Source organism: Pseudoalteromonas sp. APC 3893 (assembly GCF_030408095.1).
Classification (GTDB): Bacteria; Pseudomonadota; Gammaproteobacteria; order Enterobacterales; family Alteromonadaceae; genus Pseudoalteromonas.
On the sequence record NZ_JASDCD010000026.1, the window covers coordinates 1 to 53198 of the forward strand.

Here is a 53198-nt window from a genome sequence, read left to right on the forward strand (position 1 = left end):
GCTTTTCACTGTACGTTAAACAGGCTTTGCTATACACGCACCATTTTGTTGGCGTGTTTATCTTCGCGAATGAACTATCGCATTCATGGAGTGCCGCCAGCATTTTACCTCTAAAGACTGTTGATAATGCTTTTACGGGGTATAAATAGCCTTTTTCTATTTCATGCCAATGCGATTTTTTTAGCGCTCCTGCGGGTATCAAACAATGCAAGTGGATATGCTGACTTAAGTTCTGCCCCCATGTATGCAGTACGCTTGTCATGCCTAATTGGCCATGCCTCTTTCGTTTCGCAAATTTCCTCAGCGTTTGCCATGCGGCTTTAAATAAACTTTGGTACAACGCACTTGGGTTATAGTGAGCAATGATATTCAACTCATGAGGGAGCGTAAAAACAAGGTGGAAATACCGACATGGTAATAAATCCTCTTGCTGTTTTTGCACCCACTTAGCCGTGGCCATGCCTTGACAACGTGGGCAATGACGGTCTCGACAACTACACCCAATTTGTTGTACTTCACTACAGTTATCACATTACCATGCTTGGTAACCTAACTGACCCGTTCTGCATGATTGAAGGTGTTGGCAGACTCGCAGTTGTTGATGACTCATCGTATGGTGCTGCCGATAATTCTCAAGATTTGAGCTTAAAATATCAGCGAGATGCAAAGCGCTCATTGTTTAGCCCAACCTGCAAGCAAATCAATGCCGCCATGCCCTAATTCAGGTAACCAGTGTAAGTAACTTTGCGTGGTTTTAATATCACTATGGCCAAGCTGATGTTGCAGTTGATGAAGTGGCATACCTGATTCAAGTTGGTGTGTTGCATAAGCATGGCGTAAAGCATGTGGATTACAGTGCGCTAGACCACATGCCCGTGCATGTTTTTTCAATGGCTTCCTGAAGGTCGATGCTGACATCAGTTTATCCATTAACAATCGCGAGTAAAACATCCAACCCGTTGGGTGATACATTTTCCAGTAACAACGTAATTGATTCAGCACACTGTCTGATACAACTACGTAACGTGATTTATCCCCTTTACCTTGTTCAATTAAAATAGTTTTACGCTGGCCATCGATGTCTTGCACTTTAATGCGTAGCAGTTCGCTAATACGTAAACCACAGCCGTAACACACCACTATTAATGTTTTCAATCGCATGTCAGTGCAGCTTTCTATAAGCCGCTGCATATCATCACGTGATAAATAGGTGGGTGCGCGTAATTTTGCTTTTGGCAGCGTAATATCTAAATTAAGTGGCCGGTGTAAAATATTCTTAAACAAGAACCAAATGCTGTTTATCTGTACTTTTTGGCTTGCTCTAGACAGTTTACGAATCGCGGGATCGTTAAAAAAGGCGTTAAGCTCGTCATCCGTAATCAAATCGAGCGGTTTATTAAAGTAATGGCTGAGTTTAAGCAAATGCTCACAGTAGCTTTTACATGTACTTTGTGAATAACCTCGATAGGTTATTTCAGTTTTGACTTGTTCTATGAGTGTATTCATGACTTACCTCCAAGTTATGGGATAACCCCAAGGTAAGTGTGGCTCAAATGTTCAGAATAGGATCTCCGCGTAGCGGCTTAGTTCAACACTAGAATACTGTGACCGTCTCTTTTCACTCAAATCTGCCCCATAAACTTTAAAGATCTACGCACTACAGTTACAAAATCCCGCATAAATGCAAATCGCTAACCATGCTGTATTAATTGCAAAAAAAGATATAGTATTGACTCAGAATTTACGGGGTTATATATCAAGCTATTGGTAGCTCAACACGCTGATTCTAAACCCTATCAGAAAAACCCAAATAGGGAACGCTAGCACCTCCTCTGTAGCCCTTGCTACATATGGCTCTGCATTCCAGCCTTGTAAGAAACCATTCCAACTTTGGAACAGAAAGAACAACTAAGTGAACTATCTCCATAAACTATGTTTGTTTATACAACAGTCATAATTCTGCAATCTAATTAATGGATAATTTGTATCCGATTTAACTTAATCACCTAAGACGACAGAACTAAATGAGCTATCCACTAGTGCGATTAAACTTTGCACTGCAATCAATTGAAGACCCGCTTTCAGCGGCTATGGCACATACAATGGAATACGATACCTTGTATTTATTTGCCAATGCTCAGCATGAAGTCCGTCTTGTTTGCGTATTACCTGAGGGTGCCCATGAAGGTGATATTATTTCGTTAAATGCAACGCATTTGCTTGCTCGTGATGCCCGTTACTGTGTGGAGCACATTTTATCTCTTGAAGATATTGAAATTGGCCACGTTAGTTTAGTGTTATCACATATCGGTTTTCGTGATGACAGTAATGAATATGTTTTACAACTGATACTACACGGGCTTCATGCCACTCTCAAAGACAGTGCTGAATTTGATGTGATTATAACACCACATGAAAGTGGTTACTTAGCGCCGATTATAACAAACGCAACCGGCACTAAAAGTCATTCATTACGCCACTATTTCACTCACTTTAGCAGCTCAATTTTATCGTTCTTTTAAGCTAATCTGCAAAGCTAATTTTACCCATAGTCACATTTGGAATCCCTTGCTCTGGATTGCCAAAACGATTTTTTCCGCCTGCGAGGCATTCATTAGCAAGGATAGCAAATAACACAGCTTCTTTTGCGTCGGGGTCAATACCTAATGAGTGGGTATTTTTAATCTCAACTAACTTAGGACAAAGCGCCAAAATATGCTGCATTAATAAAGGATTATGAATTCCACCGCCGCTAGCATAAACCATTACGTTATCTAATTTTTTACTACAATCATTAATCGCATTAGCTATTACCTGGGCCGAAAAGCGATTCAATGTGGCCATTATATCTTCATGTGTTAGCTCTGTGGTACCGCTTGCTTTCTGTGCATCAGCTAAGTACTGCAAGTTAAATACTTCGGGCCCTGTTGTTTTTGGAAAAGACAAATTGAAAAACTCGTTATTGCATAATTGGTCTAATAATGCGTGATTTATATTACCCTGGCTTGCGATTTGACTGTCTTTATCATAATGAAGCGGTTGAAAATAACGCTGAATATAGGCATCCATAATAGTATTCCCTGGGCCAATATCTGAACTAAATACAGCGCTGGGATCTGCACTTTTAGGCAAATAGGTTAAATTAGCTATGCCACCCATATTAAGTAATATTCGATTTTCATTGGTGCTGGTAAAAAACAAGTAGTCGCCATATACCGCAAGGGGTGCCCCTTCCCCACCAGCCGCTATATGCTTTTGTCTAAAATCACCAATGGTAGTGATACCTGTAGTAACAGCTAGATGGTCACTATCACCAATTTGTAAGGTTGCATCACCAAAATTATTACGGCCATGTTGGTTTTTAGGACAATGATAGATAGTTTGACCATGACTAGCTATAACGTCAATTTCATCCGCGTCGATTTTCCATTTAGCTAGACACTGATTTACCATAGTACCGTGAAGCGTTCCCACCCATGGGTGTAATAACGTTACTAATTCCAGATCGCATTCGCGTTTTGCAAAAACTTCTTTTATTTTATTTTTATAATCAGCATCATAGTCAACAGTATCAAATGCTAGCAGCTCTATCTTAGTGTTCATACCTTGGCCTGAGACCTTACATAAAGCAACATCAAGCCCATCTAATGATGTGCCACTCATCAGACCTATTATTAATTTGTGTTGTTTTTTTGCACTGGCGTAAAGTTGCTGTATGTGTTGATGCATAGAATTTACCTTATAAATCAATATATTAATTAACAATGGGATATCCGGCCTACAGGAATACTTTATACCTTACAAAACAAAAAATAAAGAATAATTATTTGCAATGATCGATAAAATGCTTTAAAACTAGGCAATCACATTAAATGTGCCGACAACGACAACAACCTATAATAGCAAACATAATGACGGGAATGATAATGAAACACTGTAACTCTAAGTCCTTACGCCCACTCATGTTACTTTCGCCTATTGCTCTGGCCCTAGGAGCAACAAGCCCCACTTTATTAGCACAAGAACAACCTTCAGTGCAGAAAAAGCCTGAAGTGATCACTGTAACGGGCTCTCGAATTCAACGCACTGAGTTGGTTTCAAGCAGTCCTGTTGTGAGTGTGGATGAAGAACAAATTCACCTTGACCGTGCAGTCAATGTTGAAGATATTACAGCAAAATTACCGCAAGCTGCAGCAGGTGCAAATAGTACTGGCGCAACTGTGGGTGATTCATTTGGCTCTTCTACGATAGATCTACGTGGCCTTGGTCAAAACCGAACGCTAGTGTTAATTGATGGTACACGTGCAGTCCCTTTTAGTTTTCGTAACTCTGTTGATGTAAACACCATTCCTGCAGGACTCATTAAACGAGTTGATGTGCTTACGGGTGGCGCAGCAGCCGTATATGGTGCTGATGCAGTAGCGGGAGTCGTGAACTTTGTACTTGATGATGATTTTACAGGGGCCGAGTTTTCAAGTAGCTACGAAAGCGCAGATGGCGGTAATGAAAAGCTCAACTTTGAAGCAATTTTTGGTGGTGATATTGCTGATAGTAGCGGCCATGTAACCGGCTATGTTGGCTATTCAGAGCGTAAAGAACTCTTGGCCGGTGAACGAGACTGGGCACTTGAGAATAGTACAGCCATGATCAACAGCGGTGGCTATTATACTGACGTTGCATCGGGCAACAGCCTTGCAATAGACGATGCAGGCCAAGTCGTTACTGATCGACAAACCAGTGATTACACCGCTGATCGTTACCTAACTCAACCAATGGAACGATTGTCAGCTGGTCTACTATTTGATGTTGATGTAGCTGACAGTGCTATAGCTTATGGCCGCGCTATGTATTCAAAAGTCACAGTAAATGGTGCAGGTGCAAGTGGGCAAACACCTATTTTTGTTAATGAGCAAGTGACCCTCACTCAAGATAACCAATATATCCCTGATGAACTGCGCCAACAACTGACGTTTGACGATCAAGGTAATGCATTAGTTAATGTTGATAGAAACCTAAACCTAGGCGTTCAAAATACCGAAGCTGTGCGCGATTCACTGCAATTTCAATTAGGCATTAAAGGCGATATAAACGACTATTTACGTTACGATATTTATGGCCAATATGGCCAAACTGACGAAGTAGCCACGCTCTATAGCAATGCTTATAAAGTTGATAGTAGCGGTAATAGCCGTTTTAGTAGTATGGCTAACAGCATGGATATTTTTGATCCTAACTTAGATTTAAGCGACTTTAGCGACCCTCTGCTCTATACCACGAGAGAGCGTACTCAAAGTGTATTTGCGGCTACCTTATCAGGCGATTCAAGCGCCCTCTTTGAACTACCAGCAGGTTATATAGACTTTGCGATTGGTTATGAATACCGTAAAGAAACCGGAAAACAAACCCCGGGAGACGCATTTAGAAACGGCACTAGCTTTGCCTCTGTTAGCGCATTTGATATGGATGCCTGGTTTGACAGCAGTGAGTTCTATGCTGAAATACTGGTGCCAATATTGGTCGATATGCCATTTGCTAAAGAGCTCAGTTTTGAAGGTGCTTACCGTATTTCGGATTATTCAAATACAGAAGCCGAAGACACCTACAAACTTGGTATTAACTGGGCAATTAACGATGATATTCGTGTACGTGCAAATAGGCTAACCGCATTTAGAGCGCCGAACTTAGGTGAGTTTGCCAGTCCAGTTTCATCACTTTCGCTTGCATTATTTGATCAAAATAGCGACCAATTTGTACCACGTTTGGCAGGGCGTTACGACGGTGACCCATGTTTACTTGGTACTGGTGACGCAGCTCAATGTGCAGCATTTGGCGCACCTGCTGCAGGCACTGAGTTTGACACCAGTACCGCAGCATACACTTACGGTGGCAACCCTGATATTAAGCCAGAGCAAGCTGAATCAGATACATTAGGGGTTGTTTACACACCTAGCTATATTGAAGGCTTTGATTTATCGCTGGATTACTACAGTATTCGAGTAACCGATGCAGTTAGCCAAATACAGCCTGGTGCTGCATTACAAAGCTGCTATGTTGACGATCCGAATCCAAATAACCCGCTTTGTGGCGCGGTATTACGCGATCCAAACACTGGCTTTATCAGCACAGCCATTGTTAATGACTTTAACCTTGCCGCCATTGAGCAAGCTGGTGTAGATTTAGCAGCAAATTATGTATTTGATGCACCAATGGACTTAGGTGGCCGCTTTAGGTTATCGTACCAAGCAAACTTTGTTACAAAACAAACTCGCCAAAATAACAGCACCGTAGCAACGATGGATTGTAAAGGTACATACGGCAGTGCTTGTTCTGGCGATTTTGCCAGTATATTACAGGCTGATTATAAACATCGTGCCACATTTGATTGGCAGTTAGATACCATGAATTTCCAATTAGGCTGGCGCAGAATTGGTGAAGTAGACTACGCTGTAGATAGAAGTGAAACAATTGATGCACAAGATTACATGGACTTTGCCGCATCATGGCAAGCAACCGACACTATTGCACTCAACTTTGGTATTGATAACCTATTTGATAAAGCTCCACCAACACCAGAAATCGGCGCAAATCACTTTAACGCAGTGAGTGATTATAGCGTTATTGGTCGTACCCTAGGTGTTGCAGTGCGCTATTCACCTGAGTTCTGATCCAGTTGCACATGCTGCACAGGATACCCCAAGCGTGCCCTGCCCGGCGCGCTTTTTCTTGGTTTAATATTTATCAAGCTTATGCTGCGATAGAAATTTTTAATTTAACTGCTAACTAAGACAGCTCATTGCTAGGACAAGGTTTACACTAGTCATTGTTATCTGTCACTTAGCTTGTTAAACACGGCATTACTCAAGTTGTATTTCCATTGCTTCACTAAGCACTTCATCACGGCTTACTGCAACAACTCGGATATGGGTAAGTGGATGTCCGTTGTTATTATTTGCCACTGTGATTGAACGCATCATTGATGGGTAAATTTTATATTGCCAATCATCACCATATTTAAGGTAGACAAGAGTTTTAAATACCAGCTTAGATTGTGCGTGATGCCAACTCAATTTTGTGTCCTGTGCATACTGGTTATAGCTCACTGTCGGTTTACTAACTTCCTTAGCCGGCAGCCAACTTGATAGCGGCAATAATGCTTGATGTTGAAACACGCCTTTTTCTATCACCTGTGAGAAATCAGCGTTATCGAGTGATTTTACATTCCAAAATACAACGCCTGGCGAGTTATTAAGCATTGCTCGATTGATCATAATTTGGTTAACGACTTCGTCTACTCCAGCATCCGTATTTGCTATCAATGTATTGATACCAGGCCATAAGTGACGATGTTGAGTATTTTGCGATTGCCACCACGCAACGAGTAATGGATAGCTTTGCGAGTATTGGTTGATCGGCCAATATAATTGCGGGGTAAAATAATCAAGCCAGCCTTCATTTAGCCACAGCTTGGCATCTGCAAAGAGCTTTTCATACTGATCTAAACCACGGATAGTGGCCGGTTGTTTAGGACGATAGATACCAAAAGGGCTAATACCCACTTGTACATGTGGCTTGAGTTGTTTTACCTGCTCGTAGAGCGTTTTAGTAAATTGATTTACCGCTGCTCGGCGCCAATCGCCTTTACTTAATTTGCCTCCTTGCCTTTGGTAATCTAGATATTGGCTTTGATCTGGAAAGTCTTCACCTTCGTTGTATGACGGATAAGGATAAAAATAATCATCATAATGAAGGCCGTCAATGTCATAGTTTTCCACCAATTCTAATAACGTCGCAATACTATAATCAATAACAGACTGATTAGTTGGAATAAACCAGTGCATACCATTTTTAAGCTGTACGACATCTTCAGCCATTTGCACACTCATTGACTGCTCACTGACACTTCCACCCGATGGGTGATGAACGCGATAAGGGTTGAACCACGCATGCAGCTTTAAACCCCGTTTGTGCGCTTGTTCAATCCAAAATTGCAACGGATCATAAAAAGGTTCCGGTGCTTGCCCTTGCCTCCCCATTAAATAGTAAGACCATGGCTCAGTAGAGCTTTGATAAAGTGCATCAGCTTGTGGCCGTATTTGAAAGATAACTGTATTAAAATTATTCGTTTGCAGCGTATCTAATATTTTTATTGCTTGACGTTTTTGCTCTTCAACTGGCATGCCTGGTTGCTGCGGCCAGTTAATATTCGCAACAGTCGCAACCCATGCGGCGCGAAATTCACGAACAACATCCTCGGTATGAATAGTTGCAAGCAGCGGGTTAGGTTGTTGTTTAGTAGTAGGTGTTAAAGGAGCGGACTGACAAGCGATTAAAGTAACAGATATGAGCACAGAGAAAATTACTCGGATCATCATTGATTTCCTAACAAGTGAAAAAATATAGCCGATAGTGAGGACTCTCGGCTATTTATATCGTATATGGGGGAATTAAAATTTATACTGGGCGCCGAGTAAGAATCTACGGCCATAATTATGAATAGCAAGTGGACGATTGCCATCTGACATACCAGTGCTGTTACTTGACATTGAACGCTGGTCTTCATCGGTTAAATTAATGGCTTGAAATACCACATTCAGATTATCGGTAACATTGTAGCTAAGATTCAAATCATACTGACCAAAGTCATCAATGTACTGGTTGAGCCCTAGATAAGTTGTATAAAAGTATTCAGAACGATAAGTATATGAAACCCTTGCACTAAAGCCCATATTCTCGTAATACACTGTGGCATTGAAGGTATCTTCTGAATTATTAGGCAGAACGGCCTCTTCTCCTGCAGCGACCTGTTCAGCTGTTTGATCTAACTCAGCATCTGAGTAAGTATAATTAGTTTGAATGCCAAATCCATAACCTAGCTTTTGCGTATAATTAACTTCGAAGCCTGAGTTTTCGCCACCTAAACCATTTAATGGCTGAGTGATTAAGAAAGTCCGTAGCTCTTCAACGCCGGTATCTGGATCTGTCCACAGCCACTCTTTATCAACGGTGCTATTTGTAATGTATGAATCGATATCTTTATAAAAATAAGCTAACGATAAAATAGATGATTCATTAAAATACCATTCTGCTGATAAATCATATTGCGAAGCGCGATATGGTTTTAAATCAGGATTTCCTTCATTGCCCTTACAACCCGTTGCCTCGGTACAGTAACCACTTTTGCGCGCTGATAAAAAGTCATAATCTGGACGTGACATCACTTTTGCTGCTGCAAAACGCAGGATGATTTCATCACTGTAATCATAAGCGATATTTAAACTCGGTAAGAAGTCGTTATAACTAGTAGAAAAGTCAACTTCTTCGATATTTTGCGGATCAAAACTACGTCCAGTGTATTGCATAGACTGCGAATCAACATCGGTTTTGACAGCTCGAACACCTAAGTTACCGCGAAAATCACTAAATGAAAACAATGCTTTAACGTAACCTGCAGTAATGCTTTCTTGTAGGTCGTAGGTGTAATCTAGATGTTCATAAGGCGCTGTTGATGGCTCGGTAGAAGCAATCCAATTACTATAAGCCGCATTATCAAATTGCCATAGAATGGCATTCTCACCGCCCATAAAATCATTAACGGTGGTAGTTGCAAACTGACCTAAATTATTCGTACTGCCATCAGCTCCCTTTTTAGGATAATTTGCTTTAATTAAGTTTGCGGCTTTACTGTGTTCACGGTATTTAACCCCGGTTTTTATCGCCGTAAAGTAATCATTATCGAGTTGGTACTCAAAATCAAATTGCACATATTTCTCATCGGAATCATTCGCTATATCATTTTTATGATTGTAGTCTAAGCGATAATCGGCAGGCGTAAGAGAATCTGATAATACAACTTCAGGCATACCATTTTCGATGCTGTACGAAGCGTCAGTGTTTGCATAGTACTCTGAATATACGTCACTTACAGCGCCTTCAGCTTTACTATAGCCAAACTGTGTTGTCAGAGTGTAGTTATCTTTTGAATAGGTAATTTTAATATCGTGAGCTTGAGTTTTAAATTCACCTTGGTATCCGGCATTTCCGTAATAGCCTAAATTATTATGGGCAGGTAAAGTTCCAGCGACTACAGTCCCATCAACAATATCGGCTTGCTCAATATTGCCAATATTTTGTAATATAAAGCCGCTGGAATAAGTACCGTATGACTCATGCTCAGATTTTGAATACAAGCTATTAAATACGATATCTAAGTTTGCTGAAGGCGCGTATTGCAAGGTAGCCGTCACTGTATTTAAATCCGAGTCACTGGCATAGCGATTATAACCCACTGCCCCAGGGTAATACTCATTATTGCCATCACCATTGGCATCTATACTACGGTAACCGAATCTTACCTCTTTACTATCTCTTTGGGTTGCGAGTTCTTTGCGCACAAAGCCCACATTAAAACCAAAGTCTTCTGCTTCATTTTTCCAAGAATATAAACCTGAAATATAGGGTTTAGTTTCATCGGCATTTTCAAAATGAAATGCTTTCACTGACAATGCGGCATAGTTAGATTCACTGTCTAAAGGCTTACGTGTTCTGACCACTACGGTGCCACCAATAGAACCTTCATCAACATCAGCCTCAGCTGACTTAAACACTTCTAAAGTATCAACTAATTCTGCAGGCAAAAGTGAATAGTTAAAACCACGTGATGGACGAGTAATAGATGCCGATGCTGTCGCTGAAGCAACACTTTGGCCATTTAATAAGGTAATGTTTAAATGAGGCGCTGTACCACGAATACTTACTCGATCACTCTCACCGCCTAAATCTTTTTCAACTTGTACACCCGGAATGCGCTGCAATGCATCGGCTACGGTTTGATCCGGAAATTTACCGATATCTTCTGCAGATACAGCATCAACAACACTGTTTGCAAATCGTTTCATATTAAGACTCTTTTCAACAGACGCTGCGTAGCCTTTTACTTCTATGCGTTCGATATCTTCTTTTGTTAATTTTTCTTTTGCTAGTTGTTCTTTGCCTAGCTGATCAGCATCATTAGCAAAAGCCGTACTAGAAGCTGAAATAACTAAAGTGGTGAGTAATGATTTTTTGAATTGAGTTGTAATTGTGTGGAATTTATTATTCATAGTATAAGCATTTAACCTTTTTTATATTTCAAATTACTTGTACAGCGACTACTGGTTTAAAGTTGTTAAACCAAGACCTAAGTTATAATTTATCTTTATACAGTGTTAACTTAGTCATAAAGACACACCAAGTCAATATAAACTATTCCAAATAAAACCAACTTTGTAAATTTATAATTCCTTTGAACTGTGCTTTTTTTGCACGAAAGTGAAGTTAAAGTAAAGTATAAAATCATTTAAAAAAGGCAAAACAATCACCTGCGGTTAGCAATAGCAGCGCATTACTCCACCACTGGCTCACAATAGCGTTGTAGAACTAACGAACGAAGTTTGTATTGAAAAGAATAAAGCAGTCTTAAGCTACTTTTACTACGATGGTTTTTACTGGTTGTCGAGCATCAGTAAATACTTGGCAAGCCGGCGCTCGCGGGTATCTGTTTTTTTAGCTGAACTCAACACATAGTAGATAATATGTTTGTTTGATTTTCTTGATGAGTCAAAATACGTTTGTGTGTCTGGCTTGGAAACTAATGTCTGTAAAAAATCGTCAGGTAATTGCATATCTGCTGATAATGAAAGTGATTTTCTTCAAGCCAACGATTAAAGCTCTCTGGAGTTACAAAGCACTTAATATTAGAGGGTTTAATATTTGCCATTTTTACAGCTCAATCACCTCTATCGCACCACGTTTTTGCATGGTGACAAACAGCTTTGTTTGCTCATCGTTAAACGCCACATTTGTTGGGTGCTGCCCTTTTAAGATATAAGTTTGTAATATTTTGCCTGTTGGGCTGATTTTTAATACCACACCTGCGCCGTAACGGGCTACATATATATTGCCTTGGTTATCAACGCGCATGCCATCCATACCATGATCGTCAAATTTAATTAATGGCTGCTTATTACTGATGTTTAGTTCACTATCTAAATCATATTGCCAAATAACTCGCTGCACACTTTCATTCACGTAGAGCTTACTATTATCGCTATTGACCGCCACACCATTGGTAGTTCCCATATTTTCTTCGAGTAACTGTGTACTACCATCAGCATTGATACGCCATAACTTACCTGTACTGTTTGTCCAGTTTGGGTCGCTTGCAAATAAAGCACCGCGTTTGGTTATAGCAATATCGTTAGGTTGATTCATATCGCTATTATGCGCAAACACCTCAACACTTTGACTATTCGCTGGCACTTTTAAGATGTTGTGATTGACGTAATCAGCTATATATAAATTACCTTGGCTATCAAACTGCAAACCATTACCAACGCTGTCATTTGGCAGTTTTATAAACAAATTAGTTTTGCCTAGCTTATCTACCTTACCTATGGTGCCCTGTTTAGCAAAGTTAACGGCATATAAATAACCTTTATAAAAAACAGGACCTTCAACACCTTTTGTAAACGTGTTATCAGTTACAAAGTCAGTGCTATTTTTTGCAAGTATTGGCGTTGCGCTAAGACTTAATGCGACAGCTGCTATGAAGTATTTCATTATTATCCTAATTTAAGTTATTACTAGTATACACAGCTAAAATCGGGTAATCCGACTCACCAAACGAAATAGTAAACGAGCGCTGCTCACCATCTTCTAATTTAACGCCATCAGGAAGTGATAAGGGTGACTTGCGGCCACCATTTGCAAATAACGCCATTAAGTGTTGGTTTTCAATGATACGTGATCCTGATGCATCGTTACGTATTGTTACGACAGCCACTCGATTCCCCTGCTCGCTACTCATTAATACCGTATTAATAACAGTAAAATCACTGTTTTTAGGTTCAACTTTTGCGTCATTATCAAACGCAAATTGCATTCCTTGCAGGGCAACCTGATCAACTGACAACACTTGATTACTTGCGCTCAAATTAAAGCTTGCGAGTAAACAGCTTATTAAGCTCAGTGAAAAATAATGTCTCATTTTAAGCCTTAATATTTTTTAGATGCCTATTTTTAACACAATGCGTTCCTCTTTTCGACCTAAATGACTATTGCAGCTGTGCAATAGTAATTACCTGTACAGAAATAAACTCGCGATTGAATTAAAGCCCATGAGCCCTAACCTCTATTTTATACTCGATAAATCGGCTGAGCATTTAGATTTACGGCCACCTATAAACACGGAGATTTTATGCAAACAATTCAAAACAGACAACTCACCCTCGCATCTCGCCCACACGGTACGCCAACAGATGATAATTTTGAGCTAAAAACAGTTCAACTTCCTACCATTGAACAAGGTGAAATATTATTACGCACTATTTACCTTTCGCTTGACCCCTATATGCGTGGCCGTATGAGTGATGCAAAATCGTATGCTGAGCCGGTGGCGATTGATGATGTAATGGTAGGTGCAACAGTCTGTCAAATTGAGCAATCAAATAATGATGAATTCGCAGTAGGTGATTGGGTGTTAGCTTATACTGGCTGGCAAGACTATGCCATATCAAATGGTGAAGGCCTAATGCCGTTAGGTAAAGACCCAAGCTTTCCTTCTTATGCACTAGGTATTATGGGTATGCCTGGTTTCACAGCATATATGGGATTACTTGATATTGGTGCACCTAAAGAAGGTGAAACCGTCGTTGTAGCAGCCGCCACTGGCCCTGTTGGAGCAACTGTAGGCCAAATAGCTAAACTCAAAGGTTGTAAAGTCGTTGGCATTGCAGGCGGAAGCGATAAATGCAAATACGCTGTTGAAAAACTAGGTTTTGATGCATGTATTGATCACAAAGCTGATGATCTTGCAGAACAATTAGCCGCTGCGTGTGACGCTGGAATTGATGTTTATTATGAGAATGTGGGCGGAAAAGTCTTCGACGCCGTACTACCTTTACTAAACACAGCAGCTCGTGTACCGCTATGTGGTTTAGTATCACAATATAACGCAACTGAGTTACCACAAGGCCCAGATAGAATGGGCGCTTTAATGGGGCAAATTCTAACTAAGCGTATAAAAATGCAAGGCTTTATTATATTCGATGACTATGGCCACCGCTATGATGAATTTGCGACTGACATGCAGAAATGGCTCAGTGAAGGGAAAATTCAATATCGTGAGCATTTAGTAACAGGCCTTGAAAATGCGGTATCAGCCTTTAACGACATGCTCAATGGTAAAAACTTCGGTAAAACCGTTGTTCAGGTAAATCAACCACTTTAAATTTACAACGCGCAGCACTTGCTGCGCTTAAGGACAATCATGATAAAGTTACATCATCTAAATAAATCGCGTTCAAAACGAATTATTTGGCTACTTGAAGAACTCGATATTGATTATGAAATTATTGCCTATCAACGTGATAGTGAAACATTTTTAGCCCCTGACGAACTTAAAGAAATCCATCCTTTAGGCAAAGCCCCTGTTATAGAAGATAACGGACAAGTTATTGCTGAATCAGGTGCTATTACTGACTACTTAATTACTCAATATGGTAAGGGTAAATTTGCGCCAAGCCCTGATAGTAAAGAACATATCGAGTATCAGCAGTGGCTTCATTTTGCTGAGAGCTCAGCGATTTTGCCACTACTTCTGAAAATGTTTGTACAAAAAGATGGCGCAAAAACTCAATTTTTAGAAAGTTACGCAGATTCAGAAGCAACAAAAATACTCGCTTATTTAAACAGCCAGCTAGAAGGTAAACGTTATTTGATTAATGATACTTTAACAGGAGCTGATTTTATGATGTCGTTTATCGTTGAAATTGTAAAAAATGCAGGCCAGCTCAGTAATTTTAAGAATTTAGTAGAGTATGAGTCGCAATTACAAAGTCATGAAAAGTGGCACACTGCAAACGAGCTGGAAGAAAAATACGATTAATTTCATTGAATATAAATTAACAAGGGGCTAATTAGCCCCTACTTTAGATACTCAGAAAAAATTTCATACTCTTTTTAAATTACATATGTAAATACGATTGGCAATAAATGAAAAAACTATGCGCTTTTTAAAACTAATGAAGCATAATGTAGCTGGGACACCTTTTTATATTTCTAACCTTAGGCTGCTTACAGCTAATCTTGCTCACTGGAATTAATAATGACAATAAACATGCGTTTAGCTACCGGCTTTGGTCTAATACTATCTATGATGTTGATTTTAACTGTCATTGGGATATCTAGAGTAAGCCTTATCAATTCTAATATTACTCATATTACTGATGTAAATTCAGTAAAACAACGTTACGCAATTAACTTTAGAGGCAGTGTTCACGACAGGGCTATAGCTGTGCGCGACGTGGTTTTGATTAATAATCAAAACGACTTAATAGGCGTACTTAATACTATCCGAGAACTTGATTCTTTTTATCAAACTTCAAGTCTTGCGATGGCAAAATTAACGCCTCAGATGAGTAATAAAGAACGAGATTTAATAGAAAAAATCAATCAAATAGAACAGCGTACATTACCTTACATTGAGAAAGTCATTGATGCTAAAAGTGCCGGCAATATAAACGAAGCCTCTCGTGTATTACTAAGCGATGCAAGACCTGCATTTACTCAGTGGTTGGATGTAATAAACCAATTTATAAACTTGCAAGAGCAAACAAACCAAATAACCACACAAGAAACTCGCGATGTAGCCAGTTCCTTTGAATTATGGATGATTATACTCACAGCACTAGCAGTGATCATCGGGGCAAGTGTAGCGTATGTGATTAGTTTACGTATCCGCGATTCTGTTGGTGGGGAACCACAAGAAGCAGCACAGTTAATTGCAAAGATTGCGCAGGGGGATCTCACCACAACAATAGACTCATGTTGTCCAAATAGTATGATGGCATCTGTCGCGCTAATGCAAACTAAACTAAAATCTATTGTTGATAGTATTATTGATTCATCAGATGAGTTATCAACTCACTCAGCAAGTGTGGCATCAGGGTCTCAACAAGCCCTAGAAGCTGCTGATGCGCAGGTTGATTATACTAATTCAGCGGTATCAAACCTTGAACAGATGAGTACCAGTATTCGGTCTGTTGCTGATTCAGTGAGACAAACAGAAGATAATTCAAAAGTAACGGCTCAATTATCACAGCAAGGCAGCATTGCTGTTAATAAAGTCGCGACAGAAATAGAGCAAATATCAGTTACAGTTAAAGCAACGGTTAATCAAGTAAATGTACTTCAGGAGCATGTTAAGCACATTGGCGATATTTTAAGTGTGATCCGCAGCATATCAGATCAAACTAATTTGTTAGCATTAAACGCTGCAATTGAAGCTGCAAGAGCTGGAGAGTCTGGTCGTGGGTTTGCCGTTGTTGCTGACGAGGTAAGGCAACTTGCTCAACGTACTGGAGATGCAACAGGCGATATAGAAAAAATGATTACGCAGGTACAAGAAAATACACAAGCATCTGTAAAAGCAATGGAAACAACTGTTCCGCAAGTTGAAAACGGTTTAACTTTAACGAATGAAGCAAACCAACTTTTAAATGAAATTCAGCAGCAAGCGAATGACTCTCTTAATAATGTCGTTGAAATAGTTGAAGCTACATCAAATCAAGTGGCAACCGTGACTGAGATTAGCAATGGCGTGGAAGAAATAGCAAAAATGTCTTTAGAGACCAGTGTGTCACTAAAAAATAATGCGCAAGAAGCCGTTGCACTAGCTGGGCTTTCTAAAACATTAAAACAATTTATAAATTACTTTAAAGTTAATTAAAGTGTAAAACTCCTGCAAACCCACATATTATAATTTATGGCACCTTAAACAGTGCCTTTTTTAGCCCTCAACAACGAAGACACCCACTTATTTAATTCAGAAAGTAAACTTTAAAAAACAACGTAGACACCCATAATAAATCAGCATCGGTGATGGCTATTATTTAAGGGGTTTTATCAATTCACGTTAGGTCTAGAGGCCATAGTAATAACGCAGACATCCACTCCAATTAACAAAAGTGTACTTCGTACCGTATCAGCTTAAATCCCAGCGATATCTCGTTCGGTGATGCATTCGTCTGATGCCATTTCAAATTCGCGACAGATAAGCGGACGGTTTTCGTAAATTGAGCACATTAAAGTATTGCGATCTAGGGCTTGGCACCAACCGTCATCGGCACGTTTCATCACTTCGCTACCCCATTTATCATAATCAATATAATGAAACGGCACGCCAGTATCGGTAAGTATTTGTACTTCTAACTGGCAGCAGCATGCTTGGCAATTGCTGCATGTAATTGCCTCTGTTGAAGCTGTGATCTCTGTGACAGGAATTTGTTTAGGATTAACAATGTGAGGCATAGAGGCTTACTTTTAAGTAATAAGCCTCTAGGATACCTGAGTGAGTTTATCGTGCCAGTAATTTCGCTTTTATTTCACTGTAGCGCTGCTGTTCGCACAAGCCAAACCCACTAAGTTGACGCACTTTATTGCGCGCAAATAATGGCACACTCATTCCCGCTAAAAAACGGCACTGCGTTTCAACCCCCACATTATTAATACCTTTACTCGTAAGGTGACTCAGTAACTCATCAACCTTTTGATAGATAACCTCATCCGCTGCAAAATTATGAGTTTGTGAATATTCAAGCTTAACAGCTTGCCCTCTACACACTGAGCAATGACCGCACTGTTCAGGTGCTTGGGTATCGTCAAAATAACGAGCAAGGTTATAGCTTAAGCAACTATTTAGTTCAAAAAAGCGGATCAAGGCTGCAATACGTTTTATCTCAGCTTGCTCTTTATCTACAAAGTAATTATGGAGCTGCTGTGCTAGGTCTGATTTATTAATAACCTCGTTATGAACGTCATAAACTTGCGTGATACGTTTGGTTTCAAGGGCTATGAGATTTTTTTCTGCTAAGTAATCAAGCGCTGCAACCACGCGCTTTCTATCAACTTGAGCCGCTTGAGTAAGGGTATCAAAATTTAGCGTTCCCCATATTTTTTTAAATTGGGTATGGCTAAATATCAAGTTCAAAAATGCTTGTCTGTCAGCGTCAAAATGGCCAAGAAGCTGAGTTTTATCCACCAAAAACTTATATTTAAAATCAGCATAATATGCATATAAAGGCGTTATAGCACCTTGCATTTCAAGCTGTACTAATAAGGTTTTAAGTGCAAGCTGGCGAATATTACTATCGCTTGATAGGCTGTACTCTTGCATTTCCCATTGTCTGCTACCACTTTGGTGATCACTATTATGTTGGCGAATATCATTTATTACATGTGTTATCCCGCTGAGCTCTGGCGTATCACCATATACAAAGTTTTCAACCGTATTCAAACCATCTAGATTAGCTAAGGTATAGCAGTTTGATGGCTGACCATCACGCCCTGCTCGGCCAATCTCTTGGCTGTAATTTTCTATTGATTTTGGTAGATCGTAATGAATAACAAAGCGAATATTCGATTTATCAACCCCCATGCCAAAAGCAATGGTCGCCACAACTACATTAATTTTGCCTGCCATAAAGTCATCTTGAATACCATAGCGTAAGGTATCTTCAAGCCCTGCATGATAGGCTACAGCTTGTAAGCCTTGACGGCTTAGTGTGTCAGCAACTTGTTCAGCCGTGTGCTGTAGCGTCACATAGACAATACCAGGCCCTTGTTGTTCGCGCACTATATTGGCTAGGGTAATATCTTTTTCTGCACTTTTTACACTCAATACACTTAAATCTAAATTACTACGATAAAACCCGGTTTGCACAATACACTCAGGGCTAATCGCAAAGCGTTCGCTCATATCCCGTTTTACTTTTTTTGTCGCCGTGGCTGTTAATAATAAAACCAGCGGGATATTGAGCTCTTCCCGGTATCTAGGCAGCTTTAAATAGTCAGGTCTAAAATTATGGCCCCACTCTGAAATACAATGCGCTTCGTCAACTACCAGCATTGAAATCGCCACTTGATTAATAAACTCCCTAAATCGCTCATTCTTAAAGCGCTCTACTGACACCATTAGTATTTTCACTTTACCTGAGCGAACATCACTCATAATGGTGTGACTTTGCTCACTGGTTTGGCTTGAGTCTAAACTCGCAGCATAAATTCCTTTTTTATTCAGAAAGCTAATTTGATCTTTCATCAAAGCTAATAATGGCGAAACAACCAAGGTAAGATTAGGTAAATGAAGTGCCGTTAATTGATAACACAAAGACTTACCTGAACCTGTAGGAAAAATGGCCAGTGATGATTGGTTATCTAACAATTGCTCTATGGTTTGTTGTTGACCTGGCCGAAATTGATTGAAGCCAAAATGTTGCTCAAGCGAAGTAATTAAAGCCGTCATGTTATTCCTTTGCATTAAATTCCCTAATAAAGGAAATAATAGCCGTAAATTTAATAAACTGCCATGTTACCTTTTTTGCAGCTTGATTTCTTTGTCTTTATTACTGACAAATAAGGATAAAAGGCGCACAATAAAGTTGTTGCCAAGGTATTGCCCTGATGGGCGCTATACCTAAGTAGTTTGCCCAGACTATTTAGGTATTCTACTTTTTGAGGGCAACGTAATGATAACAACACATCCTAAAATCGTGATTATCGGTGGTGGCGCTGGCGGCTTAGAGCTTGCGACACAATTAGGACATAAACTAGGGAAGAAAAAACACGCAGATATCTTATTAATTGATAAAAACCGCACCCATATTTGGAAACCACTACTTCACGAAGTGGCTACAGGTTCGATTGACGCTGATTTAGATGGTGTTGTTTACTCTGCTCATGCTGCAAAGCATCATTATAATTTTCAACTCGGCACTTTTTGTGGCCTAAATAATACCAATAAAACCATTACCCTAAGCGCGTTCAATGATGAGCTTGGTCATCAGATATTACCTCAGCGCACAGTGCATTATGATTACTTAGTCATTGCAATAGGCAGTGTAAGTAATGATTTCAATACTCCAGGTATTAAAGATCATTGTTTTTACCTTGATTCAAACCAACAAGCAGAGCGCTTTCAGCACGCATTACTTGATAACTTTACTCGCCTACATCAAGATGATGACCCACAGCATGCATTAGATATAGCCATAGTTGGCGGTGGAGCAACAGGGGTCGAACTCTCTGCTGAGCTATATCATGTATCTGATCTACTCAAGCTTTACGGGCTTACTAATATGTCTGCAAAACGCTTGCATATCCACTTAATTGAAGCTGGACCAAGAATATTACCAGCCCTACCTGAACGAATAGCCAGCTCAGCTAAGCGTGAATTATTAAAATTAGGTGTCACTGTACGCGAACAAACCCAAGTAAAACAAGCGATAGCAACAGGGTTTATAACACAAGATGATGAACATATTGATGCCGATATTATGGTGTGGGCCGCCGGTGTTAAAGCCCCTGATTTTGTAAAAGAGTTAGGCATTTTTGAACTTACTCGAAGCAACCAAATCATGGTTAATGATTACCTACAAAGTAATGCTGATGAACGTATTTATGTGCTTGGCGATTGCTGTGCATTTACCCAAGACGGTGGAAAACTCGTGCCTCCGCGCGCACAGTCTGCACATCAAATGGCACAATGTGTTGAAAAAAACATCATCGCGACACTGCGCCAACAACCACTCAATAAGTTTGAGTATAACGATCATGGTTCATTAGTTAATTTATCGCGCTATAGCACCGTAGGTAGCTTAATGGGTAACCTAACTAGCAGCAGCTTTTTTATTGAGGGTCGAATTGCCCGATTTATGTATATTTCGTTGTATAGAATGCACCAACGCGCCATTCACGGTAGTGCAAAAACTTTTGCGCTATGGATAAGCGAAAAAGTACTACGTGTCGTAAGGCCAAAAATGAAACTGCATTAATAAGTAACTCTTTTTAAGTGAAGCATTCGCTTCACTTTTCTAGCTAAGGTTATAAATTAGCAGCTATTTATATTCATATTTTAACCAGCGCTTTGAAATTAACTAAAAATTAACAAAACACCCACTTTAAATATGAAATAAAAAAGACACCCATCATAAAAGTATGATGATCATTTCTCCAGATAAGAAATATAAAAAGCTCAACATATTTATAATTTTCGATAAAATTTAGTAACGTGATTATAGATAAGACAGAAGTAAACTTTAGAGGCTTCAGTAACCAATGTTAATAAAACCAACATCATTTGCGGGAAACAACAAGAGTTACGCCAATAACTTTTCACAATTAGTAAGATTGGCACGGCGTTTAAAATGCTGATGTTCACAAAACAAACTCAACGATTCAGTTCTTCCAACAGGGCCATGGAAAACGGTTGTAAACTTACTTGTGAGTTTTAACCAATTCTCCGCAGTTAAATCTAGTCTATCAAGTAATGGAGCTAAATTATTAGGTATGTAGCCTTTTTTATCAGCGCGTATACATCGACCTGTCGCTTCAACTAAAGTTAAGTACGAGGTTAACTCATAAGGTAGTCCTTTAGCCTTTTGTGCAGTGCTCATTCCTGAAAAACGTAATAAAAACCGAGGTTGCTTACCATTTAAGGCTGAGAAAATTCGACTCTTTACACTGGTATAATCAGAGGTTTCCGGAGAATTTGCGGCTCCAGCACGAACAGGGTTTAGATCTACATATGCCATACACGCGATTAATGCGGGTTCATCAAGTAGGGCTTGTGATTTAAAACGACCTTCCCAAAACCTTCCTTTGCAGTTGTCTTCTATATTAGCCTTGCGTGCAATAAACTCATTCAACGAACGCATGAACCAGCTAATATCCATTAGTCTCGCGCGATACTGCTTTGTTAAACCTAGAATAATTCCCTTCTCACTGGGTGAAAACTTATCTCCTTTAGCAAAACGGCGCGTGAGCTCTGATCCTTTAAAAATTTTATGCCAGCGTATGGCTATTGCTCTGTCATTTAAGCGCTCAGCCTTTTTATTATCAACATGTAATACCATATGTGTATGGTTGCTCATTACTGCATACGCACAAACATCAATAAAAAACACTGAGGCCAACGATATTAACTTATCTTCGACCCACTTTCTTCGATGTTCATATGATTGCCCTGTGTATTTATCTACGCCACACAAGTAAGCTCTTCTTACACAGCGAGAAACACAGTGATAATAGCGAGTGTCAACTAAACTTATTTGTCGGTGCCTTGCTGTAGCCATAAATACCTCAAAATATCGTTCCCTTATTAATACTAGACATTAAAACCGATACTGCAAATGTTATTTTTCCCTTATCCAAGCCGCAAATTAATGTATGCCTGATACTGATACATGAAGATATTATTTGAATTCTTAATTTAAAATGGGTGTCTTTAAAAAATTTTATTTGAATTCTGATTTTTAGCTGGGTGTTTTCCTAATAATTCCCGGCTTATAAGTTTAACTTTAAAGGCTGTCTTTAATTTTTAATATTTACTGTGTAAAGTGATAAAAACCACATAAGGGATGATGCTATGACGGACAAAACGCTGATTTTCAACTTTGATGGCACGGGTAACGAACCCCGTGATGCAGAGCAATTTAGTTCTGATCACTTTAAAGAAGACGCCAGTATTTCTAATATCCTTAAACTGCACCTTTTACTCGGTGGCACTTTAAATAACGAACCCACTACCCGCTTTAAAAACCAGCTCAGCTTTTACTTTCAAGGCATTGGTACTAAGGGAAGCCGTTTAAAACGTTTATTAAATCAATCCCTTGCACCGCGAGATGATGATGTAGCCAGTATTTTAAATCACGCAATAAGTGATTTTAAAACTTACTACCAACCAGGCGATACTATTTTACTAACGGGGTTTAGCCGTGGAGCGGCCCTTGCCAGACGATTTGCTAAATGTTTGGAGCCTTTTGTAAGTGACAGTGTTTACCTGTGTGTGTTTGACACTGTTGCATCCATTGGTCTTTCAAAAGTAACCAAAGTAACCCGTGGCGCAGAGCATGTGATTTTTGAAAACCATACAATTGCTAACAACGTTGAAAACGCTTTGCATTGTGTTGCATTAGATGAAAAGCGTCGTGCGTTTGAGCCGACTTTAATGAATCATCAGCATAATGTCCAAGAGCTTTGGTTTGCTGGCGCTCACTCGGATATTGGCGGCGGATATTACCGTGATGGTTTGGCCGATATATGTCTGCGTTTCGCAATTGAGTGGCTACTGGATCAACCTTTATCAATCTCCTTTGTCACAAGTGCACAGATTGATTACCACTCACTATTCCCAAGTGATCACCAAGCTCTTATTGCGCAAGATGATATGACTATCACCCCAGATCCACTTGCATTAAGCCACCAGCAAAATTACTTTTGGTTTAATCCTTTTTTCAAACTGGTTGATCGTCAGTGCTGTGTGTTAGTTGATGAAGAACAAAGTGATATGAAGCCTCTAATTCACCACAGTGTTGCGACACGAGTTCATAACCTTACCAGCTATCGCCCTGAATCATTAAAAAGCCTGACTTATCAATTAATCTATGCTGATAAAAGTGCGATCGACTTTACCGGCCTAAGCGCCCATATCGCGCTACTAAACCAGAACATGTCGGTATTACAAATTGGACAAAGCCAAGACGTGATTATATTTTCAGCTGAGCAATATAACTCAACAGGATTGATGCTTGAGCAGGGTGCGACTTATCGCTTTACTCCGTACCCTGAACAATACTGGTACGATGATGGCGTAAAGTGTACCTCTTTGGGTTGGAATAGAGATGATGTACAACTCGGAGTTAAAGAAATTCCTATGACATTATTAGAACCGTTTCGTCGTCTCCCTCACGCGCAATGGTTTGCACTCATTGGTGCCATAAACCGCAGTGATGATAACGCTTTTGAGATTGCCGATGGCGGGGAGTTTAAAATTGCTCACTCCGGTGAATTTACCCCTTTTGCTAATGACTTAATACGCTTTTACGGTGCAAATGCAGGGAAAATTAAAGTGCAGGTCACGCGACTCGGTTAGTCCTATACAACCGAGTCAATGAGTATTGTCACTGACTATATGAGTTACTTCCCCTTTTAATTTTACTATTGCGTCGTCTATCATAAAATCAACCCGCTTTGCTCGCAGCATATATAAGCGTTGATTAAAACTTGCAGCAGGTAACATATCAACATTGCCTTTTTCGAGCTCTGCTTTGAGTGTTTTATCACAAGCAACATTCTGTGCGCTAAATAGTATTAATAACAAATACATATATTTAATATGATCATCCATTACTTTTATATAATAACTACAATATGGAACATACTGCTTGAAACACAAAAAAAGCAGCTAAAAAGCTGCTTTGAATGGGTAAAGGTACTTTAAATAGCTGCCTAGAAGTAGGCTAAGCAGCATTTACATTAAAGTAATTTCCATACGTCAGCTGAGCCAGGCACATTTCCTTGAGTCCACCACTTAGCTTGGTATTTATTGCCATTATGGGAAACTTCATCACCAGTATTGTAAACAGCTGATGATTGCCATACAACACTGCCAGTATCATCTACAGGCTGAGTTGTTGCTTCCCACACACCGCCTAAATCAGGACGGTTACCTTGAGTCCACCATTTCGCTTTGTACTCAACACCATTATAAGTAACTACATCGCCACTTACGTATACAGCGTTTTCATCCCAGCTACCAGTCGGCGGCACAGTTGTATCTGTGTTTGTTACTGTGACTGTAAAACTTTGAGTGGTTGTAAACTCACCATCGCTTACTGCTACAGATACCGTCAGACTTGTATCAGCATCAACATTATCAGCTTCTAAGCTAACGTTAGCCCCCGTTCCGACCAGTGTTAAACCAGCTGGCACAGTCCAAGTGTAGGTAAGTGCATCGTTTTGCGCATCGCTCGCTACAACTGCAACAGCTGCAGAGGCGCCTTCTTCAACCGCTACATCAGCAATAGCGTCAACTCTTGGTGCTGTGTTACCACCTGTTGTTGGTGCAATTACATTCACCACAACATCACGACTAACAGTCGCTTCACCGTCAGATACCGCAACAGTCGCAACAAATTGCGTGTCTACAGTCACAGCAGGTGCTGTAATAGCAACAGAAGCTGTATTTTGACCTGAAAGAATTAACGCACTGTCTGCAGTCCAGCTAAAGCTAAGAGGATCGTTGTCAGCATCCGTTGCCGATGCTGTAACGGTAACACTTTCACCCGAGTTAACCGATACTGTGCTTGAAACTGAAAGCACTGGCTTTTTATTACTTGGCGGGTTAACCACACCACCTAAGCCATCGTGCATCGCGTTTAAGATATCGCCATTATCTGCATCAATTTCCCAAGCAAACAAGCCGCCTAGGTTATGCTCTTTAACATAATTACCTTTAGCAATAACTGACTCAGGACTATCGTAAGTGATCAATTTACCAGTAGAGCGGTTCCAAACATAAGCAGCTTGAGCTTGGTCGTCGTAACCCACTTCAAAACCGTTAATACCGGTGCCAGCAGCGCCAATCATGTGCGCTTTAACGCCTTTATAATCAATAACACCGTCTTCCCACACACCTTGCGCAGTTGAGCCTGTTAACTTGCCATTACCTGGGGCAGTCATTGGATTACCATCGATTGTAGCATTTTGTGGATAAACACCTTCCCAACCACGGCCGTACATAGCGGCACCAACAACAATTTTCTTCGAAGGTACATTTTGCGCTAACAATAACTGAATAGCATTATCAGTCGTATAAGCAGGTCCTTTACGCGGCTCGCCATTTTCGTCAAGGCCAGTACCGTTACATTGGCCTGCACTCATGTGCTCACCACAATAAAGTGCAGTTTGGTGACCGGTTACATTACTCCATGCGCCGTAGAAGTCATAAGTCATGGCGAAAATGTAATCCATATACTGACTAGCCGCTTGGTAATCAACATCTTCAATCTTGTCATAACCTGCACCAATTGCTGAGGTTAATTCATAAGTACGACCAGTTTCAGCCTCTAGTTTATCTAGCATGGCGCGTAGCTCTTGCATTAGTGCAACATATGCAGGGCCATCATTGATTGGATCACCGATATCAGGGTTCGGGCCATCACCACCAGGGAATTCCCAATCGATATCTACACCATCGTAAAACTTCCACGTTCTTAAAAACTCTTCCATTGAGGCCACAAACGTGTCGCGGTTTGCTTTATTAGTAAAACCACCAAATGGGTCAGATAGAGTCCAACCACCTACTGATGGTAGAATTTTTAGATCAGGGTAACGTTGTTTTAACGACATTAACTGCGAGTAAGTTCCGCGGATCGGATCTTTTGAATCTACACCTGGCAATGCCTTTTGCACAGCAGCCCATGGGTCATGAATAACCACTTCATAATCAGCAGAGCCTGCACAAGCTGTATCAAGTGCACGTTTAGGGCCACCAGTTAACGATGCGTTCTCACCACAAATTGGAATAAAGCCGTATAAAATATGGCTCAGGTTTTGAGCAGGCATATTCGTTACATCGTAGTCACGACCGTAAATACCCCATTCAACAAAATAAGCACCCGTTACTAAGCCTTCTTTAGTACCAATATCGCGGTTATTAGGATCAACATCCATAGGGAGTGGCGCTAAATGTCCGCCATCCGTATCGGCAATTACAATTGGTTTACCTGCACTACGTGCACACGTTGTACCGCCTTCACATAATTCAACATACATAGTGTGACGACCCGCTTTATCATACGGGAATGAAATAGTGCCAGTCTTAGAACCTGCACTCAGTGCACCTTCATTAACAAGCATGTCATCAAAATAAACTTTGTAGCTGTCGCCACCGTCACCACTCCAAGCACTCCATTTTATGCTTATGTTTACTTGCTCTACACGGGTAACGAGTTGCTTATATGAACCATTCCCTTCAAGATCCACTTCAACAAATGAATATTGTTGTGGCTCCCAGCTAATGCTAGGGGTTGAAGGCGCTGCCGTTGCAGCACTGGCAAATAAAGCAACACCAATAGCTGCACTTAATTGTTTAATATTCATATTTCTCTCTTATCCATTATTAATGTAATTATTTAATAAGTTTGAACTACAAAACTTAGGTTTTTAGTTAAAGCTGAGTCCATACATTGGCTTGTCCAGGTGCATCACCTTGAGTCCACCATTTAGCGCGATAGCGCTGTCCTTGATGCGTTACTTCGGCGCCAGCTTGATAGGCTTTACCGCTATTCCAAGTAACCGATGTTTCTGGTTGTGCTTGAGACTCCCACGCATTAGAGCTGTCAGGCTGCTGACCTTGGTTCCACCATTTAGCGATATACACAATGCCAGCAAAACTTACTTTGTCATTGGCGTTGTAAACTGTTGTGCTGTCCCATGCAGGCACATTCGGATCAACAGGATCGACTACGCTAGTATCATTAACGGTGACCTTGAAGCTGGTTTGAGTCGTTAATTGACCATCAGATACCGACACCGAAACGGTGTAGTCAGTAGTTGCTGATACCTCAGGCGAGATTAAATTGATGTTTGCATCACCACCGGTAAAACTCAATGGTGCAGGCACTGACCAGGTGTAAGTTAATTCACTTTGCTCATCATCAAAAGCATGTAGATGCACCGCTGTACTGGTGTTTTCATCAACCACTAAATCAGCCGGTGGATGAACTATTGGTGCAGTGTTACTAGGCGCACTCTGTACGCTTAAGGTATAGCTGTAATTTTCATTACTGCTGTACACTTGATTAGTGAGCACATCACTGGCATTAAAGTGCACATCGCCAGCTTGGTTTTGCACCCCAATTTGCACTAAATGGGCATAATCAAGGTTGAGCTTCTCTGCCAGTACTTGTTGCCAATTCGCTTGATTATCGGCACTAATTCTAAGCTGCTGATTTATAACCTCTTGCCCCGTTTCATCAAATAAACGTGCCCAAACAGTATCGCCCGCAATGGCATCTTGTCCTTGGCGAACAAAATAGCCAACACTGGTCCATACATTAGGATCGGTTGGTCCGGCATCACTAACAATATTAATGTCACTGCAGTTGTAAAAACCTTCGCCAACCACATCGTTACGCTGCCAACGACTATACAAAATAGCGTCACCGCTTCTTCCTTGAGGGATAGCAACACTCATTTTGTAATAACGTTTACCGTCGGTGTCTTTAATAACCTCGATATTACTGTGCTCTTGCACTAGCTCAAGATCAGCCCAGGTTAAAATATCTGTTGCCGCATCAAAGCTAGGTTTGGTTAGGTAAAACTGCCAAAAGCTTGGGTTATGTGGTGTTGCAGCAAGGTAACGAATTTGAATATCACCATTGGCATTGGGCACCACATCACTGCGCTGCCAATGAGCTGACGGTAAATCCATACCTCGTTTCGCATTGTCACCACCGGCACATAACGATCCATTTGGCACTGTAGTTTCTACCGCCGTTTGATTGAGGTAGTCAGGAACATTAGCCGAAAACTCAATGTCTTGTACAAACTGCACAGTACCTGACTCTAAAAATGCTGCGCGGCACGCTAAATTAGGGATATTCGTGCCATCTTCTGGCCACCAGTAGCCGCCATCCGCTTGGCAAAACGCTTGACGCGCTTTTGGGCTATCCATATAACCATGCGCTTGCACGTTGGTTGGCATAATAGCCAGTAACACGGTGCTTGCTACTGCCGATAATAAAAGTGTGTTTAATTTAATTGATGTCATTGTTTTGTCCTTTAAAGACGCAGTGTGGGGCAAGTACATGCTTACCCCTTATTGCTATAAATTACAGACTACAACTTTTAGTCCAATCAGCCGTTGTACCTGGCTCTGAACTTGTCCACCACTTGGCCTTATAAACGCCGTTGTTATGAACCATTAAGTCACCGCCTGTTGCATGGCTTGGGTTGCCCGCCCAATCGGTTTGCGAGAAGTTTGGATAAACCGCAATATCAGCAATTGCTAAACCTTCACACGTACCAGAGGTATCTCCACCTGTACCGCCACCGGTGTCACCACCGCCATTACCTGGCGTAGCATCTGGAAGCATTGGGTATTCCGCTTTGAAAGCGTACACTTTGCCATCTTTTTCAATAGTGAAGTTACTCGGACCGGTAATTGGCATGTAGTACATTACTTGAGCATTAACCGTTGCGCCGGCACTAAAGTCTTTCGGCTCACCGCCCCACTCATTGTTAAGTGTGATAGAAAAACGGTGGAACTCATTTTCAAAACCACCAATGTTGTTACCCGCAGCATTTGAGCCATTAACTTCCACTGCCATGCCAAGTTTTTCTTGTGCATTCCAGTTAGATTTAAAAATAGCCGACGTTGAAACAGGCACATCAAACGAAATTTTTGCACCGCTTAAATCAAGGCTTGAGTTATTAGTAAATGCAAAGGTCGGGCTAATTGGGTAGTTATCATCACCAATTGGGAAGTCTTTCGCTTCAAATGTAATATCTACCGCTTCTGCTGGCACAGTAAAGTTAGGGTTACCGCCGTGTACGTCATACGCTACGCCACTTTGATTAAACTTGTCATACGCAAGTGAAGTCAAAGTAGAACCCATGAAGTATTCGCCTTTAGCTGAGTCATAATCAAAATCCCCTGCTAATTCCCAGAACATGATACCGCCAAGGCCGTTGTTAATGACGTAATCAACTTTAGTCGCCATCGACTCTTCATCTTCAATCGATAAGAATACTTTTTTATCGGCATTCCATAACCAAGGTGCAACGGCAACGCTGTCATAATGACGCGCATAAGTACCCGTTAGTTGATCATTAACGTCCGCCTCTGGTGTTAAGCCATATACGCCAAGGTACGTACCTACAATGCCATTTTCAAGGTTCTTCACATGCCACAATGGATTAGAGCCTGCAGCCATTTCTTCACCAACATCATTTTTGTCATGCCATAAATTGTCGATACCTACAGCACCATTACCGCATTTGTTCTTTTCACCAACGCCGGTGCCTTTAGCACAATCGGCTTGGTTAGGTAATGCAGCTTGGCCCCACAGACCATTCGTTCCACCACTTACGTCTTTAAAGCCACGGGTATAATACGGTAAACCAATATTGATACGACCCGCAGACATAGCACCGCGGAAGTAACGTACGGCCCAATCAGTGTTCAGATAGCCAATACCTTCAAACTCTTTAGTACCGTATACGTTCCATTGAGCAAGCTCTGAATCTAAGCCAGTATCAAACAAAGCTGCATTGTGGCCAACATGTGAGTTCCACGCACCGTGTAAGTCATACGACATGATATTTACATAATCGAGGTATTTAACTGTTTGGAATGTTTCCATGCCACGTAGTAAATAACCTGATGACGGAGAAGCTATTGTTAGTAAATAGTGTTTACCAGCTGCTTCACCGGCAATATCTAATTCTTCACGCAACTTTTTCATCAATACTTGATACGATGCATTCAAACCTGCACGACGTGCATTTGAGATAGGAAAATCATCAGGATGACCTGAATCATTCATTGACGACGGATATTCATAATCGATATCGACACCGTCAAAGCCATACTTTTCTATAAACTCGACCGAGCTCTTGGCAAATGCATTAATACCAGCGTGGTTTACTGAGCCATCAGCATTGGTTGTCATGGTATAAAAACCACCACTTTCTACACGGCCAGTATCATCAAAGTAACCACCGGTTTCAGCCCAACCACCAACAGATACCAATGTTCTTACATGCGGATGTTGTTTTTTATATTTGTTTAATAGATTGAAGTGACCTTTATAAGCAAATTCAGGGTCCATTTCTGCGCCAACTACACCAGGCCATTCCATATTGGTCGCCGGGTTATTTTCAGAGGTTGGGTCACCAATTGACACTTTATTGTTTGCGTCAACGTGGGCAAAAGCATAGTTGATATGGGTAATTTTGTCCCATGGAATATCATTCACTAAGTAGCTTGGTTGGCCATTTGCGCCATTTCTCCAGCTAGTGAAGTAACCAATAACACGACGAGGATGATCAGCGCCCATGATCTCACGACCATCAGTATCATACACTGTACAGTAAGGAGTATTCACACCCGGTGTTTGATACAACCCCTGCGGGCGACAATCAGTGTCAGTAATAGGGCCTGTATTTTCTTCAACAACGGTTAACACTTTTGTCGTTTGCGCTGTTGCACCCTCATTATCAGTTACCGTCAACGTAAACGTTGCTTGACCTAACGCCGTTGCTTGCCATGCATAACTGCTTGATGCAGAGCTCGCTTGATGAACATCAATACCATTCGCAGCAAAGCTCAATGCCGTTACTTGGCCATCACTATCACTACCTGAAAGCGCAAATACCACTTGTGAGCCAACAATGAGTTGATCAGGTAATGTGCTAAATGAAATTGATGCCACAGGCGCTTGATTAACAGGATCAATAATCACCGCATCAGACACGCTCACCGTGTTTACAACTTCTGCAGAAGACGCACCTTTGTCGTCCGTTGCTACCGCGCTGATTTGATGAGTTCCAGCAACAGCGTCCCAACTTGTGCTAAACGGTGCAGTGTTATCAACAGCCACTGAATTTCCATCAACAAAAAACTCAACACTCACCACTGAACCATCAAGGTCTGTTGCTTGCGCCGACATGACAACGCTGTCTTTATCGGCAAATTGAGAACCATCTGCCGGTGCTAAAGCGGTAACTGTTGGGATTTCATTCTCTGTGACAGCGCTGTCACAGGCACCCAAATTTTTCCACTCTTGCCATTGACCAGCATTTTCAACAGGGTTTGATTGTGTCCACCACTTTGCTTCATACGCATTACCTTGCGCTTGAACTTGGCTTCCTCCTGTATGGGTTTGACCTGCTTGCCAGGTTGTTAATGCGCTGCAATCTACAGCTGCATGTGCACTTAAGCCTATCGCACTAAGTGATAAAGCACTTAGTTTGAAAGCATTTTTTATTATATTACGTGAGCTCATTTGCTCCTCCGCCCAGGGGTTAAAAATAACATTTAATTTACAACTATCACCAAAGCTAACACAACTTACCTATACGTCAACAAAAACGATAAAATAACAGGATCAATTAAAACAAAAAACCAGCACAAAAAAGCGACCAAAAAAATAAAAATACATACTTTAGGATTGATTTAAAAATCATCTTGTATAAATAACGGGTAATTTCGCACATTAAAAATGAACTCACAGTTAACAAAGTGTTAACCCTGAAGGGCGAGTATTTTCAAGGTGTCTAGCCATCTTTACGGGGACGTAAAGTGAGTTAAGGGTACAAGAAGAAGAATTATTGTAGTATATATAACCAAAAAATCCTGCTTAGAAAAAGATTGTCTAAGCAGGATTCAATTTTTGCTATGGCAGAAAGTGCTATTTGATCACAACTATTTTAAGCAGCGATGAAATAGGACTCTCGTCCTGCATGTTTATTGTTACGTTGATATGAGCCTTTGCCTTTTTTAGCTTTAACAATTTGTGGTTTAAATATTTTAGAGGTAACTAATGCCGCTAATGCATTATCACGGATAACACCACGACCGGTATCTACCGAGTTATTTTGAGGCTGTTTGCCTCGTTGTTGTTTCTTCATAACGCTTCCAGTTTTATAAATAAAAAATAATAAATAGATAACAAGCACGCTCATCGTGCTTGCTGCGGATTGTAGGGGTAAATAGCTTATTTGCAACTAACTTTTACTAATTTTTTTCAGCTTAAATTAGTTTGAAGTCTCCTTGCATCACAGCAAAATGGCCAGGAAAAGAACAAAAGAATTTATAAGATTGCTCAGCACTTAATTGCTCAATTGAAAACTCAATCGTCGTTGACTCACCGCCGCCCACAACGTTTGTTACAGCTAACACCCTTGGGTCGTTTGTTGGAACATAACTGTTATCAACACCGGCTTGCATGCCTGCAATGGCAACACCCTTAACGTCTGCACTGGCACTTAATACCCAGTTATGGCCCATAATATTAATTGGTAATTGGCCTGTATGAGTGAGTGTTAATTTAACGCTTTTACAACTTTTATCTACTTCGAGTGATTTACTCGAAAATTGCATTGCATCGTTTGCTGAAATGCTCAGCTCACAATTGGCACTAGCAGTAAACGCAAACATTAAAGAGCCAAACAACAGTAATGATTTAAACATAGCAAACCTTAAATAAGAATAGTTACCAATAGACTATACTGATATTAATTCTCATTCAAGGTTTTAGGTGCGAAATTTAACTGTTAAAAGCTAAAACTTACTTTTGCATAATACGTCATGCCATCAAAGCCATAAGGTAATGCCCTTACAGGGTATTTAAATGCTTGATTGGTTATAAAATCAAGTGCTTCATCTTGGCCTAACTCATCAGGTGTTACATCAAATAAATTATCAACGCCGACATTCAAAGTGAGTGATTCACTTAAATCATAACCCACGTTTATGTCCACTAGTACGGCTGATTCTACAACACTGGTATCTTTAAATTCACCCGTTGGTGATAACTCATCAGGTAACCCTATGTGATCATTACCAAAGTACTTAACATCTGTTTTGCCAAAGTAATTAAACCGCAGCATGGCACTCATTGCATCACGTTCATAATCAAACGTTAGTGTGCCACGCTCTCCTGGCTGTCCATCGGTTAAAAAGCTACGTTGAATATCATCTAAAGCAATCTCTTTAGGGACGCCTGTGGGGGCATTTACTTTATCAATGTATGTGCGATTAATATTACCCGCAAATGTTGCAGAAAAGTCACCATCATATAAATCTGTACGGTATGAGGCAATGATATCCACGCCTTTGGTGGTTGAATCAACTGAATTTGAGAAATAAGCGGCTTGATCTGCTCCTGTAGCATTAAGTGCAGCAACAGCCGCAGGGCTAAACGCAAGATCTTCGGCCTTCATAAAGTTACCCAAAGTAATACGATCTTTTATTGCTGTATGGTAAAAATCAACGGTTAATGATAACTCGCTACTTACATCATAAACAAAACCAAAACTAACATTTTTAGAACTTTCTAGTTCTAAGCTTTCAACGCCTAAAGCGACGGGAAGATCTGATCCTGCTTTAGCGATAAATGATTGTTCCAGTACACCACCATCACCTAAGTTTGTTGTAAAAGCTGTATATGCACTTTGTTGTAATGAAGGTGCTCTAAAACCACTAGAAATCGCACCACGCACAGCAAAATCATCATTCAATTCGTAACGAGATGCAAGCTTACCAATAATATCATCACCCGCGTCTGAGAAGTCTTCATAACGAAGTGCGGTACTGATATTCCACGCATCCGTGATCATCGTCTCAGCATTAACATAAAGTGCATGACTATTACGACTTTGGCTATTTGATGCCTCAGGGCGTAAACCATTGTAAGCTTGGAAACCACACTCAGCCGAGGTACTTGGATCATTTGCTGAAGGGTAAACAATATTCTGATTCACTAAACCACATGCATATGATGCTTCATCACCAGGCACTATTTGATAGTTTTCTTTACGGTATTCAGCGCCGAATGACAGATAAATGGGCTCACTACGACCAATATCAATAATGCCATTAATATCGGCATTGACTGTGGTTTGATCAAAGCGGAAACCACCGGAATATCCACCATTAGGGCCTGAGTTAGCGGCAATGTCTGCATCGCTGGCATCTGGGTTATTAAACACATACTCAGCAGCATACGAGGCATTTAAAGTATTACGTGAAGTAAAGTCATATTGGTTTTCACCATAAACTGTGGATACATCGTATCCCCAATCTGGATTGATTTCCCCTTTAACTCCGACTGCTAATGAAATATCCTCAGCTTCATTATAAATACGCGGTAAAAAACCATCACTGTATACTTGCGTTACATTTTTTGCCGCAGCATCAAAATTACGGTAAAAGCCATTACCAAGTGCCGTACGCTCAGAATAACCACCAAATGAATACAACTCAGTGTCACCCATCGGCAAAGACATATTATAAAATAATGAGGTAAATTCACTGGCTGAGTTACCTTGGCCCCAACGTACATCATCAGATAAAGTGCCAAATGGCACATCTGACGAGCCACCTATATCTCGCTCTGCTCGGTTAGTACCATCGGCATCGCGATATTCAAGTGATAAATTAATAAACCCGCCTTCATCACCTAAATCAAAACCACGATTTAACCCCATTGATACCGTATCGCCATCACCTTCACCCGTGCTGCCCATTTGCACATAGCCTGTGGTAATACCCGTTGAGTCATTTAATGAAAGGTTGATCACACCCGCAATTGCATCTGAACCATAACGTGCAGCGGCACCATCACGTAATACTTCAACACCATTTAATGCAGATAATGGTATAGCATTCATATCAGTACCCGCGGCCCCTGCTCCCACGGTGCCCACAAGGCCAAAAATTGATTGATTATGGCGGCGTTTACCATTTACTAAAACCAAGGTTTGATCGGGTTGTAACCCTCGCAATGTCGCAGGGCGGAACAGATCCGAGCCATCTGATACTTGAGTACGAGAAAAGTTAAATGAAGGCGCTGTCGCTTGCAAACTTTGGCCAAGCTCAGTAAAGCCACCTTTATTTAATGTGTCAGCATCAATTAAATCAATTGGTGAAGATGACTCTGTCACGGTACGGTTTGATACCCGCGATCCTAAAACTGATATTTGCTCGATATTTTTATCAGCTTGTACTTGCGCATCTTGCGCTAATATTGTTGGTGCAGTAAACGCTAAGCCAACGGCTACTGCAATAGTACTAAAACGAAGTGTTGTCATGTGTGTTCGACCCTGTAATTCATCTTTGCTAGTGGATTGCAGCACTAGCAAGTTGATATAAAATTATTGTTTGGTTCGCTATTTAAAAATTTGCACTTTAAAGTTAAATAACGACTTAGGAACATCCTAGCAACATCTGTGTATAAAAAGAAACATATTTAGCTGCGGCGATGGTCGAAATATGCATTTTTTATCTAAATTTTTCATTATGGAATTATTTTGATTGAAATTTAGACAAAAAAAAGCATGATTATTCAAATCATGCTTAAGTGAAAATTTATTATAGAGCTACTCTATTAACCCTCTTCTTCCCAAAGAGCGAGTTTTTCATCCTCAAGCATCAGTGCCATTGATGCAATCGACACTAAGCTTTCATCTAAACCTGCATATAAAACGTTAAAGCCACTGTTTAATGTTTCTGGCTCAGGGTGTTCTTTCAGCGCGTCTGGCCACATTGCAAAAGTCGCAAGCAAATTTAAAGTCGCCTCAAAGTTGTCTATAAATAGTTGCCCATCAGTATCAACAGCAGCTTGCTGTTTATCAACATTCAGTAAAAAGTTAAAATCCTGCTGCCACACCTCTTGATTAACTAAATATGCCGCTAAATAACCACTACACCATTGCTGCAATGGCTCACTCGGTGCCTGTGCATTAGTGTCATGCGGGTATATTTGCTTAAGTATATGAGTTTGCTCAACCTGCGCTTCAGTGACATTGTCTAGGACCGTGATCAACGCATCACGTTCTTTTGAATCATTCATTAGCAAGCTATAAGCTTGCTCATTATCATCTGCGATATAATTCGCAATCACTGATTCACCATAAAACTCTGAACATGCCAATAAACCGCTCATAAAACCTAAAACATGATGAGTATTTACTTGGTTTAGCTCAGTATGCTGGCGCAAAAAATCTTCAAGCACCAGAATGCTTTTCTCGTTGATCATAATTTAGTCCTGATTAATTTAACGTAAGCTCTAACTGCTTTACCACACTAGTGACTTAATGGTTTAAATTCAAACAATTTTAAAAATAGTTTCTTAGAACAACTTAATTACTAATAACTGGAAAGACACAGCGAACTTGAGTACCTTCATGCTCAGCACTGTGTACTTCAATAATACCCTGATGGTCTGTAACCATAGTATAAACCATAGACATCCCCATACCAGTGCCCGTCCCAACAGGCTTGGTGGTAAAAAAAGGATTAAAAATCTGCATTTTTACCTCTTCACTCATACCACAACCGTTATCAGAAACCGTAATACTGATTTTCTCGTCTGCAAAACCTACAGCTACATGAATATGCCCTTTATCATGCAAAGCCATATCACAAGCATGCTTGGCATTAATCAATAGATTTACAACCACTTGATTTATACTCGCCAAATTACACCAGGTAAGCGGTAAAGGCCGGATATCTGTGCTCACTTTGCAGCTACTCAACTGGTTTTTTAATAATTTAAGCGCATTTTTAACACTGTCACTCATATCCGCGAGCTGTTTTTCATTATTACTCGGACGGGCAAAGTTAAGTAAGTTACGCACAATAGTATTAATTCGTCGCAGGCCCTCGCTGCTGTCATCTATTAATTCTTGAACATCCTCACGTATCTGACTAAATGACTGCGGTGTTTGTATTTGTATTAGCGCTGTTTTAAGTTCAGTTTCAGTGAGTTCACCCGCTATAAACTCATGATTTAATTTAAGTAGCTTATCTAAGACTAAACGGGTGCCTTGTAAGCACTCAATATTACTCATTGCATAGGCTAGCGGGTTATTTATTTCATGGGCGATGCCAGCAGATAGAGTCCCTAAAGTGGCCATTTTTTCTGCTTGAATAAATAGCTGTTGTTGATGCTCTAGATCAGCAACCTTTTTCACCAACTCTTGATTCAACGCGTACAAAACACGGCTTTTGTCTTCAACGAGTTGTTCTGCTTGCATTCTCGCTGAACGCTCTCGTAAGTACGCTTGTTGGTAGTCTTCGTTATTATCAGTCATTTTTTAGCACTGATTTATAAAAAATATCTAACACACACATCTCATCGCCTCGGTGTTGACACTTAGGATGCTCTATTTTTATTTGCATATTAAAATTAACGCCTCAAAATGCTGATATTGACTAACGACCACTTGATAGTGATGCATTAAATGAGTAAACAAGTGCATTCCAAAAAGCCATATTTCGATGTTTTAATACTAAACTCTCTAACGCCTGAAAAATACAACCTTTCATTAGGGTACAAAATCTGAAATCAAATCTGACAAGCCCAATTCAGCCATAGCCTCTAGTTCACTCGGTGTAAAATCGATTTTCTGCTCCTCCACATACATTTTTGCCAAAAAGTGCACCGCCATTTCAATACTCGTTACCTGATTTAAATGATCTGGCAGCAACATATTTTCTGTTATTGTTGGTGTAAATCCCCATAAATTAAGAATATATGCTGACACCAACTCTTGGTTTAAGAAGTGTGATTCACTAAACCCCTTTGCAAATACAGTAAGTGCCATTGCACCAATGCCACTTAATAAGCCCAATATAAAAACGGTATCTTTTTGTTTCGCGGTTAAACCTAATTTAATGGCAAATTTACGGGCTTGATTTGCTTTAGCAAAAGCATCTAAGGTAATTTTAGCTAGTAGCTGCTCAGCTAATTGGTGTTGATAATGGTTATGTGCTTCAGTATGAATAACCAAAGCATGGCAAGCGGTAGTACCAATTCTTGCCAATGCCAGTTTAAGGTTAACGGTCTCACTAGAAAAACCTAAAAAAGCAGAATTAGCTATTTGAATCACTCTGCCGCTTAAAGCTGGCTCGTTAGAGATTAACTCAGCAATAATAGGAATTTCAACAGGGTTCGCTGCAAACGCCTCCATAATTGCTGTTATTTGCTGGCGCATAACTGGCAAGTTTTTCATTTTACCAAGCAGCATTTTTGCTGGTGTATCAATCGGCAGAGCTTTGACTTGCGCTGTACAATTTATTACATGTCTTAGATCTGCATGACTATATGGTTTAGCTAAACAAAAATGTATGTTGTCATCCAGCTGCCAATTCCACTCTTTTGACGTTACACCTTTTAATAAGCAACGAACAGTCAATGGACTCTGCTGTTGTAAAAAAACGAGCAATGCATGTGTGAATTGCTCATTTTCAACACTGACACTAATAAATGCGACATCAAAATATTTCTCTTTAAATAGTTGCTCATCCAGTTGTTGTTCGTTTATGAGAGTAATCTGCATTGATGAATCAACATTTTGTAATGCTTTACGCAACGCCCTTTGTAATAAAGGGTCGCTTTCAACAACAGCAATTCTGTGTAAGTCCTGCATCTAACTCTTATAAATGATTACTTTTTATAAAATTAGCACACTTTAATTTTTTTTCACGTTTATAAAAACGGTTTCCCACGCTATGTTTAAATAATAGTCTGGGGGTTTATGTGGATAATTCAGCAATTCAAATATTATGTGTAGACGATGACGAAATAGTGCTTCGCGCTTTATCACGGTTACTCAAAAGTCAGCATTACAGTGTTTTAACCTTCTCGGAGCCACTAACGGCACTAAAACAAGTTGAACAACACGAGTTTGCCGTCATTATTAGTGATATGCGTATGCCACTAATGAACGGCGCTGAATTTTTTCATCAAGCAAAAACTCTATCGCCTGACTCTCAACGAATTTTAGTTACTGGCTTTGCTGACATAGACACCACCCTAGACGCCATTAACAAAGGCCAAATACATGGCTTTATACAAAAACCTTGGCAAAATAACCTATTATTAAGCACAATTAGTGACAGTGTCGAAAAGTACCAATTAAAAAAGCAAAATCAGCAACTGCAGCTAAAAGTAACCAAGCAGAACAAAGAACTAAAAGAGCTCAATAACTCTTTAGAGCAGCGTGTTGAAAAACGTACCAAACAAATAAAACAAGTACTTAAACAGTTAGAAATTGCTAATGCACATGAAATAAACGAGCATAGAAGCACTGTAGAGCTGCTATATAACTTTATTAATGCCAATCCCTACCTTGATGGCAATAAAGCACAGAATATTGCCAATACGTGTACCCAAATAGCTAAAGAATTGAATCTACCAGATAAAAATGTCGAAATGGCTTCCATGGCAGGCTACTTAGCGCAAATTGGCTTATTAGCTATGGATCCTGAACTATATAAAAAATCAGTTCATGAGCTAAATGAGCAACAAAGAAAAACATTTTACACTCATCCAAGTACCGCCCAGTTAATGCTCATGCCAGCGACCCACTTACACGATGTTTCAGAGGCAATTTACCATCAGTATGAGCACTACAATGGTAACGGTATTCCAAAAGGCATTAAAGGCAATGAGATCCCATTAAGTGCGATGATTTTGGCGATTTCACGTGATTACTGGGATCACTATGAACACAGCAGTTTAGAACAGAACCAACGCCATCAATACGCGCTTGAGTGTGTAGCAAGATACAGCGGTAATTATTATCACCCTAGAATAGTTGCCGCGCTGCAGCAGTGCCATACCAATTTCATTAAGCAACAGGCTCAAGTAGGCTCAATGCAAATAATCAACGCGCAAAAACTTAAACCTAATATGTTGCTAGGTCATGCACTGCATAGCCATGCTGGCATTATGCTACTACCCAAAGGGCATAAGTTCAGCACTAAATCAATTGAGAAACTACAGCAATTAGAAGCTAAAAAACCGACCCCATTTAGGATCATGATCAAATCAATGTGATTTAGTGATCTTATTAAGCCTTTCATTCGTTATAATACCCTTATAAAATTAAAGGAATTTATTCCTAATTGACTCAATTTTGCTTGAAGGAGCAGTGCGTGTCACGATTTTCAGCTATTACTGATAACCCACATGATGGGCGTTTTAACCAAAAAACAGGCATTCTGTTGACCAACTTAGGCAGCCCAGACGCGCCTACTGCAAGTGCCCTGCGTACATATTTACGTGAGTTTTTATCTGATCCACGTATTGTTGAAATACCACGCCTAGTTTGGATGGTTATTCTGCACGGTATTATTTTACGTGTAAGACCAAAGCGCTCAGCTAAACTTTATAAAAGTATTTGGACTGAAAATGGCTCGCCATTAACCCATATCACTTCCCTGCAACGAGACAAACTTGACGCATTTATTAAAAGCCAGGGCTATACCGACACCGAAGTTGTCATGGCAATGCGTTATGGCAACCCATCGATTGAAGCTGGTTTAGAGCAGTTAAGAGACAAAGGCCTTACCCGTATTGTGATCATGCCCTTGTACCCACAATACTCAAGCCCCACCACAGGCTCAACTTTTGATGCTGTATCAAAAGTACTACGTAAATGGCGCTGGGTACCTGAACTGCATTTTATTAATGGTTACCACAAAAATGAGTTATACATTGAATCATTAGCCAATAGCATAAGTGAAGACTTACAAACAAACGGAACCCCGCAAAAACTTGTTTTTTCATATCATGGTATGCCAAAACGTTTTTTGGAAAGTGGTGATCCCTATTATTGTTTATGTATGCAAACCACTCGGCTTGTAGTCGAAAAACTAGGCCTTAATAAAGATTTAGTTATCAGCACCTTTCAAAGTCGTTTTGGTAAAGCTGAATGGCTAAAGCCCTATACTGACGCAACACTTGAAGCTCTACCAAGCGAAGGTATTAAAGATATTGCAATAATCAGCCCAGCCTTCAGCGCCGATTGTTTAGAAACACTTGAGGAGCTCGAAAGTGAAAACCGCGAAATATTCGAACATGCCGGCGGCGAAAAGTACCGTTACATTGCAGCATTAAATGACCGAGACGATCATATAAGTGCCATCTTCAATGTTATAAAACCAATGCTCTAAAGTTTTATATTCCCGCGCAGCGCTTTGGTTTGACCATGTTTGGTTTTTTTATCCATGCGCTTGCGCTGAGAGCTGCGACTAGGCTTGGTTGCACGCCGCGATTTTTGTACCTTTGTTGCACCAACAATCAACTCCTTCAAGCGTCCTAAAGCATCTTCTCTATTGAGTTCTTGCGTTCGGTGGCTTTGAGCTTTTAATACAATAACACCGTCTTTAGATATTCGGCTGTCATTGAGATTTAACAAGCGTTGTTTGTAGAAGTCTGGTAGTTTAGAGCGCTTAATATCAAAACGAAGATGGATCGCACTAGCCACTTTATTAACGTTTTGTCCACCAGCACCTTGGGAACGAATAGCGGTTAATTCGACTTCCCATTCATCGATAGTTACGGTATTTGAAATAATTAACATTAGGTTCAGCTAGTTTTGTCAAAATTAGATTGTAACATTTGTTATTAAATCAGCCTATGCATTGGCAAATTATTGATTTTTACACTTCAATTTAACAGAAATATTTAATAAGGAATTTCAACATGAAAAAATTACTAGCTGCAATCGGGTTAATAGCAATGAGTTTTTCGAGCTTTGCACAGGATATTACTGAAAATGATCTACAAAGTTACATCAAAGCACTCCCAGCTGTTGTTGACTGGTCACAAGACCAAGACGCATTAAATAGCCTTGATTTAGGTAATATGCTAGGTGGCTCAGAAGCAGGGTCAGGTGCGATGGCACTAAGCGCGCTAGGTATGATCAAAGATAACGATTTATACAAAGAGTTTGCAGCGCTTACCAATCAATATGGATTCACACCTGAGCAGCTAATCTCTGTGGGCTCTGAAGTGTCAATGGCTTACCTTGAAAACATCAAAGGTAATTTATCGCCAGAAAATAAAGAAAAAGTGAACCAACTTATGGGCGGCTTACAAAGTATGAGCGGCTCTAAAGATAAAAGCGCAACGTCTATGATTGGCAGTTTAGGTAATACAGCAAATGCTGCTGATGCGCCTCAAGTAAGTTCAAACAACTTAGAACTTGTACAAGAATACATGCCACAGCTACAAAAGCTGTTTTCAATGGTGCAATAATTTAAAATCACACTTATTAAAAGCGACTTTCGGGTCGCTTTTTTATTGCTTGTTATAAACACCTCTTTATACTAAAGCCATTGTGGTACTAACTTTAGCCGTTTTATGTCATTGAATACCCTGCCAAGAGTCCAAACTCAAGATCAACAAAAACAACTCTGCGTGCTACTGGCACAGCTTTTGAGTGCATCATCATATGGCTATCAAAACTCAACACAGCAAATAGCACAGCGAATTTATCGCCACCTAAAACCTGGCTACTCATTCTCAAAATCAGATGTAACTAGTTACACTGAGCAATTGGAACAGATGGATTTACTGTACAAGCTCCCTTACGGCCCACACTATAAAGTATCCGTTGATGCGGTTAGTTATATAGTTATCAACTTACTTGAACAGCTCAAAGTCTTAATTCGCCCAATTTTGATTGAAATTAGCAACGTCTACCATCAACAAGACCGAGCGCTTAATTTTATTACCGTATTGCTGCATCACTACGACAATGCAGATAGAGGTTTTGCTAACAGACCAATCAATGCAAGCCAAGAGTTAGACGACCATTTTTTAAATTTAATTGCTCAATCACTCTACGCACAACAACTTTGGCAAGTACTCCCTAAGCAGTGGCAACAAGAGTGCCTAACATATTTTATTCGTGGTCAATTTTTTAATTTAACAGTCCAGCCCGGGTGGCCTGAGTTAGTAAAATCATCGCCTTTGCTTGAGCGTGACTTTCGGCTTTATTACAATGAAAACTTGGGTGTTTTATTACAAAAGAACAAGTTTGATCAGTTACTTAAAGATAAAACCGACTGGCTGCTCGGCTACTTTTTAGAAGCGAATAATACCGCGATAGGTGGCAGCTGCCCTGATATTGCCATTATGCAATATAAAAGCGCACTGACTCGCTTTAGAAAGGTATTTGGTAAAGGTCGTTATCCAAGCGAAATCACCGGTTTATTGTATACGTTAAGCTTATTTACGAGCGGCGAACCTGCCGACGTTAAGCAACTCGAAACATGTAAAAAGTGGTACCACAAACATTTGGGCGAGCACAGTTATACTAGTATCGCACTCGATTACTTACTCGATAGTGACCCAATAGCGCAGTTTCAAAGCCACCGCCTAGCTAAACGACTTGAACACTTAATTGCTAACCCTAACGCCATTGCTGCGTTATTTTGCTTTTTAATTGCACTGGTGAAGTACGCAGAAGATGCACAAATTAATGAGTTGAGATCGCAACCAACATTGCTTAAGCAATTGCTCGACGCCACCGCACTTCATCAACATTGGCTTGGTGAACAATGTATGCACTTAGCGAACTGGTTAAATGATGATACTCCATTGCCTGCTACAGGTATTTTACAGCACTTTGAACGCGTACCGCAGTGGCAACGTTGGCTCGAAGAGGTAAGTCAAATAGAGCAGCCACAAACATCTCAGCGGGTGATTTGGCAACTTGATACCACCCATCTCGACCTGCCGTTAATACAAGCAAAAGTGCAACAACTCAATGCCAAAGGTGAATGGACTAAAGGCCGTAAGGTTGCCGTACATGACCTAGATGCAAGCCAATATAAAACGGCGCTAACAGCAGCCGATAAAAGCCTCGTGCAGGTTCTTTATAATCACGCAGGGTTTGGCTATAAAGAGGTTCAAGCAACGGCAGCTGTATTGCATTCGTTAATCGACTATCCCAATTTAGAAGATCACCGAGGCGAGCCACTCACCATAATAAAAGGTGAGTTTGTCATTGAAATATCAAAAGATAAAAACGACTGCTACAAGCTAGTATTACAACCCAGTATTGATGATTTTGACGGTGACTTTTTACTCACTCACAGCCATGGTAATACGTATCAAGTATTTGCTGTTGATGAAAAACAACGAAAATTACAACACTTATTTGATCAACAACCCAATAACCTTACACAAGAGCGACTACCACAGCTCAATGCGGCACTAAAAACGTTAGCAAACGAGCACCACATAAGTAGCCAACGCAGCGAATTTGCCGAGGTAAATAACGTACGCCTAGGCGACTTTGAATTTAGTGCCGTGATCAAACTGACTCAACTAGGTATTGACGTTAATTTTTATGTCATGCCCTACACGGTAGATGGCCCATGGTTAGAGCCCGGTGAAGGTGCAACCAACTTAGTCTATAACGACGACACTGATAGCAACAGTGTTGTGATCAAGCGCGATCTAAAAGCTGAAACCCGCCATTTTAAAAAGTTACTGAAAAAGCTCAATGGTGTATTTGTAGAGAAAACTCATCAACTCAACTCATCGCTGCAACAATTTTTTATCCCACCAGATATAAGCCAAGCAATTGAAACACTCGAAGAGGCAAACAAAAACAAAGCGCTCATACTAAGCTGGGACGAAAACAGCCAAGGAATGAAGCTTGCGAGCAGTAAACACCTGTCACTAAACTTAAACGACGATAATGACTGGCTAAGTATCAGCGGTGATATTTCCCTGCCAAGTGGCGATATTTATGCACTGCAAACCCTACTAAAAGCCCCACGCCGTGGCAGTATTATAAGTTTAGATGACGATAAATCGTTAATTCTAGATCAACGTTTAACTAACTTACTTAACCGCCTTGAAGGCATGCAACAAGATAGTGAAGAGTCTGAGCAATTGCGGATAGCCAATGCTCGGGCTTTGCCGCTTTATCAAACGGTTGCTGATTTGGGCGATGTGACCTTTGGCGAAAGCTGGCAACAACGCCTAGCCAAATTTAACCAAACTATAGAGCCGACCATCCCTGCTCATTTAGTCAATACACTACGTGACTATCAAATTGTCGGGGTTAAATGGTTAATGCAATTAGCAAATTGGGGCCTAAACGCCTGTTTAGCTGATGACATGGGGCTCGGTAAAACCTTGCAAACGCTCACTGCATTACAAATTCGCAGCAGCCTAGGTGCTAGCCTTGTTATTGCACCAAAATCGGTATGTCATAACTGGGCCATTGAAGCACAACGCTTTGCCCCTACATTAAATATAAAAACCATTGATAACGCCGGTATGTGCGATGAAATACTTAACTCAGCAACAGCCAATGATTTAGTTATTGTTAGCTATGGCCTGCTACCTTTAATTGGTGAGCAATTAGCGAGTCACGAATTTGCAAATATTGTGCTCGATGAAGCACAAGCCATTAAAAATCCACTGAGCTTAAGAGCCAAGGCCGCCTTTGCTTTAAATGGTCAGTTTAAAGTTGCACTTTCTGGCACCCCGATTGAAAATCACTTAGGGGAATTGTGGAGCCTGTTTAACTTTTTAATGCCCGGCTTTTTACACACCTTACCGGTATTTAAAAAGCGCTTTGGTAATGCCGATAAAAACCAGCAACAGGCCGATACCTTAAAAACCTTAATCGCCCCATTTATCCTGCGCCGTAATAAACAAACGGTACTCACTGAATTACCTGAAAAAACCGAAATAAACCTGACCTTTGCCCTAAGCGATAAAGAGCAAGCCTTATACCAAGCAACCCGCTTAAATGCACTTGAGCAAGCCAATCAAGAAGACAGCCAATATATCACCATTTTGGCATCACTAACCAAACTACGCCGCGCATGTATTGCACCCCAGTTATTACTTGAAAACAGTAAAATGCCTTCAAGTAAACTTGATACCGCAGAAGCAATAATCGAAGAGCTGCTGGAGAATAATCATCAAGCACTTATTTTCAGTCAGTTTGTTGATGTATTAAAACTAGTCGAGCAACGGCTGCAAAAACGCGGCATTGATTACTGCTACCTCGATGGCAGCATGAGCACTAATAAACGTAAGCAACAAGTTGAAAAGTTTCAAGCAGGTGATGCGCCGTTATTTTTAATTAGCTTAAAAGCCGGCGGCACAGGGCTGAACTTAACCGCCGCAGACTATGTATTGCACCTTGACCCATGGTGGAACCCTGCTGTTGAACAACAAGCCTCGGATAGAGCACATAGATTAGGGCAAACGCGCCCCGTTACTGTGTATCGACTGATCGCACAAAACACCATAGAAGAAAAGATTTTGCAATTACATGAACACAAACAGGCACTGGCCGATAAAGTACTCTCTGGCAATGGAGATGCAGGACAATTGTCAAAAGACCAATTATTGGCGTTATTACAGCATCAATAACCGTGAAAAAAGGCTTTATTGATGCTCAAGCGTTGTCTTAAACGCAATGGGATCTTCTAAACTTGCCATCATCGTTGGCGTTGGTAGGCAAGTTTTTTGCACAAAATGCAGTACTTCGGGCTGCGGATCAGAAAATAAAATATCAAGTGCTAAACGCTCTTTGCCATATAAGCCACGGTGAATCATATTAGCCGAAAAAATAAGTAAGTCACCGGCTTTCATTGCGATCTTATGGCCCGACGCTAAATCGTCACTCGGCTTATGCGGCTCACACGCTAAACGAGTATCTAACTCAGCTTGTGTGTCCCAGCGTCGGTGAGTTCCTGGTACTAGCTCTATTCCAGGTTCATCTTCAAGAGCAACACGACAATGCAGCACCTCTGGGCCTGTTAACGCCGCTTGTTGTTCGCTTAAATCTAAATGATATTGCATATCACGGTGCCAATAATTAGCCTGCTTTGGATTCACTGGATTAAAAAATAACTGCGTATTAATAAACGCCGTGCCAGATAAAATAGAATCAACTTGAGCCATTAATTTATGGCTAGCAATAAACTTAAAAAGCACTAAGCGCTGAGTATCATCTAAATACGTATTGGCCGTTAAATAAGCGCTATTCACTGCTTTACTGTTATAAAGCTGCTGATTATCGGCTATCCATTGCTGATGAAAACAATCTATGACTTCACGTATTTGGCAAAGCTCCGCAGCACTATAAAACTCCGGCACATGAAAATAACCGGTTTGCTCAAACTGTGTGTTGATCATCAATTACTTTTCCTCATCGGCTAATACAGTCGCAATCCGCTGCGCTAATGCTGGTAGTACATCAGACTCAAACCAGGGGTTTTTACTCAACCAAATATTATTACGCGGGCTTGGGTGAGGTAGTGGAAGTATAGCAGGCCAGTAGTCACGCCACGATTTTACTAACTCAGTTAACGGCTTATTTTTACTTTTCGGTATATGGTACGCCTGTGCATATTTGCCTAACACTATCGTTAACTCTATGTTTGGCAATGCATTTAATAACTGTTTTCGCCACGCTGGGGCACACTCTTTACGCGGTGGTAAATCACCTGATTTACCTTTGCCGGGGTAGCAAAAGCCCATGGGTAAAATAGCTATTTTGCGCTCATCGTAAAATACTTGCTCAGTTAAACCTAACCAGTCTCGCAGCCGCTTACCGCTGGCATCATCAAACGGTTTACCACTTTGATGAACCTTCAGCCCGGGTGCTTGCCCTGCAATTAAAATGCGAGCATTGGGGTTAAACTGAATAACCGGGCGGGCTCCTAAAGGTAAATGTGGCTCACAGATCACACATTTACTAACTTGCTGTGCTAAATCATACTGATTCACTATTTTGCCCAATTCGCCACAATACTCCCGATGGGTCATAAATTACAAAATCGGTCATATTCCAAGGCTGTACGCAGGGCTCACTCAGTTCTACTTGGTATTTATCTGCCAACCCCTGCACGGTTAAATGTTGATGCCAAGCAGTCACATCTTCAACTAAAAGGTGCATCATAAAATTATCAGCGTGTGTTTTGTTATAAAAGTTTTGTAATAAAAAACTACAATCACCATGATAAAAGTAAGCCATATCAGCACTTTGCCAGGCTAGCTCAAAACCCATATCAGTATAAAACTCACAACTGAGCACAAAGTCTTTTGCTGGCACAAATGCTTTTATTTCTTCACATGTTAAATTGGCCAATCAACGCCTCGTCTTAGTTAGTAAAATAATGATCTAATAAACATCAAATCGAATGATTAATTAAATGTGTTCAGATCTCACAACGAACTCATTGTCTCTAAGCTCACATCAATCTAGCTCCCTTTCCAAGCCTAGCTTATTTTTCAGCCAGCGCCAGAGTACTTTTTACTACGTGTTTTTGGTTTATCTTTTGTCACTAAATAACACATTAACGAACCAAACGTGACCAATGCGACCCCCTGCCAAAACGACACTGGCAACGTGATTGCCAAATAAAATGATGAAAAAATTGCAGAAAACACCGGAATGAAATACGACAACGTTCCTAATAAAATCAAATTCCCGCCCATAATAGCTTGATTCCATAATGCATAACCGGCCCCCATCACAATACCAGCAAGTAATAATGTAAAAGTAGAACTAACTGAAAACTCAAAGCCCGTCTCACCACTTAGGGCATATTTAACCCATAAAGCGACGGCTGTAGCTATAAAGAACAACGTAATTGCATTTTTACCATTACTCAACTGCTTGGTAGTTAGGCAATAAATAGCCCAAATAAACGCAGCTGAAAAAGCCATAAAATAAGTCGCCGGGTTCTCCGTCATATTTGTCGCTAATACACTAAGAGACAAGCCGCTGTCTCCTGCAATACACCAAGCAACTCCCATAAAAGCGATCGCCACGCTAGGGTAAACCAATCGATTTACTTTTTTCTTACTCAACATAACGCTAAGTAATATAGTAATTGCAGGCCAGAGATAGTTAATTACAGCCATTTCCATTGCTTGATGACGATTAGTAGACATACCTAAAGATAAAGCTAAACAAATTTCATATAAAACAAATAGCGAACCACCAATTATTAAATAACGGTTAGGAAAATCGCTGAGTTTCGGCAACCCCATTACTAAAGTTAAAAATAGTGCACTAATTGTATACATCATCGCAGCGCCACCAATAGGGCCAAACAACTCTGAAACATCTCGGATCAAAGCAACAATACAACTCCACAGTATGATTGCAGCCACACCAAAAAGTGTGTATTTATTCTCACTAAAAAAAGCCATGAAATCTCTTGTTATGTAGTAAATTTAACACCCGCAAGGTAACAGTGATTATAATATTAAACAATAATATACATGGACTTTATGGCATCAAGCGACAGGCTTAACGCCTTTAGCTGTGATTGTTTTAAAGCCAAATTCACCACCGAGATCAGCGAGGCGCTTCGCTACACAGAGAAGAAAAGTTATGGCTTCGTGCGGTGGGCGACGAGCTGCGGAACAATCTTAGCACTTACCACCTATTCATCATTTCCTCATCAGCGCAGCGCCTCTTTACCTCTTTGTGAATAAATCACTTAATTATTTTTTTGCACAAAGAGAAGACAATGAGGGTAAATGAGAAGACAAAAGTCATGGGTTTCGAGCTACGTATAATCCTAGAATTTAGCGCTTTTATTTTGTAAGAGAGCGCTTTAGCGCCGATTTGCTTTAACACATAACCTACAACAGCATCACGGCTAAAGTTTGTTTCCACAAAAAATATGGAAAAAATGCTTCGAGCAACGTGCAGCGAACTTCGGGCTAACCCTAGCACCTTTATCTTGCCTGTGATTGTTCTAAAATCAATATATCAATTAGCTAGCTCAGTGCTAGGTACATAAATAAGACTACCATCTTCCATTTGATAAGTTTCTCCTGCTTTTGTACCTTGCCCTTCACCAATCTCACCATTAGATTCATAACGTGTTAGTTTTTCACCTTGTTTAACGGTAATTTTCATATCCGCTTTTCCAGGGTTCTCAATAACCACAACATCTTTGTCAACAAAAGGGCTTAATGGGTTTGTAGCTATCACAACCAGTAAAATACCAATTATCACTAAGAATAAGTCAACTAAATTAACGACTGATAGTATTGGGTCATCTGCTTCGTCACTATCAAGAAAGCGCATGTAACTCCTCCTGCTGTTGAGATGCTCGCTCAAAATCTCGTAACTCTTCGAGTAAAAACCTGCGTTTAACAGTTAATACACCAAATGTTATACTGGCAGCAATTAACGACAGTATTACTGCTGAAAATGCCACAACCATATTACTCGACACTTCGTTAACCAGCCCATCCCCTAATGCCAATAATGCTGGCCCGATTGAAATCATCGTAGCAACTAACCCCAGCATAGGTAATGTTCTTGTCACTATGCGTAACTTCTCAAGCCTTTTGAGTATCCATAGTTCTAAATCTTCACTCGTGAGATCAGCATTATTACGGCTATAATTAGCAAGCTCCGAGGTATATACGTTACGTTTTCTCTGTGTATATTCCATTATAAAGCTACCCAGTATCAGTAATGAGTACCCTAGCGATAGTAATATTATCGCCATTATCGGTAACAAGAAAAAATGGGTTAAGTCATATATTACACTTTCAAATTCGTTCATTTAACATACCTTTCATTCGATTGTTATTTATTCTATGTTGATGTATCGCTCCACCAATAACCAACCCAAGCATGGCTAAAGCAATTAGCAAACGGATATAGTCTGGAGGTGTTTGACTTGTTTGTTCAGATACTTTTTGCAAAGTTTGGCCTACTATATTTTGGCTGCCGCCAGCTTGGCCTGCGTTCGGTCCATAACCTGACACTAACTCAGATAAAAAGTCAGCTGTTTTGACAGCTGCCTGATGTTGAGGATTTTCTTGCTGCAACTGCATGTACCGCACAGCAAGAGCCGCTTTGGCTTTTTCACTCGCTTGCCAGTAATCTTTTCGTATAGCTTCAGCCATACGTTCAATAATTTGCATTTGAGCAACCGGCTGTTGCTTATCAAACCATTCGTTAACCCCTAACTCATATTTATCTTCAATATAAACTTCGCTGATCGCTTCCCATTGATCGTTTCGAATTACATCAGGCGCCGTTGCTTGCCAACCAAATACATTGTTTACAGTGTCTAGAATTTCTAATGCGCCTGCGTACCCCTCACCTTGCATTCCTTTAACCCAGTTTGGATTTAAATATCGAGCCCGCATTTCTTCACTAATAAAATCAGCAGCACTTACAACTTGCCCGGTTGGTTGACGCAAATCACTGACATATAATTTGGGTGACTTACCATTTATCGCTCTAACAGCCGCAGCCATTCCACCTAAAAATTCAAACGGATGATCTGTCGATAACATGCCATGTAAATTACTCGAACGAGACATTATAGCTGCATCAACACCTTTTAATTGGTGGCCAAATAAGTTAACGCCTTGCCCAACACTTACTCCCCAACCTTTACGACCATAACCATACTGTAAGCGGGCGAGGTATTGTTCAGCTAATGCACCGTCACCCTCCCATGAAGTAGAGTCTAAGGTCAGACTGGTCACGCCCGTGCCATAATCTCCAGGCTGATTACTAAAAATCCTAAGCTCGGCTAAGTCTGTAGCATCTTCTTGGGTAATTCCCTTTTTCATTAAATCTAGACGAGTTGCAAGGGTATTCTTTGCAATGAGATTACCGTCATCAAGTTCAGCTAATTTTGCAATCGCATTCGCAAGTAAGCTCATAAAACCATCGAATTGATCTCGATAAACGCTCGTTACCTGTACCACAACATCAATTCGAGGATGAGAAAGTTGCTCCTGTGCAATAATTTTAAAATCAGTTACACGACCGTTTCTTCCCCATATTGGCTGTAAGCCTAATGCTCTTAAAACCTGTCCTTCAACAATCCCCAAATGACGTTGGGTTTCCCCTGACCATAATGAAAATGCTAGTTTTTTGGGGTACTCATTATGCTCTACTTGATAATTTTCAATTAACTGCGAAAAAGCCCGTTCACTCGCTTTATACGCTGACGAAGTAGGAATTTTCAAAGGGTCAAAACCATAAAGATTAGTGCCATTAGTGGTTTCTGGCATACGCACTGGATCACCACCTAAACCTGCCGCAATAAACTTACCACTAAGCGCTTTTAGCAACGCAGGTATTTCTTGGTTAGAAATAAGGTAATTATAGTTTTTTTGCGCCGTCATAAGACTCGCTTTTAGCGGTTTATTATCCTCAGGAAAATGACCATCTATTAAAGCACTACGCAATAACTTCATTGCATTAGTTTGTTTAATATCTTCAATACCCGTCGCAAAGGACTCTTGAGGATCATCTCCTGTTAGCAACAAGAACTCTGGTCCTAGCTGCTGTAATACTGTTAACAGTAGATATTCAGTTTTAGCACTATGACCAAATGAATGTAAACCTAGTGGAGTTATGGTTGCAGCTAACTTGTGCAAGTGATCATGTAATGCATTATAAAATAAAGGAAAGTCAGCATTGATCTGCGAATCGCTGAAGCCTAATTCGATATCCAACGACATATTTTTAGCTTGATCACGAAGCTTTTTCTGTACTTCATTTTTTACTTGCCCTGTAGATAATAATTCATACTCATGTACTAAGGTATGAATATCCAGTAATTCTTCATATAATCCCGATGGTGAAAATGCAGGTGTTTGATGGCTAATTATTGTTGCTCGTCCCCGACGTCTTGCCAGGGCGGGATCGCACTTTAAATAAAAATATGATCTAATAGAGAAAATTCACTTATAGCATTTAATTTTGAGCATCTTAGACCACCTTACTGTTATTGAAGAAACACGTTCTGATATCAACCAAAA

The 53198-nt window shown here is 40.4% G+C and carries 40 protein-coding genes and 1 pseudogene; 11 read left to right on the plus strand and 30 right to left on the minus strand.

Features of this window, described 5'->3' with window-relative positions; all coding sequences use genetic code 11:
- From QMA12_RS19305 to QMA12_RS19315, 3 genes and pseudogenes are all read right to left on the minus strand, one after another.
- Positions 1 to 460: transposase (locus QMA12_RS19305; protein ID WP_356948032.1), on the minus strand; the 460-nt coding region annotated here is incomplete at its 3' end.
- Positions 443 to 676 (minus strand): annotated as a pseudogene (locus tag QMA12_RS22245) (transposase zinc-binding domain-containing protein); the annotation flags it as partial. The pseudogene QMA12_RS22245 and the gene QMA12_RS19305, both read right to left, overlap by 18 nt.
- Positions 673 to 1506 (minus strand): tyrosine-type recombinase/integrase, encoded by an 834-nt coding sequence (locus QMA12_RS19315; RefSeq protein WP_290211148.1) that lies wholly within the window; start codon positions 1504 to 1506, stop codon positions 673 to 675. The pseudogene QMA12_RS22245 and the gene QMA12_RS19315, both read right to left, overlap by 4 nt.
- A gap of 518 nt (positions 1507 to 2024) precedes the next feature.
- On the opposite strand from QMA12_RS19315, the gene QMA12_RS19320 reads away from it, so the two are divergent.
- Positions 2025 to 2522, plus strand: coding sequence for a hypothetical protein (locus QMA12_RS19320; protein WP_290211149.1), 498 nt, complete (start codon positions 2025 to 2027; stop codon positions 2520 to 2522).
- A 1-nt stretch (position 2523) separates the two neighbouring features.
- On the opposite strand, the gene QMA12_RS19325 is transcribed toward QMA12_RS19320, so the two are convergent.
- The gene (locus QMA12_RS19325; protein ID WP_290211150.1) at positions 2524 to 3729 is read right to left on the minus strand and encodes an anhydro-N-acetylmuramic acid kinase; all 1206 of its coding nucleotides are present in this window, start codon (positions 3727 to 3729) and stop codon (positions 2524 to 2526) included.
- Between the two features lie 197 nt (positions 3730 to 3926).
- Between QMA12_RS19325 and QMA12_RS19330 the strand changes: the two genes are divergently transcribed.
- Positions 3927 to 6665, plus strand: a complete 2739-nt coding sequence (locus QMA12_RS19330; protein WP_290211151.1) for a TonB-dependent receptor — start codon at positions 3927 to 3929, stop codon at positions 6663 to 6665.
- Between the two features lie 189 nt (positions 6666 to 6854).
- Here the strand turns inward: QMA12_RS19330 and QMA12_RS19335 are convergent, their stop codons facing one another.
- The 5 genes from QMA12_RS19335 to QMA12_RS19350 form a co-directional block, all read right to left on the minus strand.
- Positions 6855 to 8372 (minus strand): family 10 glycosylhydrolase, encoded by a 1518-nt coding sequence (locus QMA12_RS19335; protein ID WP_290211152.1) that lies wholly within the window; start codon positions 8370 to 8372, stop codon positions 6855 to 6857.
- Between the two features lie 72 nt (positions 8373 to 8444).
- Positions 8445 to 11099 carry a TonB-dependent receptor gene (locus QMA12_RS19340; protein ID WP_290211154.1) on the minus strand — a complete coding sequence of 885 codons (2655 nt, stop codon included), beginning with the start codon at positions 11097 to 11099 and terminating at the stop codon, positions 8445 to 8447.
- Positions 11100 to 11480: 381 nt separating this feature from the next.
- Positions 11481 to 11660, minus strand: coding sequence for a YdeI/OmpD-associated family protein (locus tag QMA12_RS22250; RefSeq protein ID WP_290211155.1), 180 nt, complete (start codon positions 11658 to 11660; stop codon positions 11481 to 11483).
- 97 nt (positions 11661 to 11757) lie between these two features.
- Positions 11758 to 12597: an SMP-30/gluconolactonase/LRE family protein gene (locus tag QMA12_RS19345; RefSeq protein WP_290211156.1), complete on the minus strand. Its 840-nt coding sequence runs from the start codon at positions 12595 to 12597 to the stop codon at positions 11758 to 11760.
- A gap of 7 nt (positions 12598 to 12604) precedes the next feature.
- The gene (locus tag QMA12_RS19350) at positions 12605 to 13024 is read right to left on the minus strand and encodes a hypothetical protein (protein WP_290211157.1); all 420 of its coding nucleotides are present in this window, start codon (positions 13022 to 13024) and stop codon (positions 12605 to 12607) included.
- Between the two features lie 210 nt (positions 13025 to 13234).
- On the opposite strand from QMA12_RS19350, the gene QMA12_RS19355 reads away from it, so the two are divergent.
- The 3 genes from QMA12_RS19355 (at position 13235) to QMA12_RS19365 (ending at position 16765) form a co-directional block, all read left to right on the plus strand.
- Positions 13235 to 14266: an NADP-dependent oxidoreductase gene (locus tag QMA12_RS19355; protein WP_290211158.1), complete on the plus strand. Its 1032-nt coding sequence runs from the start codon at positions 13235 to 13237 to the stop codon at positions 14264 to 14266.
- A 39-nt stretch (positions 14267 to 14305) separates the two neighbouring features.
- The gene (locus QMA12_RS19360) at positions 14306 to 14923 is read left to right on the plus strand and encodes a glutathione S-transferase (RefSeq protein WP_290211160.1); all 618 of its coding nucleotides are present in this window, start codon (positions 14306 to 14308) and stop codon (positions 14921 to 14923) included.
- A gap of 219 nt (positions 14924 to 15142) precedes the next feature.
- Positions 15143 to 16765, plus strand: coding sequence for a methyl-accepting chemotaxis protein (locus QMA12_RS19365; RefSeq protein ID WP_290211161.1), 1623 nt, complete (start codon positions 15143 to 15145; stop codon positions 16763 to 16765).
- 260 nt (positions 16766 to 17025) lie between these two features.
- Here the strand turns inward: QMA12_RS19365 and QMA12_RS19370 are convergent, their stop codons facing one another.
- Positions 17026 to 17346, minus strand: coding sequence for a YkgJ family cysteine cluster protein (locus tag QMA12_RS19370; protein WP_290211162.1), 321 nt, complete (start codon positions 17344 to 17346; stop codon positions 17026 to 17028).
- A 46-nt stretch (positions 17347 to 17392) separates the two neighbouring features.
- A complete protein-coding gene (locus QMA12_RS19375) occupies positions 17393 to 19339 on the minus strand; it encodes a RecQ family ATP-dependent DNA helicase (RefSeq protein WP_290211163.1) in 1947 nt (648 codons plus the stop codon).
- A 223-nt stretch (positions 19340 to 19562) separates the two neighbouring features.
- Between QMA12_RS19375 and QMA12_RS19380 the strand changes: the two genes are divergently transcribed.
- Positions 19563 to 20867, plus strand: coding sequence for an NAD(P)/FAD-dependent oxidoreductase (locus QMA12_RS19380; protein WP_290211164.1), 1305 nt, complete (start codon positions 19563 to 19565; stop codon positions 20865 to 20867).
- Between the two features lie 324 nt (positions 20868 to 21191).
- Here QMA12_RS19380 and QMA12_RS19385 read toward each other — a convergent pair whose 3' ends face one another.
- On the minus strand, positions 21192 to 22166 hold the full coding sequence (locus QMA12_RS19385) for a transposase (RefSeq protein ID WP_290211165.1): 975 nt from the start codon (positions 22164 to 22166) through the stop codon (positions 21192 to 21194).
- 293 nt (positions 22167 to 22459) lie between these two features.
- Here QMA12_RS19385 and QMA12_RS19390 point away from each other — a divergent pair, with 293 nt between their 5' ends.
- Positions 22460 to 23965 carry a DUF2235 domain-containing protein gene (locus tag QMA12_RS19390; protein WP_290211166.1) on the plus strand — a complete coding sequence of 502 codons (1506 nt, stop codon included), beginning with the start codon at positions 22460 to 22462 and terminating at the stop codon, positions 23963 to 23965.
- 15 nt (positions 23966 to 23980) lie between these two features.
- Here the strand turns inward: QMA12_RS19390 and QMA12_RS19395 are convergent, their stop codons facing one another.
- From QMA12_RS19395 to QMA12_RS19440, 10 genes are all read right to left on the minus strand, one after another.
- On the minus strand, positions 23981 to 24220 hold the full coding sequence (locus tag QMA12_RS19395; RefSeq protein ID WP_087534113.1) for a hypothetical protein: 240 nt from the start codon (positions 24218 to 24220) through the stop codon (positions 23981 to 23983).
- A gap of 128 nt (positions 24221 to 24348) precedes the next feature.
- Positions 24349 to 26976 carry a glycosyl hydrolase family 18 protein gene (locus tag QMA12_RS19400; protein WP_290211167.1) on the minus strand — a complete coding sequence of 876 codons (2628 nt, stop codon included), beginning with the start codon at positions 26974 to 26976 and terminating at the stop codon, positions 24349 to 24351.
- Between the two features lie 67 nt (positions 26977 to 27043).
- Entirely contained in the window at positions 27044 to 28648 is a 1605-nt protein-coding gene (locus QMA12_RS19405; protein WP_290211168.1) for a lytic polysaccharide monooxygenase, read from the minus strand.
- A 61-nt stretch (positions 28649 to 28709) separates the two neighbouring features.
- Positions 28710 to 31886, minus strand: a complete 3177-nt coding sequence (locus QMA12_RS19410) for a glycosyl hydrolase family 18 protein (protein WP_290211169.1) — start codon at positions 31884 to 31886, stop codon at positions 28710 to 28712.
- 424 nt (positions 31887 to 32310) lie between these two features.
- Complete coding sequence (locus tag QMA12_RS19415) at positions 32311 to 32511, minus strand: ribosome alternative rescue factor ArfA (protein ID WP_290211170.1); 201 nt, start codon at positions 32509 to 32511, stop codon at positions 32311 to 32313.
- A gap of 121 nt (positions 32512 to 32632) precedes the next feature.
- Positions 32633 to 33073 (minus strand): azurin, encoded by a 441-nt coding sequence (azu, locus tag QMA12_RS19420; RefSeq protein ID WP_290211171.1) that lies wholly within the window; start codon positions 33071 to 33073, stop codon positions 32633 to 32635.
- An 83-nt stretch (positions 33074 to 33156) separates the two neighbouring features.
- Positions 33157 to 35694: a TonB-dependent receptor gene (locus QMA12_RS19425; RefSeq protein WP_290211172.1), complete on the minus strand. Its 2538-nt coding sequence runs from the start codon at positions 35692 to 35694 to the stop codon at positions 33157 to 33159.
- Between the two features lie 296 nt (positions 35695 to 35990).
- Positions 35991 to 36641 carry a UPF0149 family protein gene (locus QMA12_RS19430; RefSeq protein ID WP_087534119.1) on the minus strand — a complete coding sequence of 217 codons (651 nt, stop codon included), beginning with the start codon at positions 36639 to 36641 and terminating at the stop codon, positions 35991 to 35993.
- 103 nt (positions 36642 to 36744) lie between these two features.
- On the minus strand, positions 36745 to 37698 hold the full coding sequence (locus QMA12_RS19435; RefSeq protein WP_290211173.1) for an ATP-binding protein: 954 nt from the start codon (positions 37696 to 37698) through the stop codon (positions 36745 to 36747).
- A 234-nt stretch (positions 37699 to 37932) separates the two neighbouring features.
- The gene (locus QMA12_RS19440; RefSeq protein WP_087534121.1) at positions 37933 to 39036 is read right to left on the minus strand and encodes an HDOD domain-containing protein; all 1104 of its coding nucleotides are present in this window, start codon (positions 39034 to 39036) and stop codon (positions 37933 to 37935) included.
- Between the two features lie 110 nt (positions 39037 to 39146).
- Between QMA12_RS19440 and QMA12_RS19445 the strand changes: the two genes are divergently transcribed.
- Together QMA12_RS19445 and hemH are read left to right on the plus strand one after the other, a co-directional pair.
- On the plus strand, positions 39147 to 40448 hold the full coding sequence (locus tag QMA12_RS19445) for an HD domain-containing phosphohydrolase (RefSeq protein ID WP_254911246.1): 1302 nt from the start codon (positions 39147 to 39149) through the stop codon (positions 40446 to 40448).
- Between the two features lie 98 nt (positions 40449 to 40546).
- Positions 40547 to 41566 carry a ferrochelatase gene (hemH, locus tag QMA12_RS19450; RefSeq protein WP_290211174.1) on the plus strand — a complete coding sequence of 340 codons (1020 nt, stop codon included), beginning with the start codon at positions 40547 to 40549 and terminating at the stop codon, positions 41564 to 41566.
- On the opposite strand, the gene arfB is transcribed toward hemH, so the two are convergent.
- Positions 41563 to 41976, minus strand: coding sequence for an alternative ribosome rescue aminoacyl-tRNA hydrolase ArfB (gene arfB / locus QMA12_RS19455; RefSeq protein WP_290211175.1), 414 nt, complete (start codon positions 41974 to 41976; stop codon positions 41563 to 41565). The two genes, hemH and arfB, sit on opposite strands and share 4 nt — an antisense overlap.
- Before the next feature lie 122 nt (positions 41977 to 42098).
- Between arfB and QMA12_RS19460 the strand changes: the two genes are divergently transcribed.
- Positions 42099 to 42653: a short-chain dehydrogenase gene (locus tag QMA12_RS19460; RefSeq protein ID WP_290211176.1), complete on the plus strand. Its 555-nt coding sequence runs from the start codon at positions 42099 to 42101 to the stop codon at positions 42651 to 42653.
- 105 nt (positions 42654 to 42758) lie between these two features.
- Complete coding sequence (locus QMA12_RS19465; protein ID WP_290211177.1) at positions 42759 to 46805, plus strand: DEAD/DEAH box helicase; 4047 nt, start codon at positions 42759 to 42761, stop codon at positions 46803 to 46805.
- Between the two features lie 15 nt (positions 46806 to 46820).
- Here QMA12_RS19465 and QMA12_RS19470 read toward each other — a convergent pair whose 3' ends face one another.
- From QMA12_RS19470 to QMA12_RS19500, 7 genes are all read right to left on the minus strand, one after another.
- The gene (locus tag QMA12_RS19470; RefSeq protein WP_290211178.1) at positions 46821 to 47573 is read right to left on the minus strand and encodes a phytanoyl-CoA dioxygenase family protein; all 753 of its coding nucleotides are present in this window, start codon (positions 47571 to 47573) and stop codon (positions 46821 to 46823) included.
- A 3-nt stretch (positions 47574 to 47576) separates the two neighbouring features.
- Positions 47577 to 48167, minus strand: a complete 591-nt coding sequence (locus QMA12_RS19475) for a uracil-DNA glycosylase family protein (RefSeq protein ID WP_290211179.1) — start codon at positions 48165 to 48167, stop codon at positions 47577 to 47579.
- On the minus strand, positions 48154 to 48528 hold the full coding sequence (locus tag QMA12_RS19480) for a VOC family protein (protein WP_290211180.1): 375 nt from the start codon (positions 48526 to 48528) through the stop codon (positions 48154 to 48156). Before QMA12_RS19480 ends, QMA12_RS19475 begins: the two co-directional genes overlap by 14 nt.
- Positions 48529 to 48671: 143 nt before the next feature.
- Positions 48672 to 49598, minus strand: a complete 927-nt coding sequence (gene yddG / locus QMA12_RS19485) for an aromatic amino acid DMT transporter YddG (protein ID WP_290211181.1) — start codon at positions 49596 to 49598, stop codon at positions 48672 to 48674.
- Between the two features lie 568 nt (positions 49599 to 50166).
- Positions 50167 to 50487: a DUF2149 domain-containing protein gene (locus tag QMA12_RS19490; RefSeq protein WP_087534131.1), complete on the minus strand. Its 321-nt coding sequence runs from the start codon at positions 50485 to 50487 to the stop codon at positions 50167 to 50169.
- A complete protein-coding gene (locus tag QMA12_RS19495; RefSeq protein ID WP_290211182.1) occupies positions 50474 to 50974 on the minus strand; it encodes a MotA/TolQ/ExbB proton channel family protein in 501 nt (166 codons plus the stop codon). Before QMA12_RS19495 ends, QMA12_RS19490 begins: the two co-directional genes overlap by 14 nt.
- Positions 50961 to 53120, minus strand: coding sequence for a cobaltochelatase subunit CobN (locus QMA12_RS19500; RefSeq protein WP_356948033.1), 2160 nt, complete (start codon positions 53118 to 53120; stop codon positions 50961 to 50963). The genes QMA12_RS19495 and QMA12_RS19500 overlap by 14 nt, the downstream gene beginning before the upstream one ends.
- Between the last annotated feature and the right edge of the window lie 78 nt (positions 53121 to 53198).

What these genes read in the sequence shown, in the direction of transcription:
- QMA12_RS19315 (WP_290211148.1), bottom strand. Translation starts at nt 1,506, where the DNA reads ATGAATACACTCATAGAACAAGTCAAAACTGAAATAACCTATCGAGGT.
- QMA12_RS19320 (WP_290211149.1), top strand. Translation starts at nt 2,025, where the DNA reads ATGAGCTATCCACTAGTGCGATTAAACTTTGCACTGCAATCAATTGAA.
- QMA12_RS19325 (WP_290211150.1), bottom strand. Translation starts at nt 3,729, where the DNA reads ATGCATCAACACATACAGCAACTTTACGCCAGTGCAAAAAAACAACAC.
- QMA12_RS19330 (WP_290211151.1), top strand. Translation starts at nt 3,927, where the DNA reads ATGAAACACTGTAACTCTAAGTCCTTACGCCCACTCATGTTACTTTCG.
- QMA12_RS19335 (WP_290211152.1), bottom strand. Translation starts at nt 8,372, where the DNA reads ATGATGATCCGAGTAATTTTCTCTGTGCTCATATCTGTTACTTTAATC.
- QMA12_RS19340 (WP_290211154.1), bottom strand. Translation starts at nt 11,099, where the DNA reads ATGAATAATAAATTCCACACAATTACAACTCAATTCAAAAAATCATTA.
- QMA12_RS22250 (WP_290211155.1), bottom strand. Translation starts at nt 11,660, where the DNA reads ATGCAATTACCTGACGATTTTTTACAGACATTAGTTTCCAAGCCAGAC.
- QMA12_RS19345 (WP_290211156.1), bottom strand. Translation starts at nt 12,597, where the DNA reads ATGAAATACTTCATAGCAGCTGTCGCATTAAGTCTTAGCGCAACGCCA.
- QMA12_RS19350 (WP_290211157.1), bottom strand. Translation starts at nt 13,024, where the DNA reads ATGAGACATTATTTTTCACTGAGCTTAATAAGCTGTTTACTCGCAAGC.
- QMA12_RS19355 (WP_290211158.1), top strand. Translation starts at nt 13,235, where the DNA reads ATGCAAACAATTCAAAACAGACAACTCACCCTCGCATCTCGCCCACAC.
- QMA12_RS19360 (WP_290211160.1), top strand. Translation starts at nt 14,306, where the DNA reads ATGATAAAGTTACATCATCTAAATAAATCGCGTTCAAAACGAATTATT.
- QMA12_RS19365 (WP_290211161.1), top strand. Translation starts at nt 15,143, where the DNA reads ATGACAATAAACATGCGTTTAGCTACCGGCTTTGGTCTAATACTATCT.
- QMA12_RS19370 (WP_290211162.1), bottom strand. Translation starts at nt 17,346, where the DNA reads ATGCCTCACATTGTTAATCCTAAACAAATTCCTGTCACAGAGATCACA.
- QMA12_RS19375 (WP_290211163.1), bottom strand. Translation starts at nt 19,339, where the DNA reads ATGACGGCTTTAATTACTTCGCTTGAGCAACATTTTGGCTTCAATCAA.
- QMA12_RS19380 (WP_290211164.1), top strand. Translation starts at nt 19,563, where the DNA reads ATGATAACAACACATCCTAAAATCGTGATTATCGGTGGTGGCGCTGGC.
- QMA12_RS19385 (WP_290211165.1), bottom strand. Translation starts at nt 22,166, where the DNA reads ATGGCTACAGCAAGGCACCGACAAATAAGTTTAGTTGACACTCGCTAT.
- QMA12_RS19390 (WP_290211166.1), top strand. Translation starts at nt 22,460, where the DNA reads ATGACGGACAAAACGCTGATTTTCAACTTTGATGGCACGGGTAACGAA.
- QMA12_RS19395 (WP_087534113.1), bottom strand. Translation starts at nt 24,220, where the DNA reads ATGGATGATCATATTAAATATATGTATTTGTTATTAATACTATTTAGC.
- QMA12_RS19400 (WP_290211167.1), bottom strand. Translation starts at nt 26,976, where the DNA reads ATGAATATTAAACAATTAAGTGCAGCTATTGGTGTTGCTTTATTTGCC.
- QMA12_RS19405 (WP_290211168.1), bottom strand. Translation starts at nt 28,648, where the DNA reads ATGACATCAATTAAATTAAACACACTTTTATTATCGGCAGTAGCAAGC.
- QMA12_RS19410 (WP_290211169.1), bottom strand. Translation starts at nt 31,886, where the DNA reads ATGAGCTCACGTAATATAATAAAAAATGCTTTCAAACTAAGTGCTTTA.
- QMA12_RS19415 (WP_290211170.1), bottom strand. Translation starts at nt 32,511, where the DNA reads ATGAAGAAACAACAACGAGGCAAACAGCCTCAAAATAACTCGGTAGAT.
- azu (WP_290211171.1), bottom strand. Translation starts at nt 33,073, where the DNA reads ATGTTTAAATCATTACTGTTGTTTGGCTCTTTAATGTTTGCGTTTACT.
- QMA12_RS19425 (WP_290211172.1), bottom strand. Translation starts at nt 35,694, where the DNA reads ATGACAACACTTCGTTTTAGTACTATTGCAGTAGCCGTTGGCTTAGCG.
- QMA12_RS19430 (WP_087534119.1), bottom strand. Translation starts at nt 36,641, where the DNA reads ATGATCAACGAGAAAAGCATTCTGGTGCTTGAAGATTTTTTGCGCCAG.
- QMA12_RS19435 (WP_290211173.1), bottom strand. Translation starts at nt 37,698, where the DNA reads ATGACTGATAATAACGAAGACTACCAACAAGCGTACTTACGAGAGCGT.
- QMA12_RS19440 (WP_087534121.1), bottom strand. Translation starts at nt 39,036, where the DNA reads ATGCAGGACTTACACAGAATTGCTGTTGTTGAAAGCGACCCTTTATTA.
- arfB (WP_290211175.1), bottom strand. Translation starts at nt 41,976, where the DNA reads ATGTTAATTATTTCAAATACCGTAACTATCGATGAATGGGAAGTCGAA.
- QMA12_RS19460 (WP_290211176.1), top strand. Translation starts at nt 42,099, where the DNA reads ATGAAAAAATTACTAGCTGCAATCGGGTTAATAGCAATGAGTTTTTCG.
- QMA12_RS19465 (WP_290211177.1), top strand. Translation starts at nt 42,759, where the DNA reads ATGTCATTGAATACCCTGCCAAGAGTCCAAACTCAAGATCAACAAAAA.
- QMA12_RS19470 (WP_290211178.1), bottom strand. Translation starts at nt 47,573, where the DNA reads ATGATCAACACACAGTTTGAGCAAACCGGTTATTTTCATGTGCCGGAG.
- yddG (WP_290211181.1), bottom strand. Translation starts at nt 49,598, where the DNA reads ATGGCTTTTTTTAGTGAGAATAAATACACACTTTTTGGTGTGGCTGCA.
- QMA12_RS19490 (WP_087534131.1), bottom strand. Translation starts at nt 50,487, where the DNA reads ATGCGCTTTCTTGATAGTGACGAAGCAGATGACCCAATACTATCAGTC.
- QMA12_RS19495 (WP_290211182.1), bottom strand. Translation starts at nt 50,974, where the DNA reads ATGAACGAATTTGAAAGTGTAATATATGACTTAACCCATTTTTTCTTG.